General features: G+C 71.4%; 59 protein-coding genes (1 of these 59 only partly in view). 25 read left to right on the forward strand and 34 right to left on the reverse strand.

Annotation, left to right across the window (positions count from 1 at the left end):
* Positions 1-91 precede the first annotated feature (91 nt).
* Entirely contained in the window at positions 92-1,360 is a 1,269-nt protein-coding gene (gene aroA, locus QNA09_RS14720) for a 3-phosphoshikimate 1-carboxyvinyltransferase (RefSeq protein ID WP_010594731.1), read from the forward strand.
* Positions 1,327-2,346: a ribosome small subunit-dependent GTPase A gene (gene rsgA, locus QNA09_RS14725; protein WP_119700319.1), complete on the forward strand. Its 1,020-nt coding sequence runs from the start codon at positions 1,327-1,329 to the stop codon at positions 2,344-2,346. The genes aroA and rsgA overlap by 34 nt, the downstream gene beginning before the upstream one ends.
* A 134-nt stretch (positions 2,347-2,480) precedes the next feature.
* Here rsgA and QNA09_RS14730 read toward each other — a convergent pair whose 3' ends face one another.
* From QNA09_RS14730 to QNA09_RS14755, 6 genes are all read right to left on the reverse strand, one after another.
* Complete coding sequence (locus tag QNA09_RS14730) at positions 2,481-3,716, reverse strand: fatty acid desaturase (RefSeq protein WP_119699881.1); 1,236 nt, start codon at positions 3,714-3,716, stop codon at positions 2,481-2,483.
* Positions 3,717-3,777: 61 nt separating this feature from the next.
* Positions 3,778-5,010, reverse strand: coding sequence for an acyl-CoA desaturase (locus QNA09_RS14735; RefSeq protein WP_017679565.1), 1,233 nt, complete (start codon positions 5,008-5,010; stop codon positions 3,778-3,780).
* Between the two features lie 35 nt (positions 5,011-5,045).
* Positions 5,046-6,176, reverse strand: coding sequence for a ferredoxin reductase (locus QNA09_RS14740; protein ID WP_017679566.1), 1,131 nt, complete (start codon positions 6,174-6,176; stop codon positions 5,046-5,048).
* A 97-nt stretch (positions 6,177-6,273) separates the two neighbouring features.
* Entirely contained in the window at positions 6,274-6,786 is a 513-nt protein-coding gene (locus QNA09_RS14745) for a hypothetical protein (protein ID WP_010594738.1), read from the reverse strand.
* Positions 6,787-6,789: 3 nt separating this feature from the next.
* Complete coding sequence (locus QNA09_RS14750; RefSeq protein WP_308071962.1) at positions 6,790-8,202, reverse strand: wax ester/triacylglycerol synthase family O-acyltransferase; 1,413 nt, start codon at positions 8,200-8,202, stop codon at positions 6,790-6,792.
* Positions 8,199-8,657 carry an HAD-IA family hydrolase gene (locus QNA09_RS14755; protein WP_010594740.1) on the reverse strand — a complete coding sequence of 153 codons (459 nt, stop codon included), beginning with the start codon at positions 8,655-8,657 and terminating at the stop codon, positions 8,199-8,201. Before QNA09_RS14755 ends, QNA09_RS14750 begins: the two co-directional genes overlap by 4 nt.
* A gap of 172 nt (positions 8,658-8,829) precedes the next feature.
* Here QNA09_RS14755 and QNA09_RS14760 point away from each other — a divergent pair, with 172 nt between their 5' ends.
* Positions 8,830-9,333 (forward strand): Rv3235 family protein, encoded by a 504-nt coding sequence (locus QNA09_RS14760; protein ID WP_119699882.1) that lies wholly within the window; start codon positions 8,830-8,832, stop codon positions 9,331-9,333.
* Between the two features lie 40 nt (positions 9,334-9,373).
* On the opposite strand, the gene secA is transcribed toward QNA09_RS14760, so the two are convergent.
* From secA to QNA09_RS14825, 13 genes are all read right to left on the reverse strand, one after another.
* Positions 9,374-12,175, reverse strand: a complete 2,802-nt coding sequence (gene secA, locus QNA09_RS14765) for a preprotein translocase subunit SecA (protein ID WP_051009385.1) — start codon at positions 12,173-12,175, stop codon at positions 9,374-9,376.
* Between the two features lie 209 nt (positions 12,176-12,384).
* Positions 12,385-13,059, reverse strand: coding sequence for a ribosome hibernation-promoting factor, HPF/YfiA family (gene hpf / locus QNA09_RS14770; protein ID WP_010594743.1), 675 nt, complete (start codon positions 13,057-13,059; stop codon positions 12,385-12,387).
* A gap of 289 nt (positions 13,060-13,348) precedes the next feature.
* Entirely contained in the window at positions 13,349-13,993 is a 645-nt protein-coding gene (locus QNA09_RS14775) for a ComF family protein (RefSeq protein ID WP_010594744.1), read from the reverse strand.
* Positions 13,994-14,034: 41 nt separating this feature from the next.
* Positions 14,035-15,801 carry an MtrAB system accessory lipoprotein LpqB gene (lpqB, locus tag QNA09_RS14780; RefSeq protein ID WP_026137494.1) on the reverse strand — a complete coding sequence of 589 codons (1,767 nt, stop codon included), beginning with the start codon at positions 15,799-15,801 and terminating at the stop codon, positions 14,035-14,037.
* On the reverse strand, positions 15,798-17,543 hold the full coding sequence (gene mtrB, locus QNA09_RS14785; protein ID WP_190242312.1) for an MtrAB system histidine kinase MtrB: 1,746 nt from the start codon (positions 17,541-17,543) through the stop codon (positions 15,798-15,800). The genes lpqB and mtrB overlap by 4 nt, the downstream gene beginning before the upstream one ends.
* Positions 17,540-18,217 (reverse strand): MtrAB system response regulator MtrA, encoded by a 678-nt coding sequence (mtrA, locus tag QNA09_RS14790; protein ID WP_010594747.1) that lies wholly within the window; start codon positions 18,215-18,217, stop codon positions 17,540-17,542. The genes mtrB and mtrA overlap by 4 nt, the downstream gene beginning before the upstream one ends.
* A gap of 5 nt (positions 18,218-18,222) precedes the next feature.
* Complete coding sequence (locus QNA09_RS14795; RefSeq protein WP_010594748.1) at positions 18,223-18,888, reverse strand: dTMP kinase; 666 nt, start codon at positions 18,886-18,888, stop codon at positions 18,223-18,225.
* A gap of 25 nt (positions 18,889-18,913) precedes the next feature.
* Positions 18,914-20,401, reverse strand: a complete 1,488-nt coding sequence (gene ahcY, locus QNA09_RS14800) for an adenosylhomocysteinase (protein ID WP_010594749.1) — start codon at positions 20,399-20,401, stop codon at positions 18,914-18,916.
* A gap of 58 nt (positions 20,402-20,459) precedes the next feature.
* Entirely contained in the window at positions 20,460-21,122 is a 663-nt protein-coding gene (locus tag QNA09_RS14805) for a TetR/AcrR family transcriptional regulator (RefSeq protein WP_010594750.1), read from the reverse strand.
* Between the two features lie 68 nt (positions 21,123-21,190).
* The gene (gene manA, locus QNA09_RS14810) at positions 21,191-22,462 is read right to left on the reverse strand and encodes a mannose-6-phosphate isomerase, class I (protein WP_010594751.1); all 1,272 of its coding nucleotides are present in this window, start codon (positions 22,460-22,462) and stop codon (positions 21,191-21,193) included.
* Entirely contained in the window at positions 22,462-23,547 is a 1,086-nt protein-coding gene (locus tag QNA09_RS14815) for a hypothetical protein (protein WP_010594752.1), read from the reverse strand. Before QNA09_RS14815 ends, manA begins: the two co-directional genes overlap by 1 nt.
* A gap of 82 nt (positions 23,548-23,629) precedes the next feature.
* The gene (locus QNA09_RS14820) at positions 23,630-24,997 is read right to left on the reverse strand and encodes a phosphomannomutase/phosphoglucomutase (RefSeq protein ID WP_010594753.1); all 1,368 of its coding nucleotides are present in this window, start codon (positions 24,995-24,997) and stop codon (positions 23,630-23,632) included.
* A 72-nt stretch (positions 24,998-25,069) separates the two neighbouring features.
* Entirely contained in the window at positions 25,070-25,465 is a 396-nt protein-coding gene (locus QNA09_RS14825) for a DUF3499 domain-containing protein (protein WP_172603582.1), read from the reverse strand.
* An 87-nt stretch (positions 25,466-25,552) separates the two neighbouring features.
* On the opposite strand from QNA09_RS14825, the gene QNA09_RS14830 reads away from it, so the two are divergent.
* On the forward strand, positions 25,553-26,047 hold the full coding sequence (locus QNA09_RS14830; protein WP_040272457.1) for a metallopeptidase family protein: 495 nt from the start codon (positions 25,553-25,555) through the stop codon (positions 26,045-26,047).
* A gap of 4 nt (positions 26,048-26,051) precedes the next feature.
* On the opposite strand, the gene QNA09_RS14835 is transcribed toward QNA09_RS14830, so the two are convergent.
* Positions 26,052-26,315 (reverse strand): WhiB family transcriptional regulator, encoded by a 264-nt coding sequence (locus QNA09_RS14835; RefSeq protein ID WP_051059567.1) that lies wholly within the window; start codon positions 26,313-26,315, stop codon positions 26,052-26,054.
* Between the two features lie 399 nt (positions 26,316-26,714).
* Here QNA09_RS14835 and cofD point away from each other — a divergent pair, with 399 nt between their 5' ends.
* Genes cofD through QNA09_RS14850 form a run of 3 tightly spaced genes read left to right on the forward strand, consistent with a single transcriptional unit; the run spans position 26,715 to position 29,648 of the window.
* Positions 26,715-27,704, forward strand: a complete 990-nt coding sequence (cofD, locus tag QNA09_RS14840) for a 2-phospho-L-lactate transferase (RefSeq protein ID WP_010594757.1) — start codon at positions 26,715-26,717, stop codon at positions 27,702-27,704.
* The gene (locus tag QNA09_RS14845) at positions 27,701-29,083 is read left to right on the forward strand and encodes a coenzyme F420-0:L-glutamate ligase (RefSeq protein ID WP_010594758.1); all 1,383 of its coding nucleotides are present in this window, start codon (positions 27,701-27,703) and stop codon (positions 29,081-29,083) included. Before cofD ends, QNA09_RS14845 begins: the two co-directional genes overlap by 4 nt.
* A 1-nt stretch (position 29,084) precedes the next feature.
* Positions 29,085-29,648 (forward strand): NUDIX hydrolase, encoded by a 564-nt coding sequence (locus QNA09_RS14850; protein ID WP_010594759.1) that lies wholly within the window; start codon positions 29,085-29,087, stop codon positions 29,646-29,648.
* On the opposite strand, the gene QNA09_RS14855 is transcribed toward QNA09_RS14850, so the two are convergent.
* The 4 genes from QNA09_RS14855 to rfbD are packed head-to-tail and all read right to left on the reverse strand — an operon-like array spanning position 29,645 to position 33,300.
* Positions 29,645-30,400: an SGNH/GDSL hydrolase family protein gene (locus QNA09_RS14855; protein ID WP_010594760.1), complete on the reverse strand. Its 756-nt coding sequence runs from the start codon at positions 30,398-30,400 to the stop codon at positions 29,645-29,647. The genes QNA09_RS14850 and QNA09_RS14855 overlap by 4 nt on opposite strands.
* Before the next feature lie 15 nt (positions 30,401-30,415).
* Positions 30,416-31,501 (reverse strand): sugar phosphate nucleotidyltransferase, encoded by a 1,086-nt coding sequence (locus tag QNA09_RS14860; RefSeq protein WP_010594761.1) that lies wholly within the window; start codon positions 31,499-31,501, stop codon positions 30,416-30,418.
* Positions 31,498-32,403, reverse strand: a complete 906-nt coding sequence (locus QNA09_RS14865) for a glycosyltransferase family 2 protein (protein ID WP_017679582.1) — start codon at positions 32,401-32,403, stop codon at positions 31,498-31,500. Before QNA09_RS14865 ends, QNA09_RS14860 begins: the two co-directional genes overlap by 4 nt.
* Before the next feature lie 36 nt (positions 32,404-32,439).
* Positions 32,440-33,300 (reverse strand): dTDP-4-dehydrorhamnose reductase, encoded by an 861-nt coding sequence (rfbD, locus tag QNA09_RS14870; RefSeq protein ID WP_010594763.1) that lies wholly within the window; start codon positions 33,298-33,300, stop codon positions 32,440-32,442.
* Between the two features lie 131 nt (positions 33,301-33,431).
* Between rfbD and QNA09_RS14875 the strand changes: the two genes are divergently transcribed.
* Positions 33,432-34,961: an LCP family protein gene (locus QNA09_RS14875; RefSeq protein ID WP_308071963.1), complete on the forward strand. Its 1,530-nt coding sequence runs from the start codon at positions 33,432-33,434 to the stop codon at positions 34,959-34,961.
* A 14-nt stretch (positions 34,962-34,975) separates the two neighbouring features.
* Complete coding sequence (locus QNA09_RS14880) at positions 34,976-35,683, forward strand: TIGR03089 family protein (protein ID WP_010594765.1); 708 nt, start codon at positions 34,976-34,978, stop codon at positions 35,681-35,683.
* Here QNA09_RS14880 and QNA09_RS14885 read toward each other — a convergent pair.
* The 3 genes from QNA09_RS14885 to QNA09_RS14895 form a co-directional block, all read right to left on the reverse strand.
* On the reverse strand, positions 35,661-36,035 hold the full coding sequence (locus QNA09_RS14885; RefSeq protein ID WP_010594766.1) for a hypothetical protein: 375 nt from the start codon (positions 36,033-36,035) through the stop codon (positions 35,661-35,663). The genes QNA09_RS14880 and QNA09_RS14885 overlap by 23 nt on opposite strands.
* A gap of 82 nt (positions 36,036-36,117) precedes the next feature.
* Positions 36,118-36,621 carry a 5-(carboxyamino)imidazole ribonucleotide mutase gene (gene purE, locus QNA09_RS14890; protein ID WP_272929652.1) on the reverse strand — a complete coding sequence of 168 codons (504 nt, stop codon included), beginning with the start codon at positions 36,619-36,621 and terminating at the stop codon, positions 36,118-36,120.
* The gene (locus tag QNA09_RS14895; protein WP_010594768.1) at positions 36,614-37,909 is read right to left on the reverse strand and encodes a 5-(carboxyamino)imidazole ribonucleotide synthase; all 1,296 of its coding nucleotides are present in this window, start codon (positions 37,907-37,909) and stop codon (positions 36,614-36,616) included. The genes purE and QNA09_RS14895 overlap by 8 nt, the downstream gene beginning before the upstream one ends.
* A gap of 135 nt (positions 37,910-38,044) precedes the next feature.
* On the opposite strand from QNA09_RS14895, the gene QNA09_RS14900 reads away from it, so the two are divergent.
* Entirely contained in the window at positions 38,045-38,593 is a 549-nt protein-coding gene (locus QNA09_RS14900) for a GtrA family protein (RefSeq protein ID WP_010594769.1), read from the forward strand.
* A gap of 36 nt (positions 38,594-38,629) precedes the next feature.
* On the opposite strand, the gene QNA09_RS14905 is transcribed toward QNA09_RS14900, so the two are convergent.
* The 4 genes from QNA09_RS14905 to QNA09_RS14920 are packed head-to-tail and all read right to left on the reverse strand — an operon-like array spanning position 38,630 to position 42,125.
* The gene (locus QNA09_RS14905) at positions 38,630-39,934 is read right to left on the reverse strand and encodes a HAMP domain-containing sensor histidine kinase (protein WP_010594770.1); all 1,305 of its coding nucleotides are present in this window, start codon (positions 39,932-39,934) and stop codon (positions 38,630-38,632) included.
* Between the two features lie 10 nt (positions 39,935-39,944).
* Positions 39,945-40,628 carry a response regulator transcription factor gene (locus tag QNA09_RS14910; protein ID WP_010594771.1) on the reverse strand — a complete coding sequence of 228 codons (684 nt, stop codon included), beginning with the start codon at positions 40,626-40,628 and terminating at the stop codon, positions 39,945-39,947.
* A 38-nt stretch (positions 40,629-40,666) separates the two neighbouring features.
* Positions 40,667-41,212 (reverse strand): PH domain-containing protein, encoded by a 546-nt coding sequence (locus tag QNA09_RS14915; protein WP_010594772.1) that lies wholly within the window; start codon positions 41,210-41,212, stop codon positions 40,667-40,669.
* A gap of 46 nt (positions 41,213-41,258) precedes the next feature.
* Positions 41,259-42,125, reverse strand: coding sequence for a biotin--[acetyl-CoA-carboxylase] ligase (locus QNA09_RS14920; protein ID WP_010594773.1), 867 nt, complete (start codon positions 42,123-42,125; stop codon positions 41,259-41,261).
* A gap of 117 nt (positions 42,126-42,242) precedes the next feature.
* Here QNA09_RS14920 and QNA09_RS14925 point away from each other — a divergent pair, with 117 nt between their 5' ends.
* The 5 genes from QNA09_RS14925 to QNA09_RS14945 all read left to right on the forward strand — a co-directional run bounded on the left by QNA09_RS14925 (position 42,243) and on the right by QNA09_RS14945 (position 46,343).
* Positions 42,243-43,883, forward strand: coding sequence for an acyl-CoA carboxylase subunit beta (locus tag QNA09_RS14925; protein WP_040272453.1), 1,641 nt, complete (start codon positions 42,243-42,245; stop codon positions 43,881-43,883).
* 151 nt (positions 43,884-44,034) lie between these two features.
* Positions 44,035-44,352, forward strand: a complete 318-nt coding sequence (locus tag QNA09_RS14930; protein WP_010594775.1) for an acyl-CoA carboxylase subunit epsilon — start codon at positions 44,035-44,037, stop codon at positions 44,350-44,352.
* A 2-nt stretch (positions 44,353-44,354) separates the two neighbouring features.
* Complete coding sequence (locus QNA09_RS14935) at positions 44,355-45,011, forward strand: nucleoside triphosphate pyrophosphatase (RefSeq protein WP_040272450.1); 657 nt, start codon at positions 44,355-44,357, stop codon at positions 45,009-45,011.
* 25 nt (positions 45,012-45,036) lie between these two features.
* Positions 45,037-45,834, forward strand: a complete 798-nt coding sequence (locus QNA09_RS14940) for a class I SAM-dependent methyltransferase (RefSeq protein WP_010594777.1) — start codon at positions 45,037-45,039, stop codon at positions 45,832-45,834.
* A 149-nt stretch (positions 45,835-45,983) separates the two neighbouring features.
* Positions 45,984-46,343 carry a cupin domain-containing protein gene (locus QNA09_RS14945; protein WP_010594778.1) on the forward strand — a complete coding sequence of 120 codons (360 nt, stop codon included), beginning with the start codon at positions 45,984-45,986 and terminating at the stop codon, positions 46,341-46,343.
* Here QNA09_RS14945 and QNA09_RS14950 read toward each other — a convergent pair.
* Positions 46,309-46,710 carry a group III truncated hemoglobin gene (locus tag QNA09_RS14950; protein ID WP_010594779.1) on the reverse strand — a complete coding sequence of 134 codons (402 nt, stop codon included), beginning with the start codon at positions 46,708-46,710 and terminating at the stop codon, positions 46,309-46,311. The genes QNA09_RS14945 and QNA09_RS14950 overlap by 35 nt on opposite strands.
* A 90-nt stretch (positions 46,711-46,800) precedes the next feature.
* On the opposite strand from QNA09_RS14950, the gene QNA09_RS14955 reads away from it, so the two are divergent.
* The 9 genes from QNA09_RS14955 (at position 46,801) to QNA09_RS14995 (ending at position 53,708) form a co-directional block, all read left to right on the forward strand.
* On the forward strand, positions 46,801-47,694 hold the full coding sequence (locus QNA09_RS14955) for a sulfurtransferase (protein ID WP_119699884.1): 894 nt from the start codon (positions 46,801-46,803) through the stop codon (positions 47,692-47,694).
* Complete coding sequence (locus tag QNA09_RS14960) at positions 47,691-48,104, forward strand: SufE family protein (RefSeq protein ID WP_010594781.1); 414 nt, start codon at positions 47,691-47,693, stop codon at positions 48,102-48,104. Before QNA09_RS14955 ends, QNA09_RS14960 begins: the two co-directional genes overlap by 4 nt.
* A 6-nt stretch (positions 48,105-48,110) precedes the next feature.
* Positions 48,111-49,622 carry a condensation domain-containing protein gene (locus tag QNA09_RS14965; protein ID WP_119699885.1) on the forward strand — a complete coding sequence of 504 codons (1,512 nt, stop codon included), beginning with the start codon at positions 48,111-48,113 and terminating at the stop codon, positions 49,620-49,622.
* A 120-nt stretch (positions 49,623-49,742) separates the two neighbouring features.
* Entirely contained in the window at positions 49,743-51,539 is a 1,797-nt protein-coding gene (locus QNA09_RS14970; protein WP_010594783.1) for an acetyl/propionyl/methylcrotonyl-CoA carboxylase subunit alpha, read from the forward strand.
* 80 nt (positions 51,540-51,619) lie between these two features.
* Complete coding sequence (locus tag QNA09_RS29195) at positions 51,620-52,210, forward strand: DUF1707 domain-containing protein (protein WP_017679593.1); 591 nt, start codon at positions 51,620-51,622, stop codon at positions 52,208-52,210.
* Positions 52,211-52,230: 20 nt separating this feature from the next.
* Positions 52,231-52,611: a DUF1707 domain-containing protein gene (locus tag QNA09_RS14980; protein WP_017679594.1), complete on the forward strand. Its 381-nt coding sequence runs from the start codon at positions 52,231-52,233 to the stop codon at positions 52,609-52,611.
* Entirely contained in the window at positions 52,612-52,872 is a 261-nt protein-coding gene (locus tag QNA09_RS14985) for a hypothetical protein (RefSeq protein WP_017679595.1), read from the forward strand.
* Complete coding sequence (locus QNA09_RS14990; RefSeq protein ID WP_040272447.1) at positions 52,869-53,210, forward strand: VanZ family protein; 342 nt, start codon at positions 52,869-52,871, stop codon at positions 53,208-53,210. The genes QNA09_RS14985 and QNA09_RS14990 overlap by 4 nt, the downstream gene beginning before the upstream one ends.
* Positions 53,211-53,312: 102 nt before the next feature.
* On the forward strand, positions 53,313-53,708 hold the full coding sequence (locus QNA09_RS14995; RefSeq protein ID WP_040272445.1) for an MmcQ/YjbR family DNA-binding protein: 396 nt from the start codon (positions 53,313-53,315) through the stop codon (positions 53,706-53,708).
* Positions 53,709-53,739: 31 nt separating this feature from the next.
* On the opposite strand, the gene QNA09_RS15000 is transcribed toward QNA09_RS14995, so the two are convergent.
* Positions 53,740-54,564 (reverse strand): tyrosine-protein phosphatase, encoded by an 825-nt coding sequence (locus tag QNA09_RS15000; protein ID WP_010594789.1) that lies wholly within the window; start codon positions 54,562-54,564, stop codon positions 53,740-53,742.
* Between the two features lie 197 nt (positions 54,565-54,761).
* Between QNA09_RS15000 and QNA09_RS15005 the strand changes: the two genes are divergently transcribed.
* A complete protein-coding gene (locus tag QNA09_RS15005) occupies positions 54,762-56,699 on the forward strand; it encodes an ATP-binding protein (protein WP_230831608.1) in 1,938 nt (645 codons plus the stop codon).
* Between the two features lie 80 nt (positions 56,700-56,779).
* Here QNA09_RS15005 and lat read toward each other — a convergent pair whose 3' ends face one another.
* On the reverse strand, positions 56,780-57,041 hold the 3' end of the coding sequence (gene lat, locus QNA09_RS15010) for an L-lysine 6-transaminase (RefSeq protein WP_017679599.1). Its footprint extends 1,082 nt past the window's final position; the window shows 262 of its 1,344 coding nt (coding positions 1,083-1,344); its start codon lies off the right edge, out of view — the gene reads right to left on this strand; it ends in the stop codon at positions 56,780-56,782.

Raw genomic sequence — 57,041 nt, forward strand, 5'->3', positions numbered from 1 at the left:
AGGTGCCGCGCCGACCACCCGCGCCGCGGACCGCACCCGGCCGCGGGGTGTGGCAGGTGGCTGCCGGCTGCGGATAGGCGAAGATGGACGGGTGAATCCGTGGAGTGCGCCCCGAGCCGAGTCACCCGTCGACAGTTCCGTCACGCTGCCCGGGTCCAAGTCGATCACCAACCGCGCCCTGATCCTCGCTGCGCTCGCGGACGGCCCGTCCACCGTGACCGGTGCGCTGCGCAGTCGCGACACCGACCTGATGATCGCGGCCCTGCGCGGACTGGGCACGACGATCGACGAGCGAGACGACGGCACCACGCTGCACGTCATCCCCGGCCGGCTGCACGGCGCCCGGGTGGACTGCGGCCTGGCGGGAACGGTGATGCGATTCGTGCCGCCCCTCGCGGCGCTGGCCGACGGCGACGTCTTCTTCGACGGTGACGAGCAGGCGCGTACCCGCCCGATGGGCACCGTCCTCGAGGCCCTGCGCTCGCTCGGCGCCGACGTCGACGGCGACACCCTGCCCTTCACCGTGCGCGGGCGCGGCTCCCTGCGCGGCGGCACCGTCACCATCGACGCGTCGGGGTCGTCACAGTTCGTCTCGGGTCTGCTGCTCTCCGCCGCCGCGTTCGTCGAGGGCGTCACGGTGCGGCACGCCGGGGCGGCCGTGCCGTCCATGCCGCACATCGACATGACCGTCGAGATGCTGCGCGAGTCCGCGGTGACGGTCGACACGTCCGTGCCCGACACCTGGCGGGTCGCACCGGGCCCGGTCCGCGCCGTGGACCGGGTCGTCGAGCCCGACCTGTCCAACGCGACCCCGTTCCTGGCGGCCGCGGCCGTCACGGCCGGCACGGTGTCGGTGCCGCGATGGCCGCAGCGCACCACCCAGGCCGGCGACGCGATCCGCGGAATCCTCGAGCAGATGGGTGCCGACGTCGCACTGTCCGACGGAACGCTCACCGTGCGAGGCCCGAAGCATCTGCGCGGCCTCGACGTCGACCTGCACGACGTCGGCGAGCTCGCCCCCACGGTCGCCGCACTCGCGGCGCTGGCGACCACCCCGTCCACGCTGCGGGGCATCGCCCACCTGCGCGGGCACGAGACGGACCGCCTGGCCGCCCTGGTCACGGAGCTCGGCAAGCTCGGCGGTTCCGCCACCGAGCTTGCGGACGGCCTGCACATCGTGCCCGCGCCGCTGCACGGCGGACGCTGGCATTCGTATGCGGATCACCGGATGGCGACGGCGGGCGCGATCGTGGGACTCGTGGTCGACGGCATCGAGGTCGAGGACATCGGCACGACGGCCAAGACCCTGCCCGGCTTCCCCGAGCTGTGGGCCGGGATGCTGAGGGGAGCGCGCTCCTGAGCCGGCGGACCTACGACGAGACCGACGTCCGGATCCGTCCGGGCAAGGGCTCGCGGCCGCGCACGAAGGACCGGCCGGCCCATCGGGACGCCGTCGAAGCGATGGTCGTCTCCGTCGACCGTGGCCGGTGGGGCTGCGTGCTGGAGGGTGATCCCGCGCGGCCGGTCGTCGCGATGCGGGCCCGGGAGCTCGGCCGTACCCCTGTCGTCGTCGGGGATCGGGTCGCGGTGGTCGGGGACCTGTCGGGGCGGCCCGACACGCTTGCGCGCATCGTGCGGGTACAGGAACGCACCACGGTGTTGCGCCGCACCGCCGACGACACCGACCTGTTCGAGCGGATCGTCGTGGCCAACGCGGAGCAGCTGCTGATCGTCGTCGCACTGGCCGATCCGCCGCCTCGGACCGGGCTGGTCGAACGGTCCATGGTCGCCGCGTTTGCGGGCGGGCTGGAACCGGTGCTGTGCCTGACGAAGAGCGATCTGGCCGATCCCGGGGAGTTCACGGCGCAGTTCGCGGATCTGGACGTTCCCGTGGTGCTGGCGGGCCGCGAGCAGGACCTGTCGGAGCTGACGGCGATGCTGGCGGGCAGGTCGACCGCGCTGATCGGCCATTCCGGCGTGGGAAAGTCCACTCTGGTCAACCGGCTCGTCCCGGATGCCGACCGCGCCACCGGCGAGGTCTCGGGGGTCGGGAAGGGCCGGCACACCTCCACGCAGTCGGTGGCGCTGCCGTTGCCGGGCGGCGGGTGGGTGATCGACACCCCCGGGATCAGGTCGTTCGGGCTCGCTCACATCGATGCCGACGACGTGATCGCCGCGTTCTCGGATCTCGCCGACGCGGTGGAGGACTGTCCCCGTGGCTGCACCCACCTGGGCCCGCCCGCGGACCCCGAGTGCGCACTCGACGCCCTCGAGGGCAAGTCCGGGCGCCGCGCGATGGCCGTGCGCACACTGCTGACCGCGATCGCCGCCAACGAATCCTGGTGAGCCCGGTCCCCGGACGCCGGGTGTCACAGGGACGCCGAGCGCCCGGTGTCACAGGGACGCCGAGCGCCCGGTGTCACAGGGACGCCGAGCGCCCGGTGTCACAGGGACGCCGAGCGCTCGGTGGGGATTCGGGATCAGCGCATGCCGAGGAGACGGCGCACGCCGCGGACCCGGCGGTTCTCGCGGATCGCGGTGGCCAGGCCGCGTCGCCGGCCGGTCCCAGGGTCCACGACGGCGGTGCCGCCGAAGCCGCGCTCGGACGCGGTTTCCGGGGCCGCGTCCGGGGTGTCCGCGAGGTACTTGTTCGGCAGCGACAGCTTGGCGATGGTGCGCCAGGACTTGAAGTACTGCACGGCGAGCGGGCCGGTGGTGTACGGCAGGTCGTACTTGTCGCACAGCTCGCGCACCCGCACCGCGATCTCGGCGTACCGGTTCGACGGCAGGTCCGGGAACAGGTGGTGTTCGATCTGGTAGCTCAGGTTGCCGGTCATGAAGTCCATGACCGGGCCGCCGGAGATGTTGGCGCTGCCGAGCATCTGGCGCAGGTACCACTGCGCCTGCGTCTCGTTGTCGACGTCGGCCTTGGTGAACTTCTCGGCGCCGTCGGGGAAGTGCCCGCAGAAGATGACCGCGTTGGTCCACAGATTGCGGATCACGTTGGCCGTCATGTTCGCGGTGAGCGTGGACCTCCACGCCTTACCCGTCAGCGCCGGATAGACCACGTAGTCCTTGGCGATCTGGCGACCGATCTTGTCCCCCACCTCGCGCAGCTTGCGCTTGGTCTCGGCGCGGTCGTCGCGGCCCTTGGCGACCTTGCCGAGTTCGAGGTGCTGGACCGCGACGCCGTACTGGAACAGCAGGGCGAGCAGGGCGTTGTAGACGATGTTGCCGTAGTTGAACGGCGACCAGCGCTGGTCGCGCGTCACCCGCAGCAGGCCGTATCCCACGTCGTCGTCCATGCCGAGGATGTTGGTGTACTTGTGGTGCAGGTAGTTGTGGGTCTGCTTCCAGTGCGCGGACGGGTCGGCGTTGTCCCACTCCCAGTGGACGGAGTGGACCTCGGGATCGTTCATCCAGTCCCACTGCCCGTGCATCACGTTGTGCCCGAGCTCCATGTTCTCGACGATCTTCGAGAGGCCGAGCAGGCCCGCACCGAGCAGCCACAGCGGCCGCCGGCGGCTGCCGAACAGCACCGCACGCCCACTCAGCTCCAGGCCGCGCTGCAGCCGGATCGTGTTGCGGATGTAGCGGGCGTCGCGCTCGCCGCGGGAGTCCTCGATGTCCCGCCGGATGGCGTCGAGCTCCCGGCCGAGGGCCTCGACGTCCGCCTCGGTGAGGTGCGCGTACTCCTTGATGTCCGAAATGGCCATGCGCCTACCGTACCGTAAGTTACGAATCCGTAGGTTACGGAGATGTAGCTTGTGCGGCAGATCACTTCCGGCGGGTTGCGCGCTTGGCGGCCCGCAGGGTCCGCAGCGCGGTCGCGAGCCCCTCACGACGCTCCCCCACCGACCGCACCCGCGGCAGATCGGGACGCCGGAACTTGCGTTCGGAGGAGGTCTCCGGGGCGTCGTCCGACGTGGCCCGCAGCCACGCGTCCGGCAGTGCCAGCTTGTGGATCGTGCGCAGCGCGAGCAGGTACTGCTTACCGAGCGGACCGCTGGTGTACGGCAGGTCGTACTTCGCACACAGCGCGCGGACCCGCTCCGCGATCTCGGGGTAGCGGTTGCTGGGCAGGTCCGGGAACAGGTGGTGCTCGATCTGGTAACTCAGATTGCCGGTCATGAAGGCCATCACCGGGCCGGCATCGATGTTGGCGCTACCGAGCAGCTGCCGCAGGTACCACTGCCCCTGCGTCTCGTTCTCGTACTGCGCCACGGTGAACTTCTCGGCGCCGTCGGGAAAGTGGCCGCAGAAGATCACCACGTACGCCCACAGGTTCCGCACCAGGTTCGCCGTGAGGTTCGCCGTGATCGTGCTGCGCCACGCACGGCCCGTCATGGCCGGGAACAGCACCAGGTCCTTGCCCAGCTGCCGCGCGATCTTGCGCGCGAAGTCCTTGGTGGGCTGGGAGTTCCACTGGCCTTCCGGCACCCCGGCAGCCTTCTTCTCGGCATCGAGGTCGTGCAGTGCGATGCCCCACTCGAACGTGGCTGCGAGGATCAGGTTGGCCAGGGGCTGCAGCAGGTTGATCGGCCGCCACTTCTCGTCGCGCGTCATCCGCAGGATGCCGAAGCCCACGTCGTCGTCCATCCCGACGATGTTCGTGTAGGTGTGGTGCGCGTAGTTGTGGGCGCGCTTCCAGTGCTGCGACGGACCCGTTTGATCCCATTCCCACGAGGTCGAGTGGATCTCCGGATCGTTCATCCAGTCCCACTGCCCGTGCATCACGTTGTGCCCGAGCTCCATGTTCTCGATGATCTTCGACAGCGAGAGCAGGCCCGTGCCGAGCAGCCACAGCGGACGCCGGCGGCTGCCGAACAGCGCCGCGCGACCGCCGATCTCGAGGACGCGTTGCAGACGGATGGTGTTGCGGATGTAGCGGGCGTCGCGCAGCCCTCGGGCGTCCTCGATGTCGCGACGGATCGCGTCGAACTCGCGGCCGAGTTCCTCGATGTCCGCGTCGGTGAGGTGAGCGAACTCGGTGATGTCGGTGATTGCCACCGGGGTCCTTCCCCCTGGAACGGGTGGGTAGTGCGTCAGGCGCCGAGCGTGCAGTCTCCGGCAGCCGCGGAGATGCAGGTCTGTACCCGCTCCCCCTCGGCGTGTTCCTTGCCGGACCGGAGGTCGACGACATGCCCCTTCTCCAAGGGCACCACACAAGTCTGACAGATTCCCATCCGGCAGCCGAACGGCATCAGCGCGCCGGCGCTTTCACCGGCCTCGAGCAGGGTCGTCGCACCGTCGACGGCGACGGTCTTGCCGGACTTGGCGAAGGTCACCGTCCCGCCGGCGCCGGAGGTGTCCGCGCGGGAGACGGCGAAGCGTTCCAGGTGCAGCCGCTCGGACAGGCCCGCGGAGTCCCAGAACCGGTCGATGTCGTCGAGCATCGCCTGCGGTCCGCACGCCCACACCTGACGCTCCCGCCAGTCGGGGCACACGGTGTCGAGCTCGGCGAGGGCGAACTTGCCCTGCTCCCGCGTCAGGCGCACGTACGGGTGGTACTGCTCGTGATCCGCCCCGAATCGGGCGATCTCGTCGGCGAACATCACCTCGGCGGCGGTGGGCGCCGAGTGGACGTGCACCACATCGGGCAGTTCGGCATGGGCCTGCACGGACCGGCGGTCGAGGGTGCGCAGCATCGAGATGATCGGGGTGATGCCGCTGCCCGCGGTGAGGAACAGGATCTTCGCCGGCGGGGGGTCGGACAGGACGAACTCGCCCTTGGGCTCGGCGAGCCGCACGATCGTGCCGGCGGGCACGCCGCTGACGAGGTGGGTCGAGAGGAACCCGTCGGTCATGGCCTTGACGGTGATCGAGATGAGCTTGCGGTCCCACGTGGGCGAGGACGTCAGTGAGTACGAACGCCAGTGCCAGCGGCCGTCGACGTGCAACCCGATGCCGATGTACTGGCCCGGCGCGTATCCGAAGTCGAAGCCCCAGCCGGGCTTGATGACGAGTGTCGCGGAGTCCGCGGTCTCGCGGCGGACCTCGACGATGCGTCCACGCAGCTCGCGCGCCGACCACAGGGGGTTGGCGAGGTGCAGGTAGTCGTCGGGAAGGAGGGGTGTCGTCAGCCGCGCGGCCGCACCACGCAGGATGTTCGACACGGATCGGTCCTTCGTCGCGACGTGCGCCGCCGGCCGCTCGATCCAGTCCTTCAGACCCATCCGATCACTTCTCCTCGTCCAGGGGCTACGCCTCCGTAGGTTACCAGCTCCCTACGGAGGCGTAGGTTGGGCCGAGACGGTGATCACACTCGCGGGGTCAGAGCAGCTCGAGCAGGAACTGCAGCTCCTGCGTGGCGTACCAGGCGAGTTCGTGGTCCTCGGCGTCGCCCAGCACGAACTCCGCCTCCTCGTCGCCGAGGTCGGCCGCATCGACGACCGGCAGGGCCCGGGCGATGTCCGGTTCCGCAGTGGCGAGGTCCACATGCACCGACGCCACCGCGGACAGCGGCACCGGACCGGGCAGCCGGACCACCGCGTCGTCGAGGTCGGGACGCAGGGTGACGCCGTCGACGTCCGCGGCCACCACCACCCGGCGCAGGCCGAACTCGGGCGGCGGGTCGTCGTCGGCCCGGCCGGCGAGCAGCCGCAACGAGGCGCGGGCGGCCTCGGCCATCGCGACCTCGGCGAGTTCCTCGTCGTCACCGGAGGTGTACGCCTCGCGCAGCGCCGGGGTGACCGCGAACGCGGTGCCGCTCACCGCCTCGAACTCACTGTCGGCGACCAACCGCTTCAACGTCTCGATGGTCGCCGGTACGTACACCCGTGTCACAACTCACCTACTGGCATCCAACAACTCCTCGAGCGACTCGTGCAGCAGCGACGTCAGCACCTCCACATCGGGCATGGCGTCGCGGTCCGCATTGAGACCGTAGTAGACGTTGCCGTCGTACGACGTCAACGCGACGCTCAGCGCCTGATTCTCCAGCAGGGGCGAGATCGGATACATCTCGAGGACCCGGGCCCCGGCGAGGTAGAGGGGATGCTGCGGGCCCGGCGCGTTGGTGATCATCAGGTTGAACATGCGCTGAGAGAATCCGCTCGCGACACGAGCCCCGACGGCATGCATGGTCGCGGGCGCGAACCCGGACAGTCGCATCATCGACCGCGCCGGGACCCGGCGGCCCTGCCGAGAGTAGGCCTCCCCGGCGTGCGAGATGTGGGACAGACGGACGACCGCGTTCGGTTCCCCCACCGGGAGGTCGACCAGAAAGGTCGAGACCTCGCCGCGCGGACCCGTCTCGGATTCCTCCCGGCCCGCCTCCGGCACGTCCGGGTCCTCCGCGTAGACCGACATGGGCACCATCGCCCGGACCACCGTCGCCTCCGTCAGCGGCTCCCCGCGGGAGAGCAGCCAGTACCGCAGCGCCCCCGCGATCACCGCCAGCACGACGTCGTTGACGGTGCAGCCGTAGCGCGCCCGGATCTTCCGGTACAACTCGAGGTCCGCCTTGACCACCGCGAACCGGCGGTTACGGGAGATCGGGGCGTTCAACGGGCTGTCGGGCGCGGACTGGGCGGCGGTGCGCGCCAGCCGGCCCACCACGTCCAGCGCCTCCCCGGCCGTCGCGGCCAGATCGCCGACGGCCGCCCGCACTCCCGACACCGCCTCACCGGGCCTGGCCACCAGCTCGGCGAGCGCGCCGAGCAGCAGCGCCGAGTCACTCGGCTCGGGCTCCGGCATCCACAATTCCTCCGGATCCACCCGGGGAGTCTCGGTGGGCTCGAACAGCACCTGCCCGATCTCGAGCGCCTGATCGCCGTCCACCAGCGCCGAGTGGGTCTTGGTGAACAGGGCGCACCGGTCGCCGGCGAGGCCCTCGACGAGATACATCTCCCACAGCGGCCGGGAGCGGTCGAGCGGACGGGAGATCAACCGGGCCAACAGCTCGTGCAGCTGCGTTTCGGAGCCGGGCCGCGGCAGCGCCGACCGCCGCACGTGATAGGTGATGTCGAAGTCGCGGTCGTCGACCCACACCGGACGCGCCAGGCCGAGGGCGACCTCGCGCGCCTTCTGCCGATACCGCGGCACCGCGGCCAGCCGGCGCTCCACGAGCCGCAGCACGTCCTCGTAGTCGAGCCCGCCGCTCGGCTGCTCCAGGATGGCGAGCGACCCGATGTGCATGGGCGTATTGCTCGTCTCCAGAAAGTAGAACGACGCGTCCTGAGCCGACATCCGGTGGGTCATCGCCCCGCATCCCTCTCGTCCTCGTCCCGTCGAGCCGCTCCGGCCTGCGACGGCTCGTCGAGACCGAACAGCACCGTCAGTTCCGCCACCACCTCGGCGGCATCGGCGTGATGCACGCCGACCATTCCCGTGGCTACCGCACCGTCCACGTTCACCCGCAGGTCGTCGACGAACACACACGCCGACGGTTCGAGCCCGAGACGCCGGGCCACCGCCAGGTAGCTGCGCGGATCCGGTTTCGCGGTGCCCACGTCCGCGGACAGCACCACCTCGTCCACCAGCCGGCCTCGCCCCAGATCGCGCAGGGGTGCGGCCGCGGGGCCACCCGGATCGTTGCTGAGGATCGCGGTGCGCACGCCGCGCCGGCGCACCTCGGCGAGGATCCCGCCGAGCGCGGCCGCGTCCGTGCCGGGGCCCGCGAGCACCCCACCGAAATCGAGCACCAGTCCACGCATCGCCCCACCCTAGTTCGCGCGCACCGGTCAGGCGATGCAACGACCCGAACGACACGGCGACACGGCGACACGGATGTGGCACCATGACCGGCGGCTCCGTCCTCTCCCGGGGTCTACGCACCCGCCGTCGGCCGTTCCGCGCCGACGGCGTCCCTCGGAACCGGGAGAATCGATGACCCCTCAGCACGACGCCCACTACGTCCGACGCATCGCTCCGTTCGAGCCGCCGGTGCAGCGGTGCTGTCCGCCCGGACCGCACCGCCGGCACACGAGGCGGCGCCTCACCCCGCACGACGGCCGTTCGATGCATGTGAAGGCCGTGCCGCCGATCGGGCGGCCACTGCCGGAGGTCGATCCGGCGGCACGCCGATTCGCCGACCTCGCGGCCCGGTTGATCCTCGAAGTGGCCGACCGGCGCCGTCCCGAGCCCCAGCTCGCTGCCGTGCTCCATCCGTCGCTGCATGCGACCGTTGCCGTCGGCGCGAAGACGAGCGATCCGGGGACGGCGGTGCTCCTGCGGACCCGGCTGCGTGCGGTGGACGCCGACACCGCCGAGTTGTTCGGTTCCTACGGCCGCGGCCATCGCGTGTTCGCGCTGGCCGGCCGCATCTCGCGCCACCCCGTCTCACGCCGGACGCCGCACGGATGGCTGCTCACCACGGTGTGGCTGGGCTGACCGTGCGTCCGGGCCGGCAACCTCCGGCCCGGACGCATCGTCAGCGGCGGCGCTGCGCCTTGGACTGCTTGCGTGCCGCCTCCCGGCGTTGCCGACGGGTGCCCGTCGTTCCGGGTGCGGACGCGGCCGGCGACGACGTCGCGGGACTGCGCCGAACCTGGGCACTGCCGTCCTCGGCCGGCCCGGTGTAGGTGAGACTGCGGTCGTCGTCCTCGTCGAGGCCCTTCGCACGCAGCGTGGCCGGGGCGGGCGCGGGTGCCGGAGCCGGCGCGGGGGCCGCCGGGGCGGGAGCCGGCTTCGTCAGGGTGGGGGCGGCCTGCGCGGTGGCCGCCGCGGACGCGGCGGTGACGCCGCCGCCCGGGCCCGGCTGCGCCTGCGCGGCTTCGACCTGCAGGTTGAACAGGAATCCGACGGACTCCTCCTTCAGGCCCTCGAGCATCCCGACGAACATGTCGTAGCCCTCGCGCTGGTACTCCACGAGCGGGTCGCGCTGGGCCATCGCCCGCAGGCCGATGCCCTCCTTGAGGTAGTCCATCTCGTAGAGGTGTTCGCGCCACTTGCGGTCGAGCACCGAGAGCAGGACCCGACGCTCGAGCTCGCGCATGCCGCCCTCACCGGCGATGGCGTCGATCTCCGCCTCACGGCGGGCGTACGCGGCGTGCGCGTCCTTCAGCAACGCCTCGCGCAGTTCCTCCCGGCTGAGATCCGCGGGTTCGCCGTCCGCGGAGGTGGCGAGCTCCTTGTGATCGAGGCCCACCGGGTAGAGGGTTCGCAGGGCCGTCCACAGCTGCTCGAGGTCCCAGTCCTCGACGTAGCCCTCTGCGGTGGCGCCGTCCACGTAGGCGGTGACCACATCCGTGATCATGTGCTCGACCTGGCCTTCGAGGTCCTCCCCGCGCAGGATGCGGCGACGCTCGTCGTAGATGACGGTGCGCTGCTGGTTCATCACCTCGTCGTACTTCAGGACGTTCTTGCGGATCTCGAAGTTCTGCTGCTCGACCTGGGTCTGGGCGCTCTTGATGGCCTTCGAGACCATCTTCGCCTCGATCGGCACGTCGTCCGGCAGGTTCAAGCGCGTCATGATCGATTCGAGTGCCGCGCCGTTGAAACGGCGCATCAACTCGTCACCGAGCGAGAGGTAGAAGCGCGACTCACCCGGGTCGCCCTGCCGGCCGGAGCGGCCGCGCAGCTGGTTGTCGATCCGGCGGGACTCGTGCCGCTCGGTGCCGAGGACGTACAGGCCGCCCGCGTCCCTGACCTTGTCGGCGTCGGCCTTGACCTCGGCGTTGATCCGCTCGATCGCCTCGTCCCAGGCCGCCTCGTACTCCTCGGGCGTGTGGACCGGGTCGAGACCCCGCTTGCGCAGCTCCACGTCGGCGAGGATGTCGGGGTTGCCGCCGAGCACGATGTCGGTACCGCGGCCGGCCATGTTGGTCGCGACGGTCACCGCGCCGGACCGCCCGGCCTCGGCGATGATCGTCGCCTCCTGCTCGTGGAACTTGGCGTTGAGCACGTTGTGCGGAATGCCGCGCTTGGTGAACTGCGCGGACAGGTATTCGGAGCGTTCGACGCTGGTGGTGCCGATCAGGACCGGCTGCCCCTTGGCATGCCGCTCGGCGACGTCGTCGACGACGGCCGCGAACTTCGCCGTCTCCGTCTTGTAGATCAGGTCGCCCTGGTCCGCGCGGACCATCGGCTTGTTGGTCGGGATCGGGATCACCCCGAGCTCGTAGATCTGGTGCAGCTCCGCGGCCTCGGTCTCGGCGGTGCCCGTCATGCCGGAGAGCTTGTCGTAGAGGCGGAAGTAGTTCTGCAGCGTGATCGTGGCGAGCGTCTGGTTCTCCGCCTTGATCTCGACCCGTTCCTTGGCCTCGATGGCCTGGTGCATGCCCTCGTTGTAGCGACGTCCGACGAGGATGCGGCCGGTGAACTCGTCGACGATGATCACCTCGCCGTCCCGGACGATGTAGTCCTTGTCGCGCTGGTACAGCTCCTTGGCCTTGATCGCGTTGTTGAGGTAGCTCACCAGCGGCGAATTGGCCGCCTCGTACAGGTTGTCGATGCCGAGCTGGTCCTCGACCAGCTCGACCCCCGCTTCGTGCACGCCGATGGTGCGCTTCTTGATGTCCACCTCGTAGTGGACGTCCTTCTTCAGCAGCGGCGCGATCCGCGCGAACTCGGCGTACCACTTGCTCGACGCGTCGGCCGGGCCGGAGATGATCAGCGGCGTCCGGGCCTCGTCGATGAGGATCGAGTCGACCTCGTCGACGATCGCGAAGTTGTGGCCGCGCTGCACGAGATCGTCGAGCGAGTGCGTCATGTTGTCGCGCAGGTAGTCGAAGCCGAACTCGTTGTTGGTGCCGTAGGTGATGTCGGCGGCGTACGCGGTGCGCCGCTCGGCGGGCGTCAGACCGGACAGGATCACCGCCGTCTCGAGACCGAGGGACCGGTGCACCCGGCCCATCCACTCGGAGTCGCGCTTGGCGAGGTAGTCGTTGACCGTCACCACGTGCACGCCCTCGTCGGCGATGGCGTTGAGGTAGGCCGGCAGCACACAGGTCAGGGTCTTGCCCTCACCGGTCTTCATCTCGGCGATGTTGCCGAAGTGTAGCGCCGCGCCGCCCATGATCTGAACGGGGTAGTGCTTCTGGCCCAGCACTCGCCACGACGCCTCGCGCGCTGTGGCGAACGCCTCGGGCAGCAACTCGTCGAGGGTCTCACCCGCCTGGTAGCGACGACGGAACTCGTCCGTCTTGGCCCGCAACTGCTCGTCGGTCAGGGACTCGAACTCGGGTGAGAGGGAATCGACGTGGTCGGCGATGTGCTTGAGCCGCTTGACCATGCGACCTTCACCGACTCTGAGCAGCTTCGACAGCGACAGCACGGGCGTGTTCGTCCTCAATCTCGGGTACAGCACGGACAACGAAAATCCGGCCGAGGCCTGTATCGACCCCGGCCGGATTCCATGGTAGGCGGTCTTTCGACGAGGTGACCACGGGCGACCGCTCGGCGGGGTGGCACGCACGGTGCCGCCGCCGGGCGGCGCAGTCGTCACACGAGCCGGATCAACCCGTAGTCGAACGCGTGCCGGCGGTAGACGACGGACGGGCTGTCGGTCTCCTTGTCGTGGAACAGGTAGAAGTCGTGACCGACCAGCTCCATCTCGTACAGCGCGTCGTCGACGGTCATCGGCTCGGCGGTGTGTTCCTTCGTTCGCACGATCCGGCCCGGCCCGGACGGCTCGGGCTCGTACTGGTCCAGCGAGATCTCCGGCGATATCCCGAGCGAGTCGTCCCTGGCGAGTTCAGCCGTGGCCTCGGCCACCGAGACAGGGGTCTTCTCCCCGTGGTGTACCTTGCGGCGGTCCTTCGTGCGGCGCAGTCGCGCCTCGAGCTTGTCCGTCACGGACTCGAAGGCAGCGTAGAAGCTGTCCGCGGATGCCTCCGCACGCACCACCGGCCCCTTGGCCCGAGCGGTGATCTCGACTCGCTGGCAACTCTTCAGTTGCCGGCGGTTGCGCTCGTGCTGCAACTCGACGTCGAACAGGAAGATCGTCGGGTCGAAACGTTCGAGCCGAGCGAGCTTCTCGGACACGTAGACCCGGAAGTGATCCGGGACCTCGACGTTGCGCCCCTTGACGACGACGTCGGCGCGGGGACCGTTGGACTCCGCAGTACCGGCTTCGGTCTCTGGAGCGGGAACCTTGGACTTCGAAGGGATCGTCACTCGTACCTCCCGAGTACGGCCGGCGCAGCTCGCGCGCCGGCATGATCGACGAGCGCGAGATGCGCTCCGCCCGACACGACGGCTGAAGGGCGTTTTGCGCCCGCTACCTGTGTTTTCGGGTCTGAGGGCGACGGTAGTACGGAACGGCGGGGAGTGCCACCGTTCCGCTCAATTTCACGCCGTCGTCACCTGGTGGCGGGACCGATGTCCCCACCTTTCCCGGCTCCCCGGCCTGCGGCCCCGAGGCCCTCCGGCTCTCAGGCGCTCCGGCTCTCAGACCCTCCGGCTCTCATGCGGCGGCGATCACCAGCACCCCGCACGGGCGATGGCCCGCCGCCCGCAGAACCCGCACCGATTCCGTGGCGGTGGCGCCGGTCGTGACGACGTCGTCGACGAGCAGCACCTCCGCTCCGGGAGGCGGGCCCGCCGTCCGCACCCGCACCCGCCCGGCCAGATTGCGCTGCCGCTGCGCAGCCGACAACCCCACCGAATCGCGGACACCACGTCCGGTGACGAGAAGGCCGCAGACCTCGAGGCGCCGGTCGTGTCCGGCGGCCGCCCGCACCGCACGCGTCACCGGGTCGCCCCCGCGAGAGCGTGCCGCCCGGGTTCGCGTCGGGGCGGGCACCACGACGAGAGGCCCGGCGGGCAGCTCCCCCCAGCGCCGCAGCCGTGACACGGCGGTGGCCAGCGCGAGGCCGAGCGGACCGGCCAGGTCGCGCCGGCCGTGTTCCTTGGCCGCGATCACGGCGCGGCGACGCGCACCGCCGTACGTCCCCAGCGCCCACACCGGAACGCCGGGATCGACGCGGGGCCGGACCCGGGCCGGCGCGTCCGCCAGGTCCCGGGCGCAGCGCCGGCACCAGCCGACGCCGGGGCGGCCGCAACCGCCGCACTCGACGGGCAGCACCAGATCCAGCAGCGACGTCAGCACCGCGACAGTGTGACCGCCGACCCCGACATCTCCCCGAGCCGTCAGCCCGGCAGGACGGGAACCGCCTGCAGCCCGGTCAGGCCGGGCACCTCCCGCCAGTACCGGTCGCCGGCCGGATCGGCGTTGTTCAGCTGGAACACCGCCCGCGAGTCGGCCACGAACTCCGAGGTCGTCGACGCCTCGACGGCGACGACCGGCGGGGTGAGGTTGCGGCTCGGCAGGGCGTCCATTCGCGAGCCGTCGACCGCGACCTGCACGACCGGGACGTCGGACGCGGCCCGTGCCACGACCACGGTGTCCGGCGTGCTCCAGTCCAGGGACAGGGCGGGGCTGCCGAGACCGATGGCGATCTCCCGGGGTGTCGTGAGGGAGAATTCCCCGTTCGATCTCTGCACGACCACCGCGACGTACACGCGTCCGTCGACGATCATCGCCGCGCGCACGCCGTCGCGGGAGAGCCGCAGATCGCTGATCGTGTTGCCCACCGCCCGCACGGCTCCGGCGTCGACGGGCAGGACCGTGATCCGGCCGGTGCCCGGCTCACGCACCGCACGCACCACGTTCGTGCCGTTGACCACGGACCACACGGAATTGTCGTCGAGCGCCCACGTAGGCCGCGTGATCGAGTCGGCGTCGAGGGCGCGCGCCGCCGGGCCGTCGCGGTACGGACCGATCACCAACTCGGCGGCGGCTTCCGGACGTCCGGTGTCGGCGACGGCCGCCGCCAGTTCACCGTCGTGCGACAACGCCACGGAGCGCAGGTTCGTGGCGGTGCCGAAGGTCCCGGGTACCGGGGTGACCCCGGTCTCGGCGACGCTGACGAGCCCGCCACCGCGCAGGGCGTGGAGACCGATGGTGGCGCTCGAGGTGGCCAGCGGGTTCATCGACGCGACGTCCGCGGTGGTCCAGCCGTTCGGGAATCGCTCGTCGAGGGGCTGACCGTCCGCGAGCAGGACGTACGGGCCGGTGATCTCGGCGTTGGCGAGGGTCCAGATCACCTGGGCGGCGAGCAACTCGCGGCTCTCCTTGCTCAGGGGTCGCAGCCCCAGGAAGTCGATCCGGATACCACCGAGACCGACACCGACCTGGGTGGTGCGGCCGTCGGCCTTGGTGATCGGCCCCCGCACGGACACTCCCGAGCCGAGTTCCGTGCGCACGGCGGGTGCCAGGGCCGCTTTCGGCCCCTCGGTGAGCAGGTCGATCAGCTGGGCCGCAGTCTGGTCCTGGGTGGCGGCGATCCAGCGCGGGTCGGGGACGACCGTGCGCCCGGACGGGTCGACGAAGTACAGCGAACGCCGCTGGTAGCCGTTGAGGAACTGCGGGCGGTCCATGACCACACCCGGACCCATCTCGTCGATGCGCCATTCGCCGCCGCTGAGCACGAGGGTGATCTTGGTCTCGAACGGTCCTTCGTCGGGACGGTAGACCCCGCCTTCCTCCAGGTGGCCGACCCGGTTGGCGCGGATGACGTACGTCGCGCGATCGGCGCTGCGCGACTCCGGCAGCACGTCGACCTTGTCCACGATCGTGGCGCTGGCGGCGTCGTCCCACTCGGCCGACATGTCGGCGGTGAGGAACTGCCGGGCGGCGAGGTGACGGTTGGCCGGGTCCGTGCTGGCGCGCAGGAAGTCCCGCAGGAGCAGATCCGGTTCCCGTCCCGGCGCCGGAGCCGGGACCGACGTGGTGGTGGGCTCGCGCGCGATGGTGCCCACCGCCTGGGGCGACGACGAGTCCGGCAGGCTGGCACAGCCGGACACGGCGAGGACCAGGCCCGTCAGCACCGCGAGCAGCGTCCTCGCGCCCCTCATGGGGTGGCCCCTTCGGGCGGGACCGGTACCACTGCCGGGTGCGCAGCCGTCGCGGAGTCCTCGCCGGCGTCGGCGTCCACGGACGCGTCCTCGTCCGCCGCACCCGGCAGCGGACGGCCCTGTACCGCGCGGACCGTGCTGGGGACCAGCGGCAGCGGACTGCGGCCGACCTTGCGTCCCCGTTGTCGCGGCAGGGTGAGCCGGAAGCAGGATCCCAGGCCGGGTTCACCCCAGGCCTCGAGCTTGCCGTTGTGGAGGTTGGCGTCCTCGACACTGATCGCCAGGCCGAGCCCGGTTCCGCCGGACCGCCGCACCCGGGACGGGTCCGACCGCCAGAAGCGGTTGAAGACGAGCTTCTCCTCGCCGGGCCGCAGACCGACGCCCTGGTCCCGGACGATGAACGCGGCGGCGCTGTCGTCGGCGCGCAGGCGCAGCAGGATGGGCTTGCCCTCTCCGTGGTCGATGGCGTTGGCGAGCAGGTTGCGCAGGATGCGCTCGACGCGGCGCGGATCGACCTCGGCGTCGACGGGTTCACCCGGCAGGTCGACGATCAGCTCGGTGCCGCTCTCGCGGGCGAGGTGCCGGACGGTGGAGACCGCGGCGCGGGCACACATGCGCAGGTCGAGTTGCTCGGCGGCGAGTTCGGCGACGCCGGCGTCGTGGCGGCTGATCTCGAGCAGGTCGCCCAGCAGGCTCTCGAACCGGTCGAGCTCGGTGACGAGCAGCTCCGAGGCGCGTTTGAGGGACGGGTCGAGTTCGTCGCTGCCGTCGTGGATGAGATCGGCGGCCATCCGCACCGTCGTCAGCGGGGTACGCAGCTCGTGGCTGACGTCCGAGGTGAACCGCTTCTGCAGGTTGCCGAACTCCTCGAGCTGGGTGATCTGCCGCGACAGGCTCTCGGCCATCTCGTTGAAGGACATGGCCAGGCGCGCCATGTCGTCCTCGCCACGCACCGGCATGCGTTCCTTGAGCCGGCCGTCGGCGAACCGGACCGCGATGCGCGACGCCGAACGGATCGGCAGCACGACCTGGCGGGCGACGATCATCGAGATCGCGGCGAGCAGCACGAGCAGCACCCCGGCACCGACGAGCAGCGTGCCGCGCACCAGGGACAACGTGTTCTCCTCGCCCGCCAGCGGGAACACCAGGTACAGCTCGAGGGTGGAGATGTCCGACGCCGTCGGCGTGCCCACGATCAGCGCCGGGCCCGAATAACCGTCGGGATCCGACACCGTCGCGAACTGGTAGGCGATCTGGCCCTTCTGCACGAAGGCACGCAGGTTCTCGGGGATCTGGTCGGCGGGCCCGCTCGACGTCGGTGCGCGCGGACCGTCGCCCGGCACGATCAGCGCCGGGTCGAAGGTGCCCGCGACGCCGGTGTCCTCGCCCGCGTCGCTGCCGCGATTGGTCAGCGCCGCAACGGCTCCGTCGAGCCGGACCTGCAGCGAGCCGGAGTCGTCGGCGCCGGCGAGCTGGCCCTCGACGAGGGCGCGGGACCGCTCGACCTCCTCGGTGGCGGCGTTGATCTTCACCTCGAGCAGCCGTTCGGTGATCTGGCTGGTGAGGACGACACCGAGGACGAGCATCACGATCAGCGACAGCGACAGGGTCGAGACCACGACCCGCAGTTGCAGCGATCGCCGCCACGTGTGGGCGAGCCGGTTGCTCACCGCACGTGACCACCTCAGCAGCGGCAGAGTCCTCCTGGTGATCCGCCGCCGCAGTCGGTACCCACCGATCACGGCGGTCCGGCCTTGTAGCCGACGCCCCGCACCGTCAGCACCACCTCGGGGTTCTCGGGATCCTTCTCGACCTTCGCCCGCAGGCGCTGCACGTGGACGTTCACCAGGCGGGTGTCGGCCGCGTGCCGGTAACCCCACACCTGCTCGAGCAGCACCTCACGAGTGAACACCTGCCGCGGCTTGCGCGCGAGCGCCACCAGCAGATCGAACTCGAGCGGGGTGAGGGAGATCAGCTCGTCCCCGCGGGTGACCTTGTGGGCGGGAACGTCGATGGCGATGTCGCCGATGGAGAGCACCTCGGCCGGTTCCTGCTCGGTGCGACGGAGCCGCGCGCGCACCCGGGCCACGAGCTCCTTCGGCTTGAACGGCTTGACGATGTAGTCGTCGGCGCCGGATTCGAGTCCGAGCACCACGTCGACGGTGTCCGACTTGGCGGTGAGCATCACGATCGGCACGCCCGAGTCGGCGCGCAGCACCCGGCAGACGTCGATACCGTTCATGCCCGGGAGCATGAGGTCGAGCAGGACGAGGTCGGGCCGGATCTCCCGGACCGCGTTCAGCGCCTGCGAACCGTCTCCCACCACGAACGGCTCGAATCCCTCGCCCCGCAGGACGATCGTGAGCATCTCGGCGAGCGCGGTGTCGTCGTCGACAACCAGAATCCTCGGCTTCATGGCTTCTATCGTGTCACTCCTCGACCGTGGTGAAGCTGATTTGAGATGTCGGCGGCGAGTTGTCGCGGATCGGCATCGGGTCCGGCAACCCGCCACGGCGACATCCACTGTCGGCGTGCGAGGTCGTCGTACACCTGCCCGGTGCGGGCCTGCAGACCCGAGTCCCGTTCGTAGGCGTCCCGGTCGCGGGCCGTGTCGGCCGCGGCGCGGCTACGGGCCCGGCGAGCCGCCAGCTCGACCGGCACCCGCAGCAGCAGCTGCAGATCCGGCACGGGCAGCGCGAACCGCTCGAACTCGAGCTCGCGGACCCACTCCACCGCCGGTCCCGAGCCGTCCTCGTGGTGCCGGGCGGCGGTGTAGGCGGCATTGGACGCGACGTACCGATCGAGCAGGACGATGTCGTTGTCCGCCAGGAGTTTCCGCAACTCGTCGGCGGCGTCACGGCGGTCGAGGGCCCACAGCAGCGCCATCGCCTCGATGCTCGAGGCGGTGTCGCCGTGCCGGCCCCGCAACGCCTCGGCCCCGAGGTCGGCGTGCACCGAGGTCCCGTAACGCGGGAACGCACGCGTCGCGACGACGAATCCGGCTGCGCGCCAGGACTCGACGAGGCCGGCGGACAGTGTCCTCTTGCCGGCCCCGTCGAGCCCCTCCACGACGATCAACGCGCCCATCGGCGGTGTCCTGCGATTCCCGCGCTCAGTACCGGTAGTGCTCGGGCTTGTACGGGCCTTCGACGTCGACCCCGATGTACTCGGCCTGGTCCTTGGACAGCTTGGTCAGCTCACCACCGAGGGCCTCGACGTGGATGCGGGCGACCTTCTCGTCCAGGTGCTTGGGCAGACGGTAGACCTCGTTGTCGTACTCGTCCGGCTTGGTCCACAGCTCGATCTGGGCGATCACCTGGTTGGCGAACGAGTTGCTCATCACGAACGACGGGTGACCCGTGGCGTTGCCGAGGTTCAGCAACCGGCCCTCGGACAGCACGATGATGGAATGCCCGTCTGCAAAGCGGAACTCGTCGACCTGCGCCTTGATGTTGATGCGGGTGACATCCGTCGCCCGCTCGAGGCCGGCCATGTCGATCTCGTTGTCGAAGTGGCCGATGTTGCCCAGGATGGCCTGGTGCTTCATGCGACGCATGTGATCGAAGGTGATGATGTCCTTGTTGCCGGTCGCGGTGATCACGATGTCGGCCTGCTCGATGAAGCCCTCGACGGTGACGACGTCGAAGCCGTCCATCAGCGCCTGCAGTGCGTTGATGGGGTCGATCTCGGTGACCGACACCCGCGCACCCTGCCCGCGCAGCGCCTCCGCGCAACCCTTGCCGACGTCGCCGTAACCGCACACCAGGGCGGCCTTGCCGCCGATGAGGACGTCGGTGCCGCGGTTGATCCCGTCGAGCAGCGAGTGCCGGGTGCCGTACTTGTTGTCGAACTTGCTCTTGGTGACCGAGTCGTTGACGTTGATCGCGGGGAACGCCAGATCGCCGCCGGCCGAGAGCTGGTACAACCGCAGCACGCCGGTGGTGGTCTCCTCGGTGACGCCGCGAATCGACTCGGCGATCGCGGTCCACTTCTTGGCGTCCTGTGCGAGGGATTCGCGCAGCAGCGCCAGGAAGACCCGGTACTCGGCGGAGTCGTGGTCCTCGTCCACCGGCGGCACCACGCCCGCCTTCTCGAACTGCGCGCCCTTGAGCACCAGCATGGTGGCGTCGCCACCGTCGTCGAGGATCATGTTGGCCGGGCGCGGGGTGCCGTCGGCGGCGGCGGGCCAGGTGAGCATCTGCTCGGCCGCCCACCAGTACTCCTCGAGCGTCTCACCCTTCCATGCGAACACCGGTACGCCCTTCGGCTCCTCCGGGGTTCCGTGCGGGCCGACGACGACCGCGGCGGCGGCGTGGTCCTGGGTCGAGAAGATGTTGCACGAGGCCCAGCGCACCTCGGCGCCGAGGGCGACGAGCGTCTCGATCAGCACGGCCGTCTGCACCGTCATGTGCAGCGAGCCGGAGATCCGCGCACCCTTCAGCGGCAGCACCTCCGCGTACTCGCGGCGCAACGCCATCAGACCGGGCATCTCGTGCTCGGCCAGCCGGATCTCCTTGCGGCCGAATTCGGCGAGGGACAGATCGGCGACCTTGAAGTCGATCCCGTTCCGCTGGTCGGCCACGAGCTTGTTGTCGGACACGTGAGGATGCCTCTCCTGTTGGCAGTCGGTTCTGCCAACAGGCTATACAACTCGCTGTTCAGTCGCGCCGGGCGGAGCGATCGATGAACGGGCCGAGCAGCTCGGCCAGGTCCGCGGCGACGTCCCGGTCGGACTCGGGCGGCATGGAGATGTAGCTCATCGCGACGCGCACGATCGCCCGCCCCAGGATGCCCGCATCCGCCGCGGACGCCTGTACCCAGCTGCGCTGGAAGGTCTCCGAGAGCCGAGCGGAGGCCCGCTCGATGAGCGGCGCCGCGTCCGTGGTGATCAGCCGCAGCAGATCCGGCTTGGCCTCGCCGCGCAGCAGGGACTGGATCAGCGGGTCGGCACTGCTCTCGACGAAGAACGAGGTGAACCCCTCGACGAGGGCGGGGCGCGCCTGTCCCACGTGGGTGTAGATCGCGTCGTCGACGGCGTCGACGAACTGATCGACCAGGCGCAGTGCGTACGCCTGAGCGAGGCCCTGCCGCGACGAGAACTCGTTGTACAGGGTCTGCCGGCTCACGCCCGCACCCCGCGCGACGTCCGTCATGGTGATCGCGGACCAGTCACGGGCGGTGAGCAGGTCCCGCATGGCATCGAGCACCGAATTGCGCAGCAGCATCCGGCTGGCCTCGTGGAACGGTACGCGCTGCCGGTCTTCGGGTTCCCCGGCTCGCGGAGGCTCCCCGGCGGTGGCGGATTCGTGCACGATCGACATGCCGCGACGGTTTCACGCGGGGCCGATCCCGTCAACACGAGCGTCCGTCGCCGCCGGGCCGGTCCACGTCAGTCGACGGGGATGCCCGTCTCCGCCAACCGGGCGCGGAACAGCTGCGCCGGCCCGCCGGCGGCGCGCACCGTGACGGCCGGGTCGGACGCGGAGAGCCAGACCGCCTGCCCGGCCGCCAGCTGCAGGGTCCGCCCCTCGCATTCCACGCCGGCGGACCCGGAGGTGCACAGCAGGATCTGCGGACCGCACGGCGGCAGCGCGACGCCGTCCGGCGCCGCACCCGAGCCGGGGGCGAGATCGATCCGCGACAGGGCGAACTCCGGGGCAGGAGTCCGGTAGCGCACCTCCCCCGGGCCGGCCGGCTCGGGCTCGAGGATCGGCACGTCCACGGGCCGGAAATCGAGCACTCGCAGCAGCTCCGGCACGTCGACGTGTTTCGGCGTGAGTCCGCCGCGCAGCACGTTGTCCGAGTTGGCCATGATCTCGACGGCCATGCCGTGCAGGTACGCGTGCAGGTTCCCCGCTGCGAGGAACAGGCCCTGTCCCGGCTCGAGGGTGATCCGGTTGAGCAGGACCGCGGCGAGTACGCCCGCGTCGCCGGGATAGAACTCGGCGAGCTGCAGCACTGTCCGCACTTCCTCGGCGAACGGGGCTACGCCGTCGCCGTTGTGCGTCGCCAGGTAGGTCACGCAGCCGTCGAGTACCCGCGGCAGCAGGGCCGACAGCACCGACTGCGGGAGGGTGATCCAGATGGTGAACAGCGCCCGCAGGCCGTCGGAGTCGGGTTGCCCGGCGAGCAGCCCGACGTACGGATCGAGTTCGGGTACCTCGAGGGCGGCGAGCAGCTCGACGGTGCGGTGCGGATCCCGGAAGCCGGCGAGCGCCTCGAACCGGGTGAGGGCGACGACGAGCTCGGGCTTGTGGCTCGCATCGCGGTAGTTCCGCACCGGCGACTCCAGGGGCAGGCCCGCGGCCTCCTCCCGGGCGAAGCCCTCGGCAGCCTGTTCGGCACTCGGATGCGCCTGCAGCGACAGTGGTTCCTCGGCGGCGAGCAACTTGAGCAGGAACGGCAGCCGCGGCCCGAACCGGCTCAGTGTCGCCGGCCCGAGATGCCCACCCGGGTCGGCCTCGAGGACATCGAGCAGGGAGGTGCCCCCACCCGGGCCGTCACCGTTGGTGCTCACCACCCGCGCCGGGTCTGCGGGGTGCGCACCCAGCCACAGTTCCGCCTCCGGATGAGCGGACGGCACCGTCCGGCCGCACAGTGCCGCGATCGCGGTGCGCGAACCCCAGGCATACGAACGCAGCGCACCTTCGAGTCGGAGCACTACCGACCACCGACCAACCGCAGATAGGCAGCGGCCATCTCGAATCGCACGGCCAGCACCGCCACCTGCTCCGGCACCGACGGCACCGCTTTCGCCTCGAACTCCCCCACCACCGATACCAACTCCATGTCCGGCAGCGCTGCCGCGCGCCGCTCCGCCTGCCGCCGATCTTCCTCCACACTCACCACGAACACCCGCGCCGGGGGTGCGGGCACCGGCCCGTCGAGCTGTTCGTCGTGGAAGAACGGATCGTACGACTCCCCACCCGCCGGGGGTATCGCGACGAGCCGGTCCCGTGCGGCGAGAACGTCCGGCAACGCCGCCGCCGCGGCGATCACGCCGGCCACCTGCAGCAGGGACTCCCCCGCGTGCCGGGCCAGCGCGGCCGTCACCGCCGAGTCACCCGCCAGGGCGACCCGCCGGGACTGGATGCGGGCGGCGAGCGCCTTCGCCGGGTTCCGGAACACCTCACTGCCAGGCTGGTCGCGGCCGGCTTCGCCGTCGGCCGAGTCGGCGAGATCGGCCAGCGGGGGAACCGCGCCTGCCGTGCGGGTGGCCTCCATCGCCGCCACCACCGCGAGGAACACCGCCAGGTGCCGTAGGAGCGAGTACGCCACCGGCACCCGGATCCGCGGCGGCAGCAGCATCGCCCGGCCCGCCGCCGCCGCCCGGATCGGTCCCTCGTCCGGGGCGTCGACGACCACCTCGGCGCCGCGCCGCAGGGCCGCGGCGACCGATTCGACGAGCTGGGGGTCGCCGGCGTCGTCACCGGCCACGACGACGACGTCGAGCGGGCCGACCCAGGGCGGGGTGACGGGGGCCGTGACCAGCGGCACGGCCGAGCGCGCCGCGAGCATCGCGACGACCAGCTCGCCCGCGCGGGCCGCGCGCGCGTCACCGCACACGAGCACCACGCTGCGCGGGTGCAGGCCGTGCAGGCGATCGAGGATCTGCTCGTCGACGGCCGCGGCGGTGGCGCGGATCTGTGCCCCGCCGAGCGCGGCGAATCGCAGGATCCCGTCGACGTCGGCGTCGATCAGGGCACCGGTGTCGTCCAAGTCGAGGATCGAAGAGGGAGCCGTCATGGCTGCGCCACCGTCCTTCCGACTCGCACCGACCCGGGACCGCGCCCCGGGATCTCGATTATCCCCGCCACGGATAATTCCGTCACGCGCGCACGATGGCCAGGATTTCCCTCACCAGCGCGTCGACCTGCTCGGCCGTGCGGGCCTCGACGTTGAGCCGCAGCAGGGGCTCGGTGTTGGAGGCCCGCAGGTTGAACCAGGCACCGTCGGTGAGATCGACGGTCACGCCGTCGAGCCGGTCGACGGCTTCGGCACGGTCGCCGAAGGCCTCGAGCACGGCGGCGGTGCGCTCCGTGGCGTCGTCGACGGTGGAGTTGATCTCCCCGGACGCGGCGTACCGGTCGTATTCGCGCATCAGCTCGGACAGGGGCCGGTCCTGGCCGCCGAGCGCGGCGAGCACGTGCAGGGCCGCGAGCATGCCCGAGTCCGCGCCCCAGAAGTCGCGGAAGTAGTAGTGCGCCGAGTGCTCGCCGCCGAACACGGCCCCCGTCTCGGCCATCTGCTGCTTGATGAACGAGTGCCCGACGCGGGTGCGGACGGGCTTGCCCCCGAGCTCGGTGACCAGCTCCGGCACCGCGCGGGACGTGATGAGATTGTGGATGATCGTCGATCCGGGTTCCTTCGCGAGTTCGCGCGAGGCCACCAGCGCGGTGACCGCCGACGGCGTGACCGGCTCACCACGCTCGTCGACGACGAAGCAGCGGTCGGCGTCACCGTCGAACGCGAGGCCGAGGTCGGCCCCCGAGTCGCGCACCAGCTTCTGCAGGTCCACCAGGTTGGCGGGATCGAGCGGATTGGCCTCGTGGTTGGGGAAGGTTCCGTCGAGTTCGAAGTACAGCGGCACGAGGTCGATCGGGAGCGCGCCGAACACCGCGGGCACCGTGTGCCCGCCCATGCCGTTGCCGGCGTCGACGGCGACCTTCAGCGGGCGCATCGCGGACAGGTCCACCAGGGAGCGGACGAACGCGGCGTAGTCGGCCAGCACGTCCCGCTCGGTGACGGCGCCGGGGGCTCCGTCGAAGTCCGGGACGCCGGCGACGAGTTCGGCCGCGATGGTGGCGAGCCCGGTCTCCTGTCCGACCGGCTTGGCCCCGGCCCGGCACAGCTTGATGCCGTTGTAGCGCGCCGGGTTGTGGCTCGCGGTGAACATGGCGCCCGGAGCCTCGAGGATCCCGGACGCGAAGTACAGCTGGTCGGTGGAGGCCAGGCCGATGTGGACGACGTCGAGCCCCTGGGCGGTGACGCCGGCGGCGAAGGCCTGGGACAGCTCCGGGGACGAGGCGCGCATGTCGTGCCCGATCACGATGCGGGTGGCGCCGCCGTCACGCATCAGGCGGGCGAAGGAGGCTCCGACGTCCCGGACGAATCCGGCGTCGAGCTGTTCTCCCACCAGGCCACGCACGTCGTACGCCTTGACCACGGCGGACACGGACTCGGCAGTTCTCGCCACTGTTGCTGCTCCTGATCGTCGACTGGCGCCGCCGCCTCCGCGGCGGGGCACGGTCAGCCTAGTGCGCGACGATCAGGACGTGGGATCGGGCAACACGCGCAGATGACCACGCCGGCCGGTGCGGGCGGTAGGGGGTGCGGCCAGCGCCGGGGGGACACCGGAATCGGTGTCGTCGGAGTCGGTGCGGCCCCGCTCGCCGAGCCCGGCTTCGCGTACCGCCTCGGCCAGGGCGGTCAGGTCGTCCTCGTCCGGGGTACCGGCGGTGAAGGCACCTTCGTACCGGACCAGTTCCCACCCCTTCGGTGCGGTGATCCGCGAGCCGTGCGATTCGCACAGATCCCACGAGTGGGGCTCGGCGACCGTCGCCAGGGGCCCGACGACTGCGGTGGAGTCCGAGTACACGTAGGTCAGCGTCGCAACAGCAGGGTTCTTGCACCCAGGCCGGCAGCATCGACGCAGTGATCTCACAGTCGGAGAGTAGCGCGCCGTGCGCTCCGGGACTATCCGGACACACCGGAGAACCGGGTACGGATTTGCGTGTCGTACTGTCCAGGCATGCCCCGATCGCGCCGTCCCAGACCCGTGACGTCCCGCTCGGTCGCGCGTCGCGGCCGTGGTGTGCGCGGCCCGCTGTTCCCGCACGAGGTGCCGGCGTGGCGCTCGCGCGCGGAGAAGTTCGATCTACTCGTGCTGGGGGCCTTCGCCCCGATCGACGCGCAGTGGCACGACCGGCTGACCAAACTCGACATCGCCGTCGACGAGGTGCCCAAGATCCGCGCCCTCGACCCGGACTCGGTGACCTGGCCGTCGGAGGTGGTCGCGGACGGCCCGGTGCCGTTGTCGCGGCTCGTCCCGGCGGGGATCGACCGGCGTGGCGCGGCGACGCGGGCCCGGATCGTGCTCTTCCGCCGCCCGCTCGAACTGCGGGCGAAGGATCCCGAGGATCTCACCGACCTGGTGCACGACGTCCTCGTACACCAGGTCGCGACGTACCTCGGCGTCGAGCCCGAGGTCGTCGACCCCGAACTCGGTGGCTTCGACGAGGACTGACGCCTCAGACGATGCCGCGCTTGAGGCGTCGCCGCTCGCGCTCCGACAGACCGCCCCAGATGCCGAAGCGTTCGTCGTTGGCCAGCGCGTATTCGAGACATTCGTCCCGGACCTCGCACCCCAAGCAGATCCGCTTCGCCTCCCGGGTCGATCCCCCCTTCTCGGGGAAGAACGCCTCGGGATCCGTCTGCGCGCACAACGCGCGTTCCTGCCACTGTTCGTCGACACCGTCGGACGGGTCGCCGAAACCATCGATCAGACTGAGCACGGGCCGCGCGGACGCGTCCCCCCCGATGCCGTCGATGTCCCGGACGTCCTCGCCTGCCGTGCCGATGCCTGCAGTGTCGATCCGAGAGCTCTCGAACCATTCGCGCTCGTCGGCCATCGTTCGCCTCCTCACCTGCAGCGCTGCAACTCTCGTCGAAACCGGCCCACTCCGCGCCATTCCGATCGAACATGCGTTCGAATACAGTTCACCCCAACCGATCTCGGCTCCGGTTCACTGGAAATGACACTTATGTGATTAGACACGTGGGGCGTGTCGCGGTCAAGCCGAGCGGTGCCGCTGCCTTACCATCCGGGGTTCTCCTCCGCGCCGCTGCGCACCTGCCGCCCGGGCGCGCAGGCACCCCGGCAGCTCTCGCGGCACACCGCCTACGCTTGCCCTGTGAACGTGACTGTATTGGTCGGCGGCGTCGGAGGTGCGCGTTTTCTCACCGGCGTGCGCCGGCTCCTCGGCATCGAACCCGGCCGCGACCTCGACCCCGACGCCGCGCACCGGGTGACCGCGATCGTCAACATCGGCGACGACGTCTGGATGCACGGGCTGCGGATCTGCCCCGACCTGGACACGTGCATGTACACCCTCGGCGGCGGGATCGACGCCGAACGCGGATGGGGCCGGGCCGACGAGACCTGGCACGCGAAGGAGGAGCTGGCGGCGTACGGCGCCACCCCGGACTGGTTCGGCCTCGGCGATCGCGACATCGCGACGCACCTGCTGCGCACCCAGTTGCTGAGCGCCGGGTACCCGCTCTCGGCCGTGACCGAGGCGCTGTGCGACCGCTGGAAGCCCGGCGTCACCCTCCTCCCGGTCTCCGACGACCGCAGCGAGACCCACGTCGTCATCACCGATCCGGTCGACGGCGAGCAGCGCGCCGTGCACTTCGAAGAATGGTGGGTCCGGCACCGCGCCCAGGTTCCCACGCACAGCTTCGCGCACATCGGCGCCGAGAAGGCCGCCCCCGCCCCGGGCGTGCTCGCGGCGATCGAATCGGCGGATGCGGTGATCCTCGCTCCCTCCAACCCGGTGGTCAGCATCGGCGCGATCCTCGCGATCCCGGGACTGCGCGGCGCGCTGCGCACCACGTCCGCGCGGATCGTCGGCCTGTCGCCGGTGATCGACGGAAAACCGTTGCGCGGCATGGCCGACGCCTGCCTCGGCGTGATCGGAGTCGAGACCACCGCTCAGGGGGTGGGACGGCACTACGGGGCCCGCAGCGGCGCCGGCCTGCTCGACGGCTGGCTGATCCACTCCACCGACACCGCCGACGTGCCCGGCGTCGAGGTGCGCAGCGTGCCGCTGCTCATGACCGATCCCGACGCGACAGCCGAAATGGCTCGCGCCGCACTCGAACTGGCAGGAGTGACGCTGTGACTACGCCCTCCGACACGGCCGTCGGCACCGCCGCCGGAGTGCGCGACCACTCCCCCGGGCGGCCGATCGAGATCCGCCCGGTGCCGGGCCTGCCCGAGTTCCGGCCCGGCGACGACCTCGCCGCCGCACTGGCCGACGCCGCCCCCTGGCTCGCCGACGGGGACGTCCTCGTCGTCACCAGCAAGATCTTCTCCAAGGTCGAGGGCCGCATCGTGGACTCCCCCACCGACCCCGACGCCCGCGACGCGCTCCGGCGCCGCCTCGTCGACCAGGAGGCGGTGCGCGTGCTCGCGCGCAAGGGACGCACCCTGATCACCGAGAACCGGCTCGGGATCGTGCAGGCCGCCTCCGGGATCGACGGCTCGAACGTCGCCGCCTCCGAACTCGCCCTGCTGCCCGAGGATCCGGATGCGAGCGCCGCGGCACTGCGCGAGCGTCTGCGGACACTGCTCGGCGTGAGCGTCGCGGTGGTCGTCACCGACACGATGGGCCGGGCCTGGCGCGTCGGCCAGACCGACGCGGCGATCGGGGCGGCCGGTATCCCGGTCCTGCACGAGTACGCGGGATCTCGTGACGGACAGGGCAACGAACTGTTCGTCACCTCCGTGGCCGTCGCCGACGAGATCGCGGCCGCGGGCGACCTCGTCAAGGGCAAGCTGGGCGGGGTTCCGGTCGCGGTGATCCGTGGCCTCGACCTGCCCGACAACGGTTCCACCGCCCAGCAACTCATCCGCCGCGGCGAGGACGACCTGTTCTGGCTCGGCACCGCCGAGGCACTCGAGTCCGGCCGCCGCGAGGCGCTGTTGCTGCGCCGGTCGGTGCGGGAATTCTCCTCGGAACCGGTCGATCCCGAAGACCTGCGCGAGGCCGTCGCCGAGGCCCTCACCGCTCCGGCGCCGCACCACACCCACCCGGTGCGGTTCGTCTGGGTCCGCACCGAGCAGGTGCGCCGCCGGCTGCTCGACCGCATGCGCGAGCGTTGGGCCGCCGATCTCGCCGGCGACGGGCTCGCCCCGGCGGCGATCGACCGACGGGTGGGCCGCGGTGCCATCCTCTACGACGCGCCCGAGGTGGTGATCCCGTTCTGGGTTCCCGACGGCGCCCACCGCTACCCCGACGCCCGGCGTACCGCCGCCGAGGCCACGATGTTCACCGTCGCCGCCGGCGCCGCCGTACAGGGGCTGCTGGTCTCGCTCGCCGTCCGCGGGCTCGGCAGCTGCTGGATCGGGTCGACGATCTTCGCCCCGGACGTCGTGCGGCGTGAACTCGGCCTGCCCGCGGACTGGTCGCCGCTCGGCGCGATCGCGGTCGGACATCCCCTCGAGCCGGCGACGCCGCGCGTCGCCCCCGCGGCCGGCGACCTGCTGCTGGAGCTGTGAGGTGAGCGCGTCCACACTGCACGCCTCGGCCGTCGACCGGCTGCGGGCCTGGCGGACCGATTCGGCGGACGCGGAGTCGCTGCGGCACACCATGTTGGCGTTTCTCGACGCCGCACCCGAGGGATGTCTGCGCCGGCACGTTCCCGGCCACGTCACCGCGTCGTCGCTCGTGCTCGATGCCGACCGTCGGCACGTGCTGCTCACCCTCCATCCCCGGGTGGGACGGTGGATCCAGCTCGGCGGGCACTGCGAGGAATCCGACGAGACGGTCGTCGACGCGGCGCTGAGGGAGGCGACCGAGGAGTCCGGAATCGAGGATCTGACCATCGATCCGGAACTGCTCTCGGCGCACACCCACCCGATCACCTGCTCGCTCGGTCGCCCGACCCGGCATCTCGACCTGCGGTTCCTCGTCGTCGCGCCACCGGGGGCCGTACCCGTCCGGAGCACGGAATCGACGGACCTGCGGTGGTGGCCCGTCGATGCGCTACCGCCCGAGGCCGAGCACGACACCCTCGGGCACCTGCTCGGCCTCGCCGGCGCACGCGTCCGGGCGGCCGGCTAGACCGGCTGCAACGTGGGGCGTTTCGGCGCGATACCGTCCCCGGAGGACGTGCCGCGCAGACGCCGCCCGACCCAGGGAATCAGGAACTCCCGCGCCCACCGGCGGTCCTCGGCCCGCTTCGCCGCGGACACCACCGGCGCGGCCTCGAACTCGGTCGGAGTGAGCGTGTGTGCCGCACCGAGGAGATCGAGCACGCGGATCGCCATGTTCCGGTGGCCGGCCGACGACATGTGGAGCCGGTCGAAATCCCACATCCGCAGGTCGCGGTACTCCGCGAAACGCCAGAAGTCGACGATCGTCGCGCCGTGCCGGTCGGCGATCTCCCGGACGAGCTCGTTGTAGACGGCCCAGCGTCCGCGCAGGATCCGGAACACCGGCGCCCAGCTGCCGTCGTAGGCCGTCCACACGAGCACCCGGGCACCCGTCGCGGCGAGCTTGCCGATCGCCTCGTCGTACTCGGCGGCCAGCGCGTCGAGATCGAGCTTGGGGCGCATGAGGTTGTTGCCGCCGGCATAGATCGTCACCAGGTCGGGCCGCATCGCCACTGCCACGTCGAGCTGCTGGTCGAGGATCGGGCGCAGCAGTCGTCCGCGCACGGCGAGATTGGCGTATCCGAATTCCGGATTGTCGCGGGCGAGTTCCTCGGCGACGAGATCCGCCCAGCCCCGCAACCCGTTGGGCCGGGCCGGATCCGGGTCCCCGACGCCTTCGGTGAACGAATCCCCCAGTGCCACATATCGTTCGAACTTCATCGCAGATCCCCCGCGCTATACGTCGGTGCTGAAACGGATCCCGCCGTCGGGAATCTGCACCCCGGGCCAGACCCGGGCGCCGCGCAGCAGCTCGCAGCGCGCCCCGATGTCGGCGCCGTCGCCGATGACGCCGTCGCGGATCAGGGCGCGGGGGCCGACGCGGACGCCGAATCCGATGATGGACCGCTCGATCACCGCACCGGCCTCGACCCGCGCGCCGTCGAAGATCACCGCACCGTCCAGACGTGCGCCGGCGCCGATCTCGGCGCCGCGGCCGACGACCGTGCCCCCGATCAGCAGGGCGCCGGGCGCGACGGAGGCACCGGGATGGACGAGCGATTCGCCGCGCTGGCCACCCAGGGCGGGCGACGGCGCGATGCCGCGCACCAGGTCGGCCGAGCCGCGGACGAAGTCCTCCGGCGTGCCCATGTCCCGCCAGTAGGCCGCATCGACGTGCCCGTACACCCGCCTGCCCTCCGCCAGCAGGGACGGGAAGACCTCACGTTCGACGGACACCGGACGACCCTCGGGGATCGACTCGATGATCTCGCGCTTGAAGACGTAACAGCCGGCGTTGATCTGGTCCGTCGGCGGATCCTGCGTCTTCTCCAGGAACGCGGTCACCCGGCCTTCCTCGTCGGTGGGCACGCACCCGAACGCGCGCGGGTCGCCGACACGCACCAGGTGCAGGGTCACGTCGGCGTCGGTGCGCAGGTGTGTGTCGAGCACCGCGCCGAGGTCCGTTCCCCCGAGAACGTCACCGTTGAAGACCATGACGTTGTCGGCCCGCAACCGGGGCAGGACGTTGCGGATGCCGCCGCCGGTGCCCAGCGGCTCGGCCTCGGTGACGTACTCGATCTCGAGTCCCAGTTCCGAGCCGTCACCGAAGTAGTCCTCGAAGACCTCCGCCTTGAACGAGGTACCGAGCACCACGTGCTTGATGCCGGCCGCGCGGATACGGGTGAGCAGATGCGTCAGGAACGGCACGCCGGCGGTGGGCAGCATCGGCTTCGGCGCGGACAGCGTCAGCGGCCGCAGCCGGGTTCCCTGCCCGCCCACCAGGATCACCGCATCGGTGTGCGGCGCAGCATCGTTCGTCATCGTGTCCCCTGTTCCGTGGTGTTACCCGCCTCGGCCGTCCGCGCCCGTTCGCGCGCCGCCGCGGCCACCGACATCCTCGACCGGGCGGCGAGCCCGGCCCGCAGCGTCCATCGCAGCGGCGCCTGCCACCGATGCGGGTGCCGGTCCGCCTGGAACCGGTAGGCGCTCTCGTGGTGGGCCGGCAGCATGAGCTCCGGATGCCGGCCGGCAGCGTGCCCTTTCGCGTGCGTGACCTCCGCCGAGGGCACGTACACGTTGAGCCAGCCCGCCCGGCCGAACCGGTCGCCGAGATCGACATCCTCCATGTACATGAAATAGCGCGAGTCGAAGCCGTCGACCGCATCGAACGCCGCCCGCCGCACCAGCAGGCACGAGCCGGACAACCACCCCACCGCCCGTTCCGACACGGTCTCGTTCTCCTGCCGGTACCGCCGCGTCCACGGGTTCTTCGGCCACACCGTGCCGAGCAACGCGTGCCCCGCGCCGGAGACCAGCCCGGGCACCGATCGCGCCGACGGATAGACGGTGCCGTCGGGCTCGTGGATCAGCGGGCCCAGGGACGCGGCCCGCGGCCAGCGACGCGCCCCCTCGAGCAGCCGGTCCAGCGACCCGGGTCCCCAGCGCACGTCGGGATTGGCGACGACGACGAACTCCTCCGCCGGGTCGACCTCCGCGACGGCCCGGTTCACGGCACCGCCGTAGCCGATGTTGCCGCCGGTGTGCAGCAGCCGCACGTTCGGGTGCCGCGCCGCGGCCTCTTCCGGAGAGCCGTCGGTGGACCCGTTGTCCGCCAGGATCACCCGGGTGGGCAGGTTCGTCGCGCCGGTCAGCGAGGTCAGGAAGTGCTCCAGATGCTCACCGGGCGAGTAGGTCACCGTCACCACGGTCAGCGTCGAACTCACGCCGTCACCTTAGCCGCCGGCCTCGGCCGCGCCGAATCACGCCCGGGTCCGCAGTGCGCCGATCGCGGCCCGCAGTGCCGGCCGCCACGGCCGGAGCGGCGTCAGCCCGGCCGCGGCCCATGCGCTGCCGTCGAGGACGGAGTACGCCGGACGAGGCGCGGGGCGCACGAACTCGTCGCTGCCGCACGGCTGCACCCGGCCCGGGTCGGCACCCGCCTCGGCGAACACCGCACGAGCGAGGTCGAACCAGCTGGCCTCCCCGGAGTTCGTCGCGTGCAGGACCCCGCCGGGCACCGCACCCGCGCGGGCGGCGAGTTCGAGGATCCCGTCGGCGAGATCGGCGGCGTAGGTGGGGCAGCCCACCTGGTCGTCGACGACGCGCACCGTGTCGCGTTCGCGTTCGAGCCGGAGCATGGTGGCGACGAAGTCGTTGCCGTCGCCGGTGTAGAGCCACGCGGTGCGCACCACGTGGGCGCTCGGCAGCCGGTCGAGCACCGCCCGCTCCCCGGCGAGCTTGGTCCGCCCGTAGACGGTGCGCGGCCCGGTCGGATCGCCGACCCGGTACGGGCGGTTCCCGTCGCCGGCGAACACGTAGTCGGTGGACACGTGGATCAGGTGGGCGCCGGCTGCGGCGCACGCGGCGGCCAGGTTGGCCGGGCCGTGCTCGTTGACCGCGGCGGCGTCCTCGGGATGCGTCTCGGCCGCGTCGACCGCGGTGTAGGCGGCGCAGTTGAGCACGACGGCGCCGGGCTCGACGAGCGCGGCGACCGCGCCGGGATCGGTGATGTCCGCCTCCTCCGACCCGGCGCCCCGGATCCGGAGGCCGGCCGCGGCGCCGCGGGCGAGCAGGTGACGGCCCAGTTGTCCGCGGGCTCCGGTGACGAGAACGGTCTGCACGGGCACGAGTGTGGCATGCCCCGGCGGCTGTCACCCGGTACGAGCCGGGCACGCCGCGGCGGGTGCCACAAGGGCCGCCGTCACGGCAGTAGCCTGGGTGCGACCCCGACGCCCGACGAGAGGACCGCCAGGTGCCGCCAGAACCGCCCACACGCCGAGCTCCGGCGCGCGACGCGGGGGGAGGATCGGGGGTCCTGCGCGGGCGGCCGCTGCGGATCACCGTCGCCGTCGCCGCGGCGCTCACCCTGGTCGCCACCGGCGTCGCGTGGCGCGGTATCGATTCGCTGCGTTCCTCCCTCGCCACCGTGGGTGGGCTCACCCTGGGCGACGGCCGGGACGGCGCCCTCGACATCCTCCTGGTGGGCACCGACAGCCGCACCGACGCCCACGGCAATCCGCTGTCCCAGCGCGAACTCGACGCGCTGCGGGCCGGCGAGGAGGTGGCGAACAACACCGACACGATCATCCTGATCCGGGTGCCGCTCGACGGCACCTCGGCGACCGCCATCTCGATCCCCCGCGACACCTACGTCGAGGTGCCCGACATCGGCATGTCGAAGATCAATGCCGCGTTCGGCGCCACCAAGGAGACCGAGCGGCTGCGACTCGTCGAGGCGGGCGAGTCCGACGCGGCCGCCGAGAAGGCGGCCACGCAGGCAGGCCGGGAGGCGCTGGTCGAGTCGGTCGCCGACCTGACCGGCGTCACCGTCGACCACTATGCCGAGGTCGGTCTGCTCGGGTTCGTGCTGCTCACCGATGCCGTCGGCGGCGTCGACGTCTGCCTGAACAACGCGGTCGACGAGCCGCTGTCCGGGGCGAACTTCCCCGCCGGCGAACAGACCCTCGACGGCGCGGACGCTCTGAGTTTCGTCCGGCAGCGCCACGACCTGCCGCGCGGGGACCTGGACCGGATCGTGCGGCAGCAGGTGTTCATGGCGTCGCTCGTGCAGAAGGTGCTCAGCGCGAAGACGCTGAGCAACCCGTCCAAGCTGAACCAGCTCAGCGCGGCCGTGCAGCGGTCGGTGGTCCTCGATTCCGACTGGGACATCCTCGATCTGGCCACCCGGATGCAGGACCTGGCCGGCGGCGCCGTGCAGTTCTCGACGATCCCCGTCCAGGACCTCAACGCGATGACCGACTACGGCGAATCCGTGGTGCAGGTGGATCGGGAGGAGGTGCGCAGCTTCGTCGCCGACCTCGTCGATCCGGGTGACGGCGGGTCGCAGGCCACGACGGATCCGGCACCGGACGTCGAGGCCGGCACGGTCACGGTGGACGTCGCCAACGCCGGCGGCGTCGCCGGTCTGGCCTCCCGCGTGGCGGCCGCGCTCGTCGGTGACGGCTTCGTCGAGGGTGGTGTGGGCAACCACACCGGCCGCGCAGTGGACGAGTCGACGGTCTTCGCCGCCGACCCCCGGTCCGACCAGGCGCGTGCCGTCGCGGCGGCACTCGGCGGCCTGGCGACCGCCGCCGACCCGGCGCTCGACGCCGACACGGTGCGGGTGGTGCTCACCGAGGACTACACGGGTCCGGGCGCGGACGCGAGCGTCACCTCCGTGGCCTCCGGCTCGGAACTCGTGAGCGCCGGGGCCACCCCGACGTCCGTTCCGCCCGGCCCGCCGATCGATGCCGGCTCCACCGGCCCCCGCTGTGTGAACTGACGAACGAGGACACTGTGACCACGCTGACCGACACCCTGCTCGATCCGATCCTGGCCGCCGACCCGGCGGGCCCCCGCATCACGTGGTACGACGACGAATCCGGCGCCCGGATCGAGCTGTCCGCGGTCACCCTCGCGAACTGGGCCGCCAAGACGGCGAACATGGTGCGCGACGAGTTCGGCCTGCTGCCCGGCGGGCGGGTGGCCGTCCTGCTCCCGGCCCACTGGCAGAGCGCCGCGGTCCTGCTCGGCGCGTGGTGGGCCGGCGCCGAGGTGGTGCTCGAACCCGACGACGCGGATCTCGCGCTGGTCACCGCAGACCGTCTCGACGAGGTCGCGGACGCCGCCGAGGTCGCGGTCCTCTCGCTCGACGCGTTCGGCCGGCCCGTGCCGGACCTGCCGGTCGGGGTCACCGACTATGCGACGCACGTGCGGGTGCACGGTGACCAGTTCCGCTCCGCCGGGGACGGCGGGCCGGTGCTCGACGGACGGACGGCCGACGACGTGGTGGCCGCGGCCCGGGACGCCGCCGCGGCCGCAGGCATCACGGGTGCGGACCGGGTGCTGTCGAGCCGCGACTGGAGCACCCCGCAGGCACTGATCGAGGGCCTGCTCGCCGTCCTCGCCGCCGGCGCGTCGCTGGTGCAGGTGAGCAACCCGGATCCGGCGGCCACGGAGCGACGGGCCGCGAGCGAGAAGATCACCGCCCGTCTGGACGGCTGACCCCGCCGGTGTAGCCGCCGTCGGCGAGGCCGGCCTCGATCTCGAACCGGTTGCGGGCACCGGGACGGCGCAGCTCTTCCCGGAGATATCGGATCGCGAAGCCGATGCCGTGCCGCGCCCACTGATCGGCGTGGACCGCCTCGTGCCGCAGGATCCGGCGCGACGGTGACCGGCCGGTGAGGAACGCCCCGCCGATCGTCGTCCCCGAGCGGGCGTAGCCGCCGCGCATTCCGGTGCAGAGGTAGAGACCGAACTCGTCGTCGAAGTCGATGCGGCCGCCCCACACGCGCGCCCACAACAGCGCCAGGGCCGTCACCGCGCGGGCCTGCGGGTCACCGCGCGACGCGCGCACAGAACGATCCGCGCGGCGCGCAGTCGTCCGCGCGCTCGATTTCGAGCGCGGACGACCGAAAAGCGCGCGTACGTGCACGAAGTCAGCCGAGCAGCTTCTGCCGCAACGCGTCGTCCTTCTCGAGCACCATCTGCTCGAGGTCGGCCTGGAACTGCTCCATCCGTTCCCGCAGCGAGGGGTCGGCCGCGCCGAGGATGCGGGCGGCGAGCAGCCCGGCGTTGCGGGCTCCGCCGATGGAGACGGTCGCAACGGGCACCCCGGCGGGCATCTGCACGATCGACAGCAGCGAGTCCATGCCGTCGAGGTACTTCAGCGGCACCGGCACGCCGATCACCGGAAGGGGCGTCGCGGAGGCGACCATGCCCGGCAGGTGCGCGGCGCCGCCGGCGCCGGCAATGATCACCTTGATGCCACGTCCGGCGGCGTCGCGGGCGTAGTCGAGCATGCGCTGCGGGGTGCGGTGGGCCGAGACGACCCCCACCTCGAAGCGGATGCCGAACTCGACGAGCGCCTCGGCCGCAGCCTGCATCGTCGGCCAGTCCGAGTCGCTGCCCATGATCAGGCCGACCTGTGCTCCGTCAGTCACCGTGAGAATCCCATCCGTCGGTCCACACTCCGTGCGAGAGCCAGTGCGCCGCGCGCTCCGCGCGTTCGCGCACCGCCGCCACGTACTGCGGGTCGTCGATCGACCCGGTCGCGTCCCCGAGCACGTTGACGTGCCCGATCTTGCGGTCCTTGCGCTCACCCTTGCCGTAGAGGTGCACACGCACGTCGGGCATCCGGGCGAACAGGTGGTGCAGCCGCTCGTCCATGCTCATCTCGGGCGCCTCGGGGGCGCCGAGCACGTTCGCCATCACCGTCACCGGCGCGATCGGCGACGTGTCGCCGAGCGGGTAGTCGAGCACCGCACGCAGGTGCTGCTCGAACTGGCCGGTGCGGGCACCGTCCATGCCCCAGTGCCCGGAGTTGTGCGGCCGCATCGCGAGTTCGTTGACGATCAACTCGCCGGTCTCGGTCTCGAACAGCTCGACGGCCATGACCCCGACGACACCGAGTTCGGCGGCGATGCGCAGGGCCAGCTGTTCGGCGGCGGCTTCGACGTCGGCCCGCAGGTTCGGGGCGGGCGCGATGACGACGGCGCATTGCCCGTTCAGCTGCACCGTCTCGACCACGGGCCAGCTCGCGCCCTGCCCGAACGGCGAGCGCGCGACCATCGCGGACAGCTCCCGCCGCCACGAGACCTTCTCTTCGGCGATGAGCGGCACCCCGGCGGCGAGTTGCTCCGCGACGATCCGCTGCGCCTCGTCCACGTCGCCGATGATCCACACACCGCGGCCGTCGTAGCCGCCGCGGGCGGCCTTGATCACGACGGGCCAGCCGTGCTCGTCGCCGAAAGCGGTGAGTTCCTCGACCGAGGTGAGCTCGGCGAACGGCGGCACCGGTGCGCCGAGCTCGGCGAGGCGCCGACGCATCGCGAGCTTGTCCTGCGCATAGATCAGGGCCTGCGGCGGCGGCTGCACGCTGACGCCTTCGCGCTGCAGCGCCTCGAGGTGCTCGGTGGGCACATGTTCGTGGTCGAACGTGAGGGCGTGGACGCCGGTCGCGGCACTGCGCAGCGCGTCGAGGTCGGTGTGGCTGCCGAGTACCACGTCGGGGCTGACCCGGGCGGCCGGATCGTCCGGGCTCGCGGCCAGCACCCGCAGGGTCTGGCCGAGCGCGATCGCGGCCTGGTGGGTCATGCGGGCGAGCTGACCGCCGCCGACCATCGCGACGACCGGCATACCGGCGGGCAGCGTGCGGGGAGTGTGCGAAGGGGTGTCGCCGGCCGCGGGGGCGGGGGTCGCGGCGGCCGAGTCCGGGGGTGTAGCGGTCACGGCTCACCATGGTGTCACAGCGGGCGACGGGGGTGGCGCCGCGCTCCCGCGCGACACCCCCGCGTTCCTGTGGTAAAGCTGATAATCCACCGGCGGGTTCGTGTCTTCGAGCCACGGTTTCGTAGACTCGTCCGGGTGTCTTTCGTCGATGCGGCCGTGAACCGAGTCCCCGAGCCTCTCCGGGGGCTGTTGCTGCGGCACCACGAGCTGATCAAGTTCGCGATCGTCGGCGGCACCACCTTCGTCGTCGACTCGGTCATCTTCTACACCCTCAAGCTCACGGTGCTCGAGGAGAAGCCGGTGACCGCCAAGGTCATCGCCGGGGTGATCGCCGTGATCTGCTCGTACGTCCTCAACCGGGAGTGGTCGTTCAAGAACCGGGGCGGCCGGGAACGGCACCACGAGGCGCTGCTGTTCTTCGCCGTCAGCGGCATCGGCGTGGTCCTGAGCTTCATCCCGCTGTGGATCTCGAGCTACGTGTTCGACCTGCGGGTACCGGACGTCAGCCTCACCGTCGAGAACATCGCCGACTTCGTCAGCGCGTACATCATCGGCAATCTGCTGCAGATGGTCTTCCGGTTCTGGTGCTTCCGCCGCTTCGTGTTCCCGGAGGAGATGAATCCGGACGGGGACGAGGTTCCCGGGCACGAGGAACTCGCCGAGGAAGGCCTGGGACACTCCTGAACCCGGGCTGACTCCGGTCCCGCCCCCACTCACGGTTCAGCGCGGTTCCCGGATCCCCGTGTGGGTGGACTCGTCACGGGTGGAGCCGAGGAACAGTGCGAACAGGGCGGGGCGGCGGCGCTGCAGTTCCAGGCGCCCACCGTCGGCCTCGGTCAGAGCCCGGGCGAGGGCCAGGCCCACACCGGTCGAGCCGGTACCGGAGAAGCCGCGGTCGAAGATGTGCGGCGCCAGCTCGTCGCTGACACCGTCCCCCTCGTCGGTGACCTCCACGCACACCGTCGATCCGCCGCCGAGGGTCGAGACCCGCCGCACGGACACGGTGCACGTGCCGTCGCCGTGCATGAGCGCGTTGTCGACCAGCACCGCGACGGCCTCGCGCAGCCGGGACCCGGTCACCCGGCTGCGCAGCGACGGATCCCCGCTCAGGTGCAATTCCCGCCCCGCTTCCTTGTAGGGGCCTCGCCAGTCCGCGATCACCCCCGTCAGCTCCCCGACGACGGACACCTCGGTGCGCAGTTCGGAACCGCTGTTGCGGGACGCGCGGACCAGTTCGTCGATGGCGGTGGTGAGCCGGTCCACCTGGCGCATCGCTTCCTCGGCTTCCTCGACGACAGCCGGGTCGGTGTGGGTGGACAGCTCGTCGAGGCGCAGCCGCACCGCGGTCAGCCGGGACCGCAGCTGGTGCGAGACGTCGCCGACGAGGGCGTGCTCGCGCTGCAGGCGACCGGCGATCTCGACGGTGGCGGCGTCGAGGACGTCCGAGACGCGGTCGAGTTCGGGGATGCCGTGCCGGCGCGGATCGGGCCGGAAGTCGCCTTCGCCCAGCCGGCGGGCCCGCGCTGCGACGTCGCGCAAGGGGTCCGCCAGCCGGCGCGCGGTGACGACGGCGACGACGGCACCGACAGCCACGGACAGCAGCACGAGCAGCGTCACCCCGACGAGAACCTGCCGCTGCAGCAGACGCATGTCCTCGGACGGCGCCTCGAGCCGCAGGGATCCCGACGTTCCCATCGACAGGGACTCGACCAGTGGGTCGGGCACCGTGGCGGCACCGATGTCGAGCCGGGCCGCGGCGTCCTCGGGGGTCGGGTAGACGACGAGGAGGCGTCCGCCGTCGGGGACGACGAGCCGCAGGGAACTGGTGTCGAGTCCCCCGACCACCAGGCCGTCGGCGCCTTCCTGGGCGATAACCTCCGCGGACATGCGCTCGAGCCGGCCCTGCAGGTCGCGGCGTGCGGTGTCCTCGACGAACAACCAGGCGGTGTAGGCGAGCGGGACTCCGAGCAGCAGGGCCACGAGCAGGGAGCCCGCGAGGACCGCGAACAGGATTCGGCTGCGCACCCCGGCCCCGTCAGTCGGTGTTCAGCCGGAATCCGACACCGCGGACGGTAGCGATGCGTCGTTCCCCGGCCGGGCCCTCGTCGCCGATCTTGCGGCGCAGCCAGGACATGTGCATGTCGAGGGTCTTGGAACCCCGCAGGTCGGCGTCGCCCCAGACCTCCTGCAGGATGGCGTCACGGGAGACCACCTGGCCGGCGTGTTCGAGCAGCACCCGCAGCAGTTCGTATTCCTTGTTGGCGAGGGTGACTTCGGAGCCGTCGACGAGCACGCGCCGGGCCGCCCGTTCGAGCCGGATCCCGGAGACCTCGACGACGTCCTCGGGCTCGCCACCCCCGCGGCGGCGCAGCAGCGCCCGGACCCGGGCCATGAGCTCGGCGAGCCGGAAGGGCTTGCCGACGTAGTCGTCGGCGCCGGCGTCGAGACCGACGACGAAGTCGACCTCGTCGGTGCGGGCGGTGAGCATCAGGACGGCGAGGTCGGAGCGGTGGGCACGGATCTGCCGGCACACCTCGAGGCCGTCGATGCCGGGCAGTCCGAGGTCGAGAATGAGCAGTTCGTACTCACCGGACAGCGCCCGTTCGAGCGCGTCGGGACCGGTCTGTTCGACGGTGACGTCGTACCCCTCCCGGCCCAGCGCGCGGGACAGGGGCGCGGCGATGGCTTCGTCGTCTTCGGCGAGCAGGACTGCGGTCACGGATCCAGCGTACGGATCGGCACCGGGCGCACGGCGCGTTACCAGGCTTTGCGGCTCGGCCCGTCGGTCCGCGGTTCCCCGCCCCGCACCGGGTCGGCGTGGAAGGCCTGCTGATACAGCAGGGCATGCACGCGCTGCACGTCGGGGATGTCGTCGAATTCGAGCGGGTCGTCGGCCGCGGAGACGATGACGAGGGTGCCGGTGCGCAGGATCCGGTCCAGCAGGCCGTGCCGGAACTGCACGTTGCTGATGCGTCCCATCGGGATGTCGATGCCGGAGTGGGTGAGAACGCCCTGCCGGACGAGGACCCGTCGATCGGTGACGATGAAGTGGGTCGACAGCCAGCCGACGAGCGGCGCCAGGCACTGCCAGGCGACGATCGCCGCCCACGCCACCGCGAGCACGATCGTCAGGGTGCTCGCGGTGGAGCCGTCGAGCCGGGCCTGGCTCAGGCCGAGCAGAAATCCGGCGAGCGCGGTGGCGAGGAGGAAGATCGCCGCCGGGACGATGAGCATCTTCCAGTGCGGGTGCCGGTGCAGCAGCAGCCGTTCCTCGGCGGCGAGGGCGTCCTCCGGGTATCCCATGCCGGACACGATGACACAGCCGCGATGCGGGGTGCTCGAGGGCGGGTCAGGGCACCGGGCGCAGGTGGGTGATGTCCCCGGCCGACACCGCGATCGGCTCGCCGCCGTCGTCCGGGGTGATGACGATGCGGCCCTGCTCGTCGACGTCGACCGCGACGCCGTGCAGTTCTGTGTCGCCGGGCAGCACCGCTCGCACCCGGCGCCCGAGCGTGCCGCACCGTTCGCGGTACGCCGCGGCCGGTCCGGTGACGTCCCAGCCCGCGACGTACCACTGCTGCCAGCGGCGGCCGAGTTCGCGCAGCAGCCCCTCGGCGAGTGCGGTGCGATCGAGATCGGTCGCCCCGGCGAGCGCGAGCGACGTCGCGGTGGGTACCGGCAACTCGTCCTCGGTGAGCGAGACGTTGAGTCCGATCCCGACCACCACGGCGGGCTCGGGATGGGTTCCGGCGACCTCGGCGAGAATTCCGGCTACCTTCCGGCCCTCGACGAGGACGTCGTTGGGCCATTTCAGCTCGGCATCGACCCCGGTCACCGACCGGATCGCGTCGACGGTCGCGGTGCCGGCCAGCAGCGGCAGCCAGCCCAGGTCGGCGAGGTCGATGCCGGGCATGCGCAGCAGCACCGAGACGATCACCTGAGCGCGGGGAACGCCGGCCCATCCCCGCGAGTGCCGCCCCCGGCCGCCGTGCTGGAACTCGGCGAGCAGCACGCGGCGGTCGGTGCCGGGGTCGCGGGCGACAGCGAGCAGGTCGGCGTTGGTGGAGGCGGTCTCGGTGACCACGTCGAGGCGCCGGTAGAACGCGTCGGGATCGGCGCCGCGCACGAGGGCGGCGCGCAACCGTTCGACGTCGAGTTCGCCTCGCGCGGGCGCGGGGTCGACGGGCGGACGCTGCGGTTCGGGTTCGGTGGGCATCCGCACAGCCTAGGATGGGCGGCGAACCGTACTCGCCGGTAGCTTCAGTTCAATGATTCAACACAAGCGGGGGCTCGGTGCGCGCTCGCTGACTGACGCTCGCTAAGCTCATGGCCCATGACCACTGTCCAGGAGCCGTCCGCGCCCGAGGCGGCGAGCACGCCCGATATCCACACGACCGCCGGCAAGCTGGCGGACCTGCGCAATCGCCAGGCTCAGGCGCAGGCCCCGAGCGGTGCGGCCGCCGTCGAGAAGGTGCACGCGAAGGGCAAGCTCACGGCCCGTGAGCGCATCGAAGCGCTGCTCGACGAAGGCTCGTTCGTCGAGCTCGACCAGCTCGCCCGCCACCGCAGCACCAACTTCGGCCTGGCCGAGAACCGGCCGGTCGGCGACGGCGTCGTCACCGGCTACGGCACCGTCGACGGCCGCGACGTGTGCGTGTTCTCGCAGGACGCGACCGTGTTCGGCGGCAGTCTCGGCGAGGTCTACGGCGAGAAGATCGTCAAGGTCATGGACCTCGCGCTGCGGACCGGCCGTCCTCTGATCGGCATCAACGAGGGCGCCGGCGCGCGCATCCAGGAAGGCGTCGTCTCCCTCGGCCTCTACGGCGAGATCTTCCACCGCAACGTGCAGGCCTCCGGCGTGATCCCGCAGATCTCGCTGATCATGGGCCCGGCCGCCGGCGGACACGTCTACTCCCCCGCCCTGACCGACTTCGTGGTGATGGTCGACCAGACCAGCCAGATGTTCGTCACCGGACCCGACGTCATCAAGACCGTCACCGGCGAGGACGTCACCATGGAGGATCTCGGCGGCGCCCACACGCACATGGTCAAGTCCGGGGTCGCGCACTACGTCGCCGACGGCGAGCAGGACGCCCTGGACTACGTCAAGGACCTGCTGTCGTACCTGCCGAGCAACAATCAGGCCGCCGCGCCCCGCACGGCGCCGACCGACCCGATCGTCGGCTCGATCGAGGACTCGCTCACCGAGGAGGATCTCGAGCTCGACACCCTGATCCCGGATTCGGCGAACCAGCCCTACGACATGCACGAGGTGATCCGTCGCCTGCTCGACGACGACGAGTTCCTCGAGGTGCAGGCCGAGCGCGCCCAGAACGTCATCGTCGGCTTCGGCCGCGTCGACGGCCGCAGCGTCGGCATCGTCGCCAACCAGCCCACCCAGTTCGCGGGCTGCCTGGACATCGACGCTTCGGAGAAGGCCGCGCGCTTCGTGCGCACCTGCGACGCGTTCAACGTCCCGATCGTCACCCTCGTCGACGTGCCGGGCTTCCTGCCGGGCACCGAGCAGGAGTACAACGGCATCATCCGCCGCGGCGCGAAGCTGCTGTACGCGTACGGCGAGGCCACCGTCGGCAAGATCACCGTCATCACGCGCAAGGCCTACGGCGGCGCGTACGACGTGATGGGCTCGAAGCACATGGGTGCGGACGTCAACCTGGCGTGGCCGACCGCGCAGATCGCCGTGATGGGCGCCTCCGGTGCCGTCGGCTTCGTCTACCGCAAGCGCCTGCTCGAAGCGGCCAAGAACGGCGAGGACGTCGACGCGCTGCGCCTCGAGCTGCAGAACGAGTACGAGGACACCCTGGTGAATCCGTACGTCGCCGCCGAGCGCGGCTACGTCGACGCGGTCATCCCGCCGTCGCACACGCGCGGGCAGATCGTGGCGGCCCTGCGGCTGCTCGAGCGCAAGATGGTCACGCTGCCGCCGAAGAAGCACGGGAACATCCCCCTCTGACGGCCACTCGGCCGAGACCATCCCGGCCGGTTCGGTTCCGCCGAGCCGGCCGGGCCCCGACCCACGAGAGGGACGACATGACTTCGAACGCGCAGCGCGCCCGCTCCCGCGCCCTGCCCGCCGCCTCCGGTAACCTCCCGGGAGGTGTGTTGTGACTGCGGTAGCTGAGGAGAAGACCATCATCGACACCGAGGTGACCGAGGTCGCAGCGGCCGAGTCGGCAGAGTCGGCCGAGTCGACGGCGCCGGCGGCCGAGACCGCCGGCCCCGAGACGTCCGCGGCGATCCGGATCGTCAAGGGCAACCCCTCGGATGTCGAGATCGCCGCGCTGGTCGCGGTGCTCGCCGCGGCCTCCGGATCCGCCGCCCCGGCAGAGGACGACCGCCCGCGCGAGACGTGGGGCGACCCCACGCGGATGCACCGCCGGACGGCGCCGTTCTCGCCGTACTCGTACCCGAACCTGGGCTGATCGTGGCCAGGCTGGTGCTCGCGTCGGCGTCCCCGGCCCGGCTGTCCGTGCTGCGCGCGGCCGGGGTCGACCCGATCGTGCGGGTCTCGGCGGTGGACGAGGATGCACTGATCGCCGAGCTCGGTCCCGCCGCGGCACCCGAACTGGTGGTCACCGAGCTCGCGAGGGCGAAGGCGGCGGACGTCGTGCCGGCCCTCGTGCGCGACTGTCTCGGTGACGACACCCTCGTCGTGGGCTGCGACTCGATGCTGCTGGTCGACGGGCAGCTCCAGGGCAAGCCGGGCACCGTGGAGGTCGCCCGCGAGCGCTGGCGGGCGATGGCGGGCCGCAGCGCCGACCTGCTCACCGGCCACAGCGTCCTGCGCCTGGGCGGCGGCGAAGTCGTCGCCCGCGCCGCCGGCCACAGCAGCACCACCGTCCACTTCGGCCGCCCCACCGACGCCGACCTCGAGGCCTACCTGGCCAGCGGCGAGCCGCTGCAGGTGGCGGGGGCGTTCACGCTCGACAGCCTCGGCGGGTGGTTCGTCGAGCGCGTCGAGGGCGACCCGTCCTCGGTGATCGGGATCGGCCTGCCGCTGGTGCGACGACTGCTCGCCGAGGTGGGCGTGTCGGTGGCGCGGCTCTGGGCGTCGAACACCGCCGAGGCCCCTTCTATTTAGGATTGCCTTCCCTTAACATCGAGGCATGAGCGATCCCCATGCCCTGCCCATGTCCGAGCGCGACTCCGCCCACCTGCCCGGCCACTGGCTGCTCGCTCGCCTCGGCAAGCGCGTGCTGCGTCCCGGCGGCGCGGGGATGACCACGCGCCTGCTCGCCGACGCGGGCATCGAGGGCAGCGACGTCGTCGAACTCGCCCCCGGCCTCGGTCGGACCGCGCGGGAGATCCTGGCTTCGGCGCCGCTCTCGTACACCGGCGTCGAGCACGACGAGACCGCCGCGGCGCTGACCCGCGACGCGATCGGCGACCGCGGTCGCTGCGTCGTCGCGGACGCCGCGGCCACCGGCCTTCCCGATGCGGACGCCGACGTCGTCGTCGGCGAAGCGATGCTCACCATGCAGACCGACGCCGCCAAGGCCCGCATCGTCGCCGAGGCCGTGCGCACGCTGCGCCCCGGTGGCCGGTACGCGATCCACGAGCTCGCCCTCGTGCCCGACGAGCTCGACGACGCGGTGAAGACCGAGATCCGGCAGGGCCTGGCCCGCTCCATCAAGGTCAACGCCCGTCCGCTCACCGTCGCCGAGTGGCGGTCCCTGCTCACCGACGCCGGCCTGCGCGTCGACGTCGTGCGGCTCGCCCCGATGGCGTTGCTGCGGCCCGCGCGGTTCGTCGCCGACGAGGGCGTCCTCGGCACCCTGCGCTTCGTACGCAACGTGCTGCGCGACGGCGACGCCCGCAAGCGGGTGCTGGGCATGCGCGCGACGTTCACGACGTACCGCAAGTCGATCGCGGCCGTGGCGATCGTCGCGGCGAAGCCGCGGTAGGGCGATCGTCGCGGCGAAGCCGCGGTAGGGCGATCGTCGCGGCGAAGCCGCGGTAGGGCGATCGTCGCGGCGAAGCCGCGGTAGGGCGATCGTCGCGGCGAAGCCGCGGTAGGGCGATCGTCGCGACGAAGCCGCGGTAGCCTGCGGTCGTGAGCCCCGCCGCGCCGCAGCCCGAACCCGCCGCCCCCGCCCTGTCGCACCTCGCCGACGTCCGCGACGCCGTCGAGCCCTACCCGGACCGACCGCGCCCGCAGCGCGTCCTCGTCGCCGAGGGTGCCCGCGTCGTGGTCTTCGCCTTCGACGCCGGGCAGGAACTGCGCGAGCACACGGCCGCGTTTCCGGTCCTGCTGCAGGCCCTCACCGGCCACCTGCAGGTGACCGCCGACGGGCGCACCGTCGACCTCGAGCCGGGCGGGGTGGTGCACATGACCACCCGCCTGCCGCACGCGGTACGAGCAGTCGAGCCGTCGCGGCTCATGCTGACGATGCTCGATCCAGCCGCGCGCTGAGCGCCGCCGCGATCGACGCCGCCTTCGCCTTGGCGCGGTCGGCGTTCGTCCCGGCGAACAACTCGTCGACGGCCTCGTTCCACAGCCGCACCCAGCGGTCGAATCGGGCCGCGTCGAGCCCGTACTGGCGGTGCAGCGCGGCATGCACCGGCACCAGGGCGCCGCGGTAGCGGCCGGTGCGCAGCAGCACCTGCTCCCAGAAGTCCCCGATCGTCGGGAGATGGTCGTCGAGGCCGATCACGGCGAGGGTCGAGAACGGCGCCTCGAGCACGGGATCGACCAGCGCGCGCTCGTAGAACCGGCGCAGCAGCCGATCGATGTCGGCGCGGGTCGCGAGGTCCGTCGGGGCGGACGGGGAGCACAGCACGTTGCCCGACGGTACCGCCTAGAATCGACGGCGCACGTCGTCACCGGATTGTCGATCACCGAACTGTCACCACTGCCTCAGGAGCCACCTGTGCCCGTCGCGCCCGACGCCAACCCGTCCTTCGCCGCCTACGCCGATCCGACCCGCCTGGTGTCGACGGAGTGGCTGTCCGCCCACCTGGGCGCACCCGAGGTGAAGGTCGTCGAATCGGATGAGGATGTGCTGCTGTACGACGTCGGCCACATCCCCGGCGCCGTGAAGATCGACTGGCATCTCGACCTCAACGACCCGGTCACCCGCGACTACATCGACGGCGCCCAGTTCGCCGCCCTGATGGACCGCAAGGGCATCCGCCGCACCGACACGGTCGTCGTCTACGGCGACAAGTCGAACTGGTGGGCCGCCTACGCGCTGTGGGTGTTCACGCTGTTCGGTCACGAGGACGTGCGCCTGCTCGACGGCGGCCGCGACGCCTGGATCGCCGAGAACCGCGACACCACCCTCGACATCCCGGTGAGCACCACCAGCGGCTACCCGGTGGTCGAGCGGAACGACGCCGCGATCCGGGCGTTCAAGGACGACGTCCTTGACCACCTCGGCAAGGGACCGCTCGTGGACGTGCGCTCCCCGCAGGAGTACACGGGCGAGCGCACCCACATGCCGGACTACCCCGAGGAAGGTGCGCTGCGGGGCGGGCACATCCCCACCGCGGTGTCCATTCCGTGGGCGCGGGCAGCGGCACCGGACAGCCGGTTCCGGTCGCGCACCGAGCTCGAGGAGATCTACGCCGACATCCCGCGGGACGCCGACGTCGTCGCGTACTGCCGCATCGGCGAACGGTCGAGCCACACGTGGTTCGTGCTGACCCATCTCCTCGGCTACGAGCACGTCCGCAACTACGACGGGTCGTGGACCGAGTGGGGCAATGCGGTACGGGTGCCGATCGTCAAGGGCGAGGAGCCCGGGGAGGTGCCGGCCCGGTGACCCTGCCCGCACCTCTCGCCGAGATCGTCGACGACTTCGCCGCGGTCGACGGCCAGGACAAGCTGCAGCTGCTGCTCGAGTTCAGCCGGGAACTTCCGCCGATTCCCGCCGAACTCGAGGAGGCGGCGATGGAGCCGGTGCCCGAGTGCCAGTCACCGCTGTTCCTGTCGGTCGACACGGCCGACCGTGAGCATGTGCGGCTGCACTTCAGCGCGCCCCCCGAGGCCCCGACCACCCGCGGCTTCGCGTCCATCCTGCATCAGGGGCTCGACGGCCTCAGTGCCGAACAGATCCTCGAGGTCCCCGACGACTTCTACTCGGCCCTCGGCCTGGCCGAAGCTGTCAGCCCGCTGCGCCTGCGAGGGATGAGCGCAATGCTGGCGCGCATCAAGCGGCATCTGCGCACCTGAGATGTCATGGAGTTCACCGAGCTGGCGGACTACCCGATCCCGGCGGGTGTGCTGACCGAATGGCTGCCGTGCGCCGCGGAGGATGCCTGGACGACCGATCCGCGGCCGGTGTCGTACGTCCACGAGGCGCATCTGCGCCGCACCGCGGGCAGCCGATACGGCGACGTTCCGGATGCGTGGCTGGGTACCGCCTTCGAGGTCCGCGGGCATCTCGAACAGGAACCGTTCCGGCGGGCCCTCGAACGCTGGATCGACCGCCACGAACCGCTGCGCAGCCACGTCGCCCTGGGCGGCGACGCGGCCACCGGCGCGCACCGGCGCGACGCGGCCGCCGGCGCGACCCGGCGCACCGCGCCCGCCGGCGCGACCCGGCGCACCGCGCCCGCCGGCGCGACCCGGCGCACCGCGCCCGCCGGTGCGGTGTCGGTCCGGTACGTCCGACACCTGCCCTCCGCTCCGGACGACATCCGCGAGCACCTCGAGCAACTGCTCGCCGACTGCACCGAACCGCACACGTGGCCGGCGTACGTCTTCGCCACCCTCGAACCCGAGGACGCGGACGCGTCCGGCTCGTCGTTCACGGTGTTCTTCGCCGCTGACCCTGCCGTGGCCGACGCCTACTCGGTCGTCCTGGTCGCCCACGAGATCACCGCCCTGTACGAGCAGGAGCGATCCGGCCGGCCGGCCGGATTGTTCCCCGTGGGCAGCTACATCGACTTCGGTGCCGCGGAACGGGCGGACGCCGCCGACCTGGCCGGCGACCACGAGGCCGTGCGGATCTGGCGAGACGCCCTGACCGCCGGCGGCGGCATGCCCGAGTTCCCGTTGCCCCTCGGCCCCCGGCCCGTCGACGGGTCGCCGCAGCGTCGGCTGTCCGTGCGGATGCTCGACGACGAACGGGCCAACCGGTTCGCCGCCCGCTGCCGGGAGGCCGGGCACGGATTCTTCGCCGGCACGCTGGCGTGTCTCGCCCGGGCCGCGGTCGAACTCGCGGGGATCGAACTGTTCCGGACGATCGCGCCCGCCCACACCCGCAGCGGCCCGATGTGGGCCGGAGCCCTCGGCTGGTTCGTGGGGCTGCGTCCGGTCGAGATCGACACGACCGGGACCGCGGACTTCGCGACGCTCGTGGCGCGCGCCGGTGCCGAACTGCGCCGCACCCGGGCGAGCGCCCGGGTCCCGTTCGACCTCGTCGGCGAACTGCTGGGGATACCCATGCGACCGCGATTCCTGGTGTCGTACATGGACGTTCGCTTCGTCCCCATGGCCGCGCAGTGGCCGCAGTGGAACGCCCGGACACTGCGCAGCCGCAGCTACACGCACGACGTGTTCCTGTGGTTCAACCGCAGCCCGAAGGGCGTGAACCTGGCGGGCCGGTTTCCCGACACGCCGACCGCCGCGGCCAACGTGCCGCCGTTCGTCGAGCGGGTCCGAGAATTGATGCACGAGGTGAGCGAGGGTCGCGCGTGGGACACGCCGGAACCCGCGAACCGGGGCGATCCGACTACCGACCGGTAACGTTGCCGGGTTCCGGGCGACCCGTAGGGTGTAGTGGCTATCCGGTTACATCGTCTATCGGATTGGCGCCTACACTCCCAGAGACGGCAATAACCTAACGATCGATCAACAGGAGGCTCCGTGCCCAGTCATGCCAGCGCGCACATCACGAAGGTGCTCGTCGCCAACCGCGGCGAGATCGCTGTGCGGGTCATCCGAGCCGCCAAGGACGCCGGTTACGGGAGCGTGGCCGTCTACGCAGAACCCGACGCCGACGCCCAGTTCGTGAAGCTCGCCGACGAGGCATTCGCGCTCGGTGGCCAGACCTCCGCCGAGTCCTACCTGGTGTTCGACAAGATCCTCGACGCCGCCCGCAAGTCCGGCGCCGACGCGATCCACCCCGGCTACGGCTTCCTGTCCGAGAACGCCGACTTCGCCCAGGCCGTGATCGACGCCGGCCTGATCTGGATCGGCCCCTCCCCGCAGGCCATCCGCGACCTCGGTGACAAGGTCACCGCACGGCACATCGCCGAGCGCGCCCAGGCCCCGATGGCCGCGGGCACCAAGGACCCCGTCGCCAATGCCGACGAGGTCGTGGAGTTCGCGAAGGAGTACGGCGTGCCGGTCGCGATCAAGGCGGCCTTCGGCGGTGGCGGCCGCGGCATGAAGGTCGCGCACTCCATCGAGGAGATCCCCGAGCTGTTCGAGTCCGCGACCCGCGAGGCCGTCGCCGCCTTCGGCCGCGGCGAGTGCTTCGTCGAGCAGTACCTCGACAAGGCCCGCCACGTCGAGGCGCAGGTCATCGCCGACCAGCACGGCAACGTCATCGTCGCCGGCACCCGCGACTGCTCGCTGCAGCGCCGCTTCCAGAAGCTCGTCGAGGAGGCCCCCGCGCCGTTCCTGACCGACGAGCAGCGCCGCCGCATCCACGAGTCCGCCAAGGCCATCTGCCGCGAGGCCGGCTACTACGGCGCCGGCACGGTCGAGTACCTGGTCCAGGGCGACACCGTCTCCTTCCTCGAGGTCAACACCCGCCTGCAGGTCGAGCACCCGGTCACCGAGGAGACCGCGGGCATCGACCTGGTGCGCCAGCAGTTCCGCATCGCCAACGGCGAGAAGCTCGAGATCACCGAGGACCCGACCCCGCGCGGGCACGCGTTCGAGTTCCGCATCAACGGCGAGGACGCCGGCCGCGGCTTCCTGCCGGCCCCCGGCCCGATCAGCGTGTACCGCGAGCCCTCGGGCCCGGGTGTGCGCGTCGACTCCGGCGTGGTGCAGGGCGACGTCATCGGCGGGCAGTTCGACTCGATGCTCGCCAAGCTGATCGTCACGGGCGAGACCCGGCAGCAGGCGCTCGAGCGCGCCCGCCGCGCCCTGGCCGAGTTCGAGGTCGACGGCCTGGCCACCGTGATCCCGTTCCACCGGCACATCGTCGAGCACCCCGCGTTCGTCGGGGACGGCGAGAAGTTCGACGTCTACACCAAGTGGATCGAAACCGAGTGGGAGAACACCGTCGAGCCGTACACCGGCGGTGCGGCCGCGACCGAGGACGAGGACGAGGCCCTGCCGCGGCAGAACGTCGTCGTCGAGGTCGGCGGCCGTCGCGTCGAGGTGTCGCTGCCCGGTCAGTTCACCCTCGGCGCCGGTGGCGCTGCGGCCGGCGGGGCGCTGCGCAAGAAGCCGAAGCCGCGCAAGCGCGGCGGCGCCCACGGCGGCAAGGCCTCCGGTGACGCGGTCACCGCGCCGATGCAGGGCACCGTCGTCAAGGTCGCGGTCTCCGAGGGCCAGGAGGTCGCCGAGGGCGACCTGATCGTGGTGCTCGAGGCCATGAAGATGGAGAACCCGGTCAACGCGCACAAGGCCGGTGTCGTCACGGGCCTGGCGGTCGAGCCGGGCGCCGCCATCACCCAGGGCACGGTGCTCGCCGAGCTCAAGTAGTCCCGCGTCCGACGGCGCGCCCCCGGAATCCTCGGATTCCGGGGGCGCGCCGTCGGCCGTCCCGGGTCTAGGGTGGTGACATGGCCGATTCACCGGAAATCCGTGTCGGCACGGTCGAGCGCGAGCAAGCTCAGGTCCTGCTCGGCGAGCACTTCGGTGCCGGCCGGCTCACCCTCGCCGAATTCGAGGACCGCAGCGGTCGCATCGCCGCCGCCACCACCCGCCGCGACCTCGCACTCCTGTTCACCGACCTGCCTCCCCTGACCGGCCGGACCGACGGACGTCGGCGCGGGTGGTGGTTCCTGGTCCCGGTCGTGGTGCTCGGACTGTTCGCGCTCCACGCACTCCTGGAACCGGGCGTGTGGATCATGACGGGCGCGGGCGCCGCCGCCACCGTCGCCGTCCTCGCCGTCCGCGCCCGCGGCGGGCGGCCACGTCCGGCCGAGCCGGCCTTCCTGCGCGATGTCGCTCCGGCCCCCGCCCCCCGGGAACCGCAACCGCCCGCCCCCCGCGACATTCCCGACGTGGTGTGGCTGCTGGCGATGAGCATGTTCGCCGTCGCCCCGGCCCTGGTACTGCGGCATCCGGTGGCGCTGCTGATCTCCGCGGTCGCGCTGATCCTGATCATCTCCAGAGCATTCCGGACCGGCACCGGCGGGACCGGTCGCTGACGACACATTAGTGTGGACCCATGGCCGACTCCCCCGAGGTCCGTATCGGCACCGTCGAACGCGAACAGGCACTGAACCTGCTCGGTGAGCACTTCGGTGCCGGCCGGCTCACCCTCACCGAATTCGACGAGCGCAGCGCGAAGGCGGCAGCGGCCACCACCCGCGCCGAGCTCGACACCCTGTTCACCGACCTGCCCCCCGCGACCCCGAACACGCCTGCGCCGGTACAGGACACCGCGAAGGCCGAGCAGTGGGAGAAGTGGCGCACCACCGCCATGGCGCTGGTCCCGTTCGTCGCGCTGGTGCTGTTCTTCGTCTTCGACAACTGGCTGTGGTTCCTGCTGATCCCGGTCGCGGGAATCCTGTTCTCCGCGACCAAGGGCACGAAGGGTGGCTGCTGAGTGGAGCCCGTCGAGATCAACGCGGGCAACTGGTATCTGCTCGCCGAGGACCCCGAGGCGTGGGCCGCGGACACCGGCTACCACTGGTCGGTCCGGGAGGCGACGACCGCCGCCGTCGAAGCCACCGTCCAACTGCGTCCCGACGGGACACTGATCGGCACCGCCGAACCCGGCGGCTCCGCCGCCCTGGCCGCAGGTTCGGCGGCCGTGCGACGGTTCGCCGAGGGCGCCTGGGGCATGACGGTCACCGAACGTCCATGACCGCCCGGTTCGCGCCGGTGACGCTCACGCTCGTGGTCGTCACCGTGCTGCTCATGCTGCCGGGCGATACGACCCCGTCCGGCTTCCCGCACGCCGACAAGATCACGCACGCGCTGATGTTCGCGGTGCTCGCGTACGCCTCCCGCTTCGCCCGGATCCCGCCCGCCGCGACCGTCGCCTGGCTCGCCGTGTACGCGGCGCTCACCGAGGTCCTCCAGGCCGCCGTCGCGGTGCGCCGGTCGGGGTCGGTGTGGGACTGGTGCGCGGACCTGGCCGGGGTGCTGCTCGGCATCGCGCTGTACGCCGCGGTGCGTCGTCGTTCCCGCGCACGGACGTAGGCGCCCGCGTCCGCCGGGACGACTTCCCCGCCGCCCGGGACGTCGCGAACAGCGAGAACGGACGCCGGTCGTGGTGTCACCGCCGGACGGTACGCTGCGCGCATGCCGCATCCCGTCATGTTCGACGAGGCCGATCCGCTGCTGACACGGGTACGTGGGCTGGCGCTGACCTTCCCGGGTGCCGCCGAGAAGATCTCGCACGGCAGGCCGTTCTTCTACACGAGGACTGCGTTCGCCGTGTACGGCGGGTCCGTCAAGGCCACGGGCGTGCAGTTCCCGCGATCGCTGATCGTCAAACCGGACGCCGCCGAGCGCGAGGCCCTGCTCGGGCAGCCCCACACCTACGACCCGGCGTACCTCGGTCCGTCGGGGTGGATCGGGTTCGATCTGGAGCGGGCCGACGTCGACTGGGACGAGATCGCCGAGTTGCTCGACATGTCGTTCCGGGTCACGGCGCCGGCGAGGCTGGTGCGCGAGTGGGACGGTCGCGTCGGATGATCCGGGTCGCGCGGTAGCGTCGGTCCGGATCTCACCCGAGCAGAGCCTGCCCGAGTCGGTCCCGATCGGCGGTCGTGAGCCCCAATCCGTCGTCGAGGTACCGGTCGAACGACCCGAATTCGTCCTCGGCCGTCGCGAACGCCACCTCGAGGTACTCGGCGCGGACGCCGAGAACGGATTCGAGGTCCGCACGCTCGACTCCCTTCGCGGTGAGCGCGGCGAGAATCGGTTCGAACGCCGGCAGCAGCATCTCGTTGGTCCGCAGGTAGTCCTCGAACACCGAGTCGCGATCCACACCGAGCGCCAGCAGCAGCACGGCTGCGGCCCAGCCGGTGCGGTCCTTGCCGGTGGTGCAGTGCACGAGAACCGGGGTCCCGTCCTCGACGAGCAGCGAGCGCAGCAGCGTCCGGTACGCCGCCCGGGCGCTCGGCAGCAGCACGAAGTCGCGATAGCTGCCCCGCAGGTACTCGGCGCCACGGCCGTCCCCGAGAACCTCCCGGGCGAACGCGGCGTCGGTCAGCAACTCCTTCATGTGTGCGGCGATCGAACCGTGCTCACGATCGGCGAGCACGTCGAGCGGCACATGCCGGACGCCGGCCGGCACCCGGTCGGGCGCCGCCTCCCGTTCCGCGGCCGTTCGCAGATCCACGACCGTCGTCAGCCCCAGTCCTTCGAGTGCGCGCGCATCCGCGTCGGTGACCCGGCTCAGGTCGGTCGAGCGGTACACCACGCCCCAGCGCACCGACGCGCCGTCCCCGGTGGTCCACCCGCCGAGGTCGCGCAGGTTGGGGATCGACTTCGGTTCGAGCCCGGGCCCCGGCGTTCGGGCAGGGCTACCGGCGGCGGAGTCCGACATGGGCCCACCCTAACGGGGTGGGTTCACGCTGTCGTGACCGTGCCACCGGCGTCGCGCGGCCGGGGAACTCCGGCAGCCCGGTGACGGTGTCCGTGTGTGCCCCCTCGTCGACCGATCGATCGACACGGGTACCGGCTGCGCCGGCAGCCGCACTCATGCCGGCTGCGCCGGCAGCCGAGACGGTCGGCGGATCCGTGGTGACACCGGATTCCGGCACCGTGGTGACACCGGAGGCGTCCCGTGCCAGCACGGTGGTGCCCACGCCGACGCGGGAGGAGACTGAGACGGTCCGGGAGGAGGCCGGGGTGCGGCAACGAGTGATCCAGCTACTCGTCGTGGTCACTGCGGTGCTGGTCGCGGCGATCGCCGCCACGGTGGACCGGTCGCCGACGGGACTGCGGGATCCGGCGCGCACGCTCCTGCTCGGGCCGCGCGAGTCCTTCGCCGCCGCCGAGGGCCCGTTCCTCCCGGTGTTCGGGCCGACCGAACTGGGGCTGTTCCTCGGCGCCGGTGTGGCGTTCGTCGTGGCCGGGGCGATCGCATGGAACACCCGCCCGCACGACCTGACCGGTCCTCTCATCCTCATGGCCGGCCTGCTGTGGTTCCTCGGCGGTCTGCGGCGCTCCGGCGAACCCGTGGCCTTCACCGTCGGCGCGGTGGCGACGAACCTGTACCTACCCGTCCTGCTCCAGGCCCTCGTGGGATTCCCGACCGGTCGGCTGGAACGACCGTGGCAACGCCTGTTCGTCGGAGCCGCCTGGATCCTCGCCACCGTCGGCATCGTGGCCGAGTGGCTGTTCTTCGATCCGCGGACCGCACCCGCGGCATCCCCGTCGACATCGACGAATCTACTTCTCCTGCGCGATGATCCGTCCCTCGCGCGGACCGTGCAGCTCGTCGTCGGGTTCTGCGCGTTCCTGATCGTGGTGACGCTCGTGGTGGTGGTGATCGTGCGCTGGCGTTCGGGGTCGCCCGCGTACCGGTCGGGATTCGCACCGCTCGGGGTCGCATACGGCCTCTCGGCGGTGATCACACTCGCCGTGCTCTCCAGCGCGGTGAACCTGCCCTGGTCGCCCCCGACCTGGGTGCTCAACCTGCGCTACCCGGCCACGGCGTTGTTCCCGCTCGCGGTCGCGATCGGCCTACTCCGGTACCGGCTCGCCCGAGCTGCGGTCAGCGACGCGATGGTCGAGATCGGCACCGCGCCGCTCGGTGCCGGGTTCGTCGACGCGCTCCGACGCGCCGTGCACGACCCGAGCCTGGTGCTGTGGACGTACGTCCCGGAGCGGGCGGCGTACGTCGATCCGGACGGTGCGGTGCGTGCTCTGCCCCGCCGCTCGGATCCCCGGGCGGCGACCGTCCTCGAGCGCGCCGGCACACCGGTCGGCGCGCTGGTGTACGACCCGTCGCTCGAGACGCAACCCGAGCTGCTCGCCGCGGTCCGCAGCGCCACCGGCCTGGCCCTCGAGCACGAGCGGCTGCACGCGGACCTGCAGCTCCGGCTCGACGAGGTGCGGCGCTCCCGCGAACGGATCGTCACGGCCGGTGACGTCCAGCGCCGGCGCCTCGAGCGCGACCTGCACGACGGTGCGCAGCAGCGTCTCGTCGCCGCGTCGCTGCTGCTGCGCCGTGCACAGCGTGCCGGGGACGAGCCGACCCTGCGGCGGCTGCTCGCGGACGGTGCCGCCGAACTCGACGTCGCGCTGCGGGAACTGCGAGAGCTCGCCAGAGGCGTGTATCCGGCGGTGCTCACCGAGCGCGGACTCGCGGCGGCGCTGCGCTCACTGGCCGAGCGGGCACCCGTGCCCGTGGACATCGACGACGCGCTCGGCGAACGCCCCTCGGCCCCCGTCGAACTCGCCGCGTACCTCATCGGCGCGGAGGCCGTCACCAACGCCGGTAAGCACTCCGGGGCCACCGTCGTCCGGATCGGCCTGCACCGGACGGGCGACATGCTGCGTATGACGATCGGGGACAACGGGTGCGGTGGCGCGCGGCCGACGCCCGGCGGGGGGCTCGACGGGCTGCGCGATCGGACGGCCGCGCTCGGCGGCGAGTTCGTCCTCGACAGCCCCGAGGGCGGCGGCACGACCGTCGACGTCACCCTGCCGTTCCGCGTCGACGCCGGGTCCTGACCGGAACACCCGGTGGACGGTTCGCGATCGCACACCGCGCGGGTCACCTCCGCCGCCCCGCGGCGACTCCGAGGGGGCCGTCAGGTCCGCGCGATCGTCCCCAGGACCCGATCCAGGGCGTCGAGTGCCTCGTCCAGTTCGGCGGTGGTGACCGTCAGCGGCGGCCGGAACCGGATGCCGCGCTGCCCGGTGCCGATCATCAGCACGTGCTCGTCGACCCGCAGGTGGGTGAGCACGGCGTCGCGCACCGCCGGTGTGGGCAGGGTGAACGCACACATCAGGCCGCGCCCTCGGGGCTCGCCGACCAGCCGGTGGCGGACGGCGAGCTGCTTCAGCCCGGAC

The sequence above is a fragment of the Rhodococcus sp. AH-ZY2 genome, from assembly GCF_030916465.1.
In the GTDB taxonomy this organism is placed as follows: Bacteria; Actinomycetota; Actinomycetes; order Mycobacteriales; family Mycobacteriaceae; genus Rhodococcus; species Rhodococcus ruber.

What these genes read in the sequence shown, in the direction of transcription:
- QNA09_RS14730 (WP_119699881.1), bottom strand. Translation starts at nt 3,716, where the DNA reads ATGGCCATTTCGGACATCAAGGAGTACGCGCACCTCACCGAGGCGGAC.
- QNA09_RS14740 (WP_017679566.1), bottom strand. Translation starts at nt 6,176, where the DNA reads ATGGGTCTGAAGGACTGGATCGAGCGGCCGGCGGCGCACGTCGCGACG.
- QNA09_RS14750 (WP_308071962.1), bottom strand. Translation starts at nt 8,202, where the DNA reads ATGACCCACCGGATGTCGGCTCAGGACGCGTCGTTCTACTTTCTGGAG.
- QNA09_RS14755 (WP_010594740.1), bottom strand. Translation starts at nt 8,657, where the DNA reads ATGCGTGGACTGGTGCTCGATTTCGGTGGGGTGCTCGCGGGCCCCGGC.
- QNA09_RS14760 (WP_119699882.1), top strand. Translation starts at nt 8,830, where the DNA reads ATGACCCCTCAGCACGACGCCCACTACGTCCGACGCATCGCTCCGTTC.
- secA (WP_051009385.1), bottom strand. Translation starts at nt 12,175, where the DNA reads ATGGTCAAGCGGCTCAAGCACATCGCCGACCACGTCGATTCCCTCTCA.
- lpqB (WP_026137494.1), bottom strand. Translation starts at nt 15,801, where the DNA reads ATGAGGGGCGCGAGGACGCTGCTCGCGGTGCTGACGGGCCTGGTCCTC.
- mtrA (WP_010594747.1), bottom strand. Translation starts at nt 18,217, where the DNA reads ATGAAGCCGAGGATTCTGGTTGTCGACGACGACACCGCGCTCGCCGAG.
- QNA09_RS14795 (WP_010594748.1), bottom strand. Translation starts at nt 18,888, where the DNA reads ATGGGCGCGTTGATCGTCGTGGAGGGGCTCGACGGGGCCGGCAAGAGG.
- QNA09_RS14805 (WP_010594750.1), bottom strand. Translation starts at nt 21,122, where the DNA reads ATGTCGATCGTGCACGAATCCGCCACCGCCGGGGAGCCTCCGCGAGCC.
- QNA09_RS14815 (WP_010594752.1), bottom strand. Translation starts at nt 23,547, where the DNA reads ATGACGGCTCCCTCTTCGATCCTCGACTTGGACGACACCGGTGCCCTG.
- QNA09_RS14830 (WP_040272457.1), top strand. Translation starts at nt 25,553, where the DNA reads ATGCCCCGATCGCGCCGTCCCAGACCCGTGACGTCCCGCTCGGTCGCG.
- QNA09_RS14855 (WP_010594760.1), bottom strand. Translation starts at nt 30,400, where the DNA reads ATGAAGTTCGAACGATATGTGGCACTGGGGGATTCGTTCACCGAAGGC.
- QNA09_RS14860 (WP_010594761.1), bottom strand. Translation starts at nt 31,501, where the DNA reads ATGACGAACGATGCTGCGCCGCACACCGATGCGGTGATCCTGGTGGGC.
- QNA09_RS14915 (WP_010594772.1), bottom strand. Translation starts at nt 41,212, where the DNA reads ATGGGATACCCGGAGGACGCCCTCGCCGCCGAGGAACGGCTGCTGCTG.
- QNA09_RS14920 (WP_010594773.1), bottom strand. Translation starts at nt 42,125, where the DNA reads ATGCCCACCGAACCCGAACCGCAGCGTCCGCCCGTCGACCCCGCGCCC.
- QNA09_RS14925 (WP_040272453.1), top strand. Translation starts at nt 42,243, where the DNA reads ATGACCACTGTCCAGGAGCCGTCCGCGCCCGAGGCGGCGAGCACGCCC.
- QNA09_RS14940 (WP_010594777.1), top strand. Translation starts at nt 45,037, where the DNA reads ATGAGCGATCCCCATGCCCTGCCCATGTCCGAGCGCGACTCCGCCCAC.
- QNA09_RS14965 (WP_119699885.1), top strand. Translation starts at nt 48,111, where the DNA reads ATGGAGTTCACCGAGCTGGCGGACTACCCGATCCCGGCGGGTGTGCTG.
- QNA09_RS29195 (WP_017679593.1), top strand. Translation starts at nt 51,620, where the DNA reads ATGGCCGATTCACCGGAAATCCGTGTCGGCACGGTCGAGCGCGAGCAA.
- QNA09_RS14980 (WP_017679594.1), top strand. Translation starts at nt 52,231, where the DNA reads ATGGCCGACTCCCCCGAGGTCCGTATCGGCACCGTCGAACGCGAACAG.
- QNA09_RS14990 (WP_040272447.1), top strand. Translation starts at nt 52,869, where the DNA reads ATGACCGCCCGGTTCGCGCCGGTGACGCTCACGCTCGTGGTCGTCACC.
- QNA09_RS14995 (WP_040272445.1), top strand. Translation starts at nt 53,313, where the DNA reads ATGCCGCATCCCGTCATGTTCGACGAGGCCGATCCGCTGCTGACACGG.
- QNA09_RS15000 (WP_010594789.1), bottom strand. Translation starts at nt 54,564, where the DNA reads ATGTCGGACTCCGCCGCCGGTAGCCCTGCCCGAACGCCGGGGCCCGGG.